General features: G+C 45.1%; 50 protein-coding genes (1 of these 50 only partly in view). 21 read left to right on the forward strand and 29 right to left on the reverse strand.

Going from position 1 to position 57,671, the window contains the following annotated elements; all coding sequences use genetic code 11:
* Both R7R78_RS11280 and R7R78_RS11285 read left to right on the forward strand, forming a co-directional pair.
* Positions 1-579: the 3' portion of an ABC transporter ATP-binding protein gene (locus R7R78_RS11280; protein ID WP_225473571.1), read on the forward strand. The gene continues 279 nt to the left of window position 1, outside the view; 579 of the gene's 858 nt are visible here — the last part of the coding sequence; its start codon lies off the left edge, out of view; its stop codon occupies positions 577-579.
* The gene (locus R7R78_RS11285; protein ID WP_054576512.1) at positions 579-1,409 is read left to right on the forward strand and encodes a hypothetical protein; all 831 of its coding nucleotides are present in this window, start codon (positions 579-581) and stop codon (positions 1,407-1,409) included. The genes R7R78_RS11280 and R7R78_RS11285 overlap by 1 nt, the downstream gene beginning before the upstream one ends.
* 99 nt (positions 1,410-1,508) lie before the next feature.
* Here the strand turns inward: R7R78_RS11285 and gltS are convergent, their stop codons facing one another.
* Positions 1,509-2,744 carry a sodium/glutamate symporter gene (gene gltS / locus R7R78_RS11290; protein WP_005374448.1) on the reverse strand — a complete coding sequence of 412 codons (1,236 nt, stop codon included), beginning with the start codon at positions 2,742-2,744 and terminating at the stop codon, positions 1,509-1,511.
* Between the two features lie 862 nt (positions 2,745-3,606).
* Between gltS and R7R78_RS11295 the strand changes: the two genes are divergently transcribed.
* The 4 genes from R7R78_RS11295 (at position 3,607) to R7R78_RS11310 (ending at position 7,266) form a co-directional block, all read left to right on the forward strand.
* Complete coding sequence (locus R7R78_RS11295; RefSeq protein WP_225473572.1) at positions 3,607-4,401, forward strand: DUF4344 domain-containing metallopeptidase; 795 nt, start codon at positions 3,607-3,609, stop codon at positions 4,399-4,401.
* 24 nt (positions 4,402-4,425) lie between these two features.
* Positions 4,426-4,812: a thiol-disulfide oxidoreductase DCC family protein gene (locus R7R78_RS11300; protein WP_225473573.1), complete on the forward strand. Its 387-nt coding sequence runs from the start codon at positions 4,426-4,428 to the stop codon at positions 4,810-4,812.
* Between the two features lie 175 nt (positions 4,813-4,987).
* Positions 4,988-6,649: a methyl-accepting chemotaxis protein gene (locus tag R7R78_RS11305; RefSeq protein WP_225473574.1), complete on the forward strand. Its 1,662-nt coding sequence runs from the start codon at positions 4,988-4,990 to the stop codon at positions 6,647-6,649.
* Between the two features lie 122 nt (positions 6,650-6,771).
* A complete protein-coding gene (locus R7R78_RS11310; protein WP_005374458.1) occupies positions 6,772-7,266 on the forward strand; it encodes a peptidylprolyl isomerase in 495 nt (164 codons plus the stop codon).
* A 117-nt stretch (positions 7,267-7,383) separates the two neighbouring features.
* Here R7R78_RS11310 and R7R78_RS11315 read toward each other — a convergent pair whose 3' ends face one another.
* The 8 genes from R7R78_RS11315 to R7R78_RS11350 all read right to left on the reverse strand — a co-directional run bounded on the left by R7R78_RS11315 (position 7,384) and on the right by R7R78_RS11350 (position 14,720).
* Complete coding sequence (locus R7R78_RS11315) at positions 7,384-8,019, reverse strand: DUF2268 domain-containing putative Zn-dependent protease (protein ID WP_005383209.1); 636 nt, start codon at positions 8,017-8,019, stop codon at positions 7,384-7,386.
* A 68-nt stretch (positions 8,020-8,087) separates the two neighbouring features.
* Entirely contained in the window at positions 8,088-8,879 is a 792-nt protein-coding gene (locus R7R78_RS11320) for a LytR/AlgR family response regulator transcription factor (protein WP_213897446.1), read from the reverse strand.
* A gap of 15 nt (positions 8,880-8,894) precedes the next feature.
* On the reverse strand, positions 8,895-9,917 hold the full coding sequence (locus tag R7R78_RS11325; RefSeq protein ID WP_213897447.1) for a sensor histidine kinase: 1,023 nt from the start codon (positions 9,915-9,917) through the stop codon (positions 8,895-8,897).
* A complete protein-coding gene (locus R7R78_RS11330) occupies positions 9,918-11,264 on the reverse strand; it encodes a hypothetical protein (protein ID WP_225473575.1) in 1,347 nt (448 codons plus the stop codon).
* Between the two features lie 45 nt (positions 11,265-11,309).
* Positions 11,310-12,095 (reverse strand): outer membrane lipoprotein-sorting protein, encoded by a 786-nt coding sequence (locus R7R78_RS11335; RefSeq protein WP_225473576.1) that lies wholly within the window; start codon positions 12,093-12,095, stop codon positions 11,310-11,312.
* Positions 12,088-13,356: an ABC transporter permease gene (locus R7R78_RS11340; RefSeq protein WP_225473577.1), complete on the reverse strand. Its 1,269-nt coding sequence runs from the start codon at positions 13,354-13,356 to the stop codon at positions 12,088-12,090. Before R7R78_RS11340 ends, R7R78_RS11335 begins: the two co-directional genes overlap by 8 nt.
* Positions 13,344-14,042 carry an ABC transporter ATP-binding protein gene (locus R7R78_RS11345; RefSeq protein WP_225473578.1) on the reverse strand — a complete coding sequence of 233 codons (699 nt, stop codon included), beginning with the start codon at positions 14,040-14,042 and terminating at the stop codon, positions 13,344-13,346. Before R7R78_RS11345 ends, R7R78_RS11340 begins: the two co-directional genes overlap by 13 nt.
* A gap of 9 nt (positions 14,043-14,051) precedes the next feature.
* The gene (locus tag R7R78_RS11350; RefSeq protein ID WP_104980291.1) at positions 14,052-14,720 is read right to left on the reverse strand and encodes a hypothetical protein; all 669 of its coding nucleotides are present in this window, start codon (positions 14,718-14,720) and stop codon (positions 14,052-14,054) included.
* Between the two features lie 392 nt (positions 14,721-15,112).
* Between R7R78_RS11350 and rodA the strand changes: the two genes are divergently transcribed.
* Complete coding sequence (rodA, locus tag R7R78_RS11355; protein ID WP_065275570.1) at positions 15,113-16,195, forward strand: rod shape-determining protein RodA; 1,083 nt, start codon at positions 15,113-15,115, stop codon at positions 16,193-16,195.
* A 72-nt stretch (positions 16,196-16,267) separates the two neighbouring features.
* Here rodA and R7R78_RS11360 read toward each other — a convergent pair whose 3' ends face one another.
* The 3 genes from R7R78_RS11360 to R7R78_RS11370 form a co-directional block, all read right to left on the reverse strand.
* The gene (locus tag R7R78_RS11360) at positions 16,268-16,984 is read right to left on the reverse strand and encodes a YebC/PmpR family DNA-binding transcriptional regulator (RefSeq protein ID WP_005374482.1); all 717 of its coding nucleotides are present in this window, start codon (positions 16,982-16,984) and stop codon (positions 16,268-16,270) included.
* Between the two features lie 135 nt (positions 16,985-17,119).
* Complete coding sequence (locus tag R7R78_RS11365) at positions 17,120-17,329, reverse strand: DUF3283 family protein (RefSeq protein ID WP_005374484.1); 210 nt, start codon at positions 17,327-17,329, stop codon at positions 17,120-17,122.
* A 100-nt stretch (positions 17,330-17,429) separates the two neighbouring features.
* Entirely contained in the window at positions 17,430-19,328 is a 1,899-nt protein-coding gene (locus R7R78_RS11370) for an ATP-binding protein (protein ID WP_225473579.1), read from the reverse strand.
* A 68-nt stretch (positions 19,329-19,396) separates the two neighbouring features.
* On the opposite strand from R7R78_RS11370, the gene R7R78_RS11375 reads away from it, so the two are divergent.
* Positions 19,397-20,152 (forward strand): substrate-binding periplasmic protein, encoded by a 756-nt coding sequence (locus R7R78_RS11375; protein ID WP_005383196.1) that lies wholly within the window; start codon positions 19,397-19,399, stop codon positions 20,150-20,152.
* 68 nt (positions 20,153-20,220) lie between these two features.
* Here the strand turns inward: R7R78_RS11375 and ribA are convergent, their stop codons facing one another.
* Together ribA and R7R78_RS11385 are read right to left on the reverse strand one after the other, a co-directional pair.
* Entirely contained in the window at positions 20,221-21,282 is a 1,062-nt protein-coding gene (gene ribA / locus R7R78_RS11380; RefSeq protein ID WP_017635221.1) for a GTP cyclohydrolase II, read from the reverse strand.
* A gap of 238 nt (positions 21,283-21,520) precedes the next feature.
* On the reverse strand, positions 21,521-21,718 hold the full coding sequence (locus tag R7R78_RS11385) for a PA3496 family putative envelope integrity protein (protein ID WP_005374493.1): 198 nt from the start codon (positions 21,716-21,718) through the stop codon (positions 21,521-21,523).
* A 361-nt stretch (positions 21,719-22,079) separates the two neighbouring features.
* Between R7R78_RS11385 and R7R78_RS11390 the strand changes: the two genes are divergently transcribed.
* The 3 genes from R7R78_RS11390 to R7R78_RS11400 are packed head-to-tail and all read left to right on the forward strand — an operon-like array spanning position 22,080 to position 24,330.
* Positions 22,080-22,928 (forward strand): ABC transporter ATP-binding protein, encoded by an 849-nt coding sequence (locus R7R78_RS11390; RefSeq protein WP_225473580.1) that lies wholly within the window; start codon positions 22,080-22,082, stop codon positions 22,926-22,928.
* A gap of 2 nt (positions 22,929-22,930) precedes the next feature.
* Entirely contained in the window at positions 22,931-23,863 is a 933-nt protein-coding gene (locus R7R78_RS11395) for an ATP-binding cassette domain-containing protein (RefSeq protein ID WP_225473581.1), read from the forward strand.
* Complete coding sequence (locus R7R78_RS11400) at positions 23,863-24,330, forward strand: transcriptional regulator (protein ID WP_151515222.1); 468 nt, start codon at positions 23,863-23,865, stop codon at positions 24,328-24,330. The genes R7R78_RS11395 and R7R78_RS11400 overlap by 1 nt, the downstream gene beginning before the upstream one ends.
* A gap of 289 nt (positions 24,331-24,619) precedes the next feature.
* Here the strand turns inward: R7R78_RS11400 and R7R78_RS11405 are convergent, their stop codons facing one another.
* Complete coding sequence (locus tag R7R78_RS11405) at positions 24,620-26,590, reverse strand: replication initiator protein RctB domain-containing protein (RefSeq protein ID WP_005374502.1); 1,971 nt, start codon at positions 26,588-26,590, stop codon at positions 24,620-24,622.
* Between the two features lie 1,238 nt (positions 26,591-27,828).
* Between R7R78_RS11405 and R7R78_RS11410 the strand changes: the two genes are divergently transcribed.
* From R7R78_RS11410 to R7R78_RS11425, 4 genes are all read left to right on the forward strand, one after another.
* On the forward strand, positions 27,829-29,046 hold the full coding sequence (locus R7R78_RS11410; RefSeq protein WP_005374503.1) for an AAA family ATPase: 1,218 nt from the start codon (positions 27,829-27,831) through the stop codon (positions 29,044-29,046).
* Positions 29,047-29,053: 7 nt separating this feature from the next.
* Positions 29,054-30,028, forward strand: a complete 975-nt coding sequence (locus R7R78_RS11415; RefSeq protein WP_005374504.1) for a ParB/RepB/Spo0J family partition protein — start codon at positions 29,054-29,056, stop codon at positions 30,026-30,028.
* Between the two features lie 105 nt (positions 30,029-30,133).
* Positions 30,134-32,161: a tRNA(Met) cytidine acetyltransferase TmcA gene (locus tag R7R78_RS11420; protein ID WP_206949182.1), complete on the forward strand. Its 2,028-nt coding sequence runs from the start codon at positions 30,134-30,136 to the stop codon at positions 32,159-32,161.
* Positions 32,162-32,412: 251 nt separating this feature from the next.
* The gene (locus R7R78_RS11425; protein WP_225473582.1) at positions 32,413-34,092 is read left to right on the forward strand and encodes a DUF342 domain-containing protein; all 1,680 of its coding nucleotides are present in this window, start codon (positions 32,413-32,415) and stop codon (positions 34,090-34,092) included.
* A 56-nt stretch (positions 34,093-34,148) separates the two neighbouring features.
* Here R7R78_RS11425 and catC read toward each other — a convergent pair whose 3' ends face one another.
* On the reverse strand, positions 34,149-34,808 hold the full coding sequence (gene catC / locus R7R78_RS11430; protein ID WP_025516497.1) for a type C chloramphenicol O-acetyltransferase: 660 nt from the start codon (positions 34,806-34,808) through the stop codon (positions 34,149-34,151).
* An 88-nt stretch (positions 34,809-34,896) separates the two neighbouring features.
* Between catC and R7R78_RS11435 the strand changes: the two genes are divergently transcribed.
* Both R7R78_RS11435 and R7R78_RS11440 read left to right on the forward strand, forming a co-directional pair.
* The gene (locus tag R7R78_RS11435; RefSeq protein ID WP_225473583.1) at positions 34,897-35,808 is read left to right on the forward strand and encodes a LysR family transcriptional regulator; all 912 of its coding nucleotides are present in this window, start codon (positions 34,897-34,899) and stop codon (positions 35,806-35,808) included.
* A gap of 37 nt (positions 35,809-35,845) precedes the next feature.
* Complete coding sequence (locus R7R78_RS11440; RefSeq protein ID WP_025525474.1) at positions 35,846-36,511, forward strand: peptidase E; 666 nt, start codon at positions 35,846-35,848, stop codon at positions 36,509-36,511.
* 89 nt (positions 36,512-36,600) lie between these two features.
* Here the strand turns inward: R7R78_RS11440 and R7R78_RS11445 are convergent, their stop codons facing one another.
* The 3 genes from R7R78_RS11445 to murQ all read right to left on the reverse strand — a co-directional run bounded on the left by R7R78_RS11445 (position 36,601) and on the right by murQ (position 40,190).
* Positions 36,601-37,656 carry a porin gene (locus R7R78_RS11445; protein WP_225473585.1) on the reverse strand — a complete coding sequence of 352 codons (1,056 nt, stop codon included), beginning with the start codon at positions 37,654-37,656 and terminating at the stop codon, positions 36,601-36,603.
* A gap of 148 nt (positions 37,657-37,804) precedes the next feature.
* Positions 37,805-39,259: a PTS N-acetylmuramic acid transporter subunit IIBC gene (gene murP / locus R7R78_RS11450; RefSeq protein WP_225473586.1), complete on the reverse strand. Its 1,455-nt coding sequence runs from the start codon at positions 39,257-39,259 to the stop codon at positions 37,805-37,807.
* A 28-nt stretch (positions 39,260-39,287) separates the two neighbouring features.
* The gene (gene murQ / locus R7R78_RS11455) at positions 39,288-40,190 is read right to left on the reverse strand and encodes an N-acetylmuramic acid 6-phosphate etherase (RefSeq protein WP_225473587.1); all 903 of its coding nucleotides are present in this window, start codon (positions 40,188-40,190) and stop codon (positions 39,288-39,290) included.
* Positions 40,191-40,432: 242 nt separating this feature from the next.
* Here murQ and R7R78_RS11460 point away from each other — a divergent pair, with 242 nt between their 5' ends.
* A complete protein-coding gene (locus tag R7R78_RS11460; RefSeq protein ID WP_042522278.1) occupies positions 40,433-41,284 on the forward strand; it encodes an SIS domain-containing protein in 852 nt (283 codons plus the stop codon).
* Positions 41,285-41,303: 19 nt separating this feature from the next.
* On the opposite strand, the gene mpaA is transcribed toward R7R78_RS11460, so the two are convergent.
* Positions 41,304-42,014, reverse strand: a complete 711-nt coding sequence (mpaA, locus tag R7R78_RS11465; protein WP_017635655.1) for a murein tripeptide amidase MpaA — start codon at positions 42,012-42,014, stop codon at positions 41,304-41,306.
* 141 nt (positions 42,015-42,155) lie between these two features.
* Between mpaA and R7R78_RS11470 the strand changes: the two genes are divergently transcribed.
* On the forward strand, positions 42,156-43,781 hold the full coding sequence (locus R7R78_RS11470; RefSeq protein WP_017635654.1) for an ABC transporter substrate-binding protein: 1,626 nt from the start codon (positions 42,156-42,158) through the stop codon (positions 43,779-43,781).
* A gap of 63 nt (positions 43,782-43,844) precedes the next feature.
* On the opposite strand, the gene R7R78_RS11475 is transcribed toward R7R78_RS11470, so the two are convergent.
* On the reverse strand, positions 43,845-44,429 hold the full coding sequence (locus R7R78_RS11475; RefSeq protein WP_213875741.1) for a flavodoxin family protein: 585 nt from the start codon (positions 44,427-44,429) through the stop codon (positions 43,845-43,847).
* Positions 44,430-44,660: 231 nt separating this feature from the next.
* Between R7R78_RS11475 and R7R78_RS11480 the strand changes: the two genes are divergently transcribed.
* On the forward strand, positions 44,661-44,999 hold the full coding sequence (locus R7R78_RS11480; RefSeq protein ID WP_017821886.1) for a hypothetical protein: 339 nt from the start codon (positions 44,661-44,663) through the stop codon (positions 44,997-44,999).
* A 300-nt stretch (positions 45,000-45,299) separates the two neighbouring features.
* Here the strand turns inward: R7R78_RS11480 and R7R78_RS11485 are convergent, their stop codons facing one another.
* From R7R78_RS11485 to R7R78_RS11515, 7 genes are all read right to left on the reverse strand, one after another.
* A complete protein-coding gene (locus tag R7R78_RS11485) occupies positions 45,300-45,893 on the reverse strand; it encodes a mechanosensitive ion channel family protein (protein WP_137282937.1) in 594 nt (197 codons plus the stop codon).
* Between the two features lie 493 nt (positions 45,894-46,386).
* The gene (locus tag R7R78_RS11490) at positions 46,387-48,501 is read right to left on the reverse strand and encodes a type I secretion system permease/ATPase (RefSeq protein ID WP_005374556.1); all 2,115 of its coding nucleotides are present in this window, start codon (positions 48,499-48,501) and stop codon (positions 46,387-46,389) included.
* 15 nt (positions 48,502-48,516) lie between these two features.
* On the reverse strand, positions 48,517-50,430 hold the full coding sequence (locus R7R78_RS11495) for an EAL domain-containing protein (RefSeq protein WP_182016056.1): 1,914 nt from the start codon (positions 50,428-50,430) through the stop codon (positions 48,517-48,519).
* Between the two features lie 5 nt (positions 50,431-50,435).
* Entirely contained in the window at positions 50,436-51,119 is a 684-nt protein-coding gene (locus R7R78_RS11500) for a transglutaminase-like cysteine peptidase (protein ID WP_005374561.1), read from the reverse strand.
* A gap of 114 nt (positions 51,120-51,233) precedes the next feature.
* Positions 51,234-52,625, reverse strand: coding sequence for an HlyD family type I secretion periplasmic adaptor subunit (locus R7R78_RS11505; RefSeq protein WP_225473588.1), 1,392 nt, complete (start codon positions 52,623-52,625; stop codon positions 51,234-51,236).
* 173 nt (positions 52,626-52,798) lie between these two features.
* Entirely contained in the window at positions 52,799-54,022 is a 1,224-nt protein-coding gene (locus tag R7R78_RS11510) for a sigma-54-dependent transcriptional regulator (protein ID WP_017634536.1), read from the reverse strand.
* Positions 54,015-55,889 carry a sensor histidine kinase gene (locus tag R7R78_RS11515; protein WP_054578584.1) on the reverse strand — a complete coding sequence of 625 codons (1,875 nt, stop codon included), beginning with the start codon at positions 55,887-55,889 and terminating at the stop codon, positions 54,015-54,017. The genes R7R78_RS11510 and R7R78_RS11515 overlap by 8 nt, the downstream gene beginning before the upstream one ends.
* Positions 55,890-56,004: 115 nt before the next feature.
* Between R7R78_RS11515 and pdxH the strand changes: the two genes are divergently transcribed.
* Complete coding sequence (gene pdxH / locus R7R78_RS11520) at positions 56,005-56,640, forward strand: pyridoxamine 5'-phosphate oxidase (RefSeq protein ID WP_005374570.1); 636 nt, start codon at positions 56,005-56,007, stop codon at positions 56,638-56,640.
* Between the two features lie 73 nt (positions 56,641-56,713).
* Here pdxH and R7R78_RS11525 read toward each other — a convergent pair whose 3' ends face one another.
* A complete protein-coding gene (locus R7R78_RS11525; protein WP_017820063.1) occupies positions 56,714-57,433 on the reverse strand; it encodes a PAS domain-containing protein in 720 nt (239 codons plus the stop codon).
* Positions 57,434-57,671 lie beyond the last annotated feature (238 nt).

Raw genomic sequence — 57,671 nt, forward strand, 5'->3', positions numbered from 1 at the left:
GTTGCTCAACTGCTTAACTATACCGAGGGCGTGCACCTAGGGTTCAATCGCGCCCAAGCAGATACGCTACTTCGTCAAACGGACATCAAACCTCGTGCGCGTATCAAATCTTTATCCAAAGGGATGAAGGTGCAATTACACCTCGCGATTGTGATCGCGACCAACACCCAAATCCTCATATTGGATGAACCGACACTCGGGTTAGATCTCGTGTATCGCGAGACGTTTTATCGTCACTTATTGGAATGGTTTCACGACGGCGAGCGCGTGTTGATCATCGCCAGTCATGAAGTATCAGAGATTGAGCACTTGCTGACAGATGTTCTGATTCTTAAGCATGGTCGCCCCGTTCTGCAAACCTCAATGGACAGTATCAGTGAAGACTATTTCATTCTTGAAGCCAACGACGAGCACCGCACACAAATTGAAGCGATGAACCCACTCTCGTCACAAAAAGGCCTCGGTTTAACGAAATGGTTACTCAAAGCCCAGTATGCCCAACAAGCAGAAACAATGGGCTCCATCCATGGGGTGAAATTAGCGGATTTATTTTTAGCATTGCAGAAGGAGGCAGCGTAATGCGTTCAGTTGTCGCGATGTTGCAAAAAGAGTGGTTAGAAAACCCTCTTGTTTTACGTATTCCACTGTTTGTGTTGGCGTGTGGAGTTATTCTCTTTGTGAGTTTAATGAGTAACGACACTCTACAACACAATATGTTTTTCCAAATGAGCTTTGGTGGCGATGTCAGTGACATTCACAAAGAGCTTGGTGATGATGTCAATATGTTGATTACCGGAGGAGCAGGGCTGCTGTCTATCTTGTTAGCCGTTCAGTACTTCCCAAGAACGCTACGCAAAGAACGGGCGGAAGGCAGCATTATGTTTTGGCGCAGTATGCCTGTCAGTGACATAAAAACCCATTTAGTGAAGCTAGGATTTGGCTTATTGGTGATTCCGCTCGTCTGCTCGGTGCTCGTACTCGCTGCAAATTTAATGTTGTGGTTGCTGAACATCTCTACTGATCACCAATTGGCTTTATTGTACCGCCAAGCCTCGTTAGGTTACGTGCTGCTGCATTGGGGAGAGTTTTTAATCAGAATGTTGTTCGCCGGTATTCTGCTGTTACCGCTGGCATTAACTGCGATGGCTATTTCACAAAAAGTGAACTCACCACTGGTCATTTTGTTTATCGCCATTTATGCGCTGCGTTGGATGCCTATCGCACTTTTTGGTTTCTACGGACTAGATCAGTTTTTCTCCGAAGTGCTTTACCTTCCGCTGCACGCCATTATTACACCAAACCCATTCAATGCCATTCCTCAAGCGGGTTGGTTAAACGTCGGCATTTACGCCTTCATTGGTATTCTTGGTTGGACAGCTAGCCTCAAGTTCAGCCGAACTATCCAATAATGCTTCGTCCGATAAACGACCAAACCAAGTCATAAAAAAACGGTCACAACCAGTGTTGTGACCGTTTTATTTCGCCTCTAGGAGCTCATCCACTTAACTTTAACCAAGGAATGAAATGTAGCCTTGCAAGATAATTAAGTTGACGATGTCGATAAAGAAAGCGCCCACAATTGGCACCACCATAAATGCTTGTGGCGACGGGCCAAATCGGTTAACGATTGAACCCATGTTCATTACGGCTGTTGGGGTTGCACCCAAGCCAAAACCGCAGTGCCCCCCTGCAATAACCGCAGCATCGTAGTTGCTTCCCATCACTTTGAACGTAACATAGTACGTAAAGATAGCTAAGACGACAGACTGCACAGCTAAAATAACCAAGAATGGAATCGCTAGATCAAAGATATTCCATAACTTCAAGCTCATCAGAGCCATCGCTAGGAATAGAGATAGCGATACCGTACCTAACATATCGACCGTTTCGGCATCTAACTTACGAATTTTGGTCACTTCCAAGAAATTCGTAATGATCACACCAATGAATAGCGCATATACGAAGTCTGGAATCATCAGCCATGAGATTTCATACGTGCTTACCCATTGCTCGACATACTTGGCCCCAGTAACACAAATCAGTAGGAAGAAGAGTTTCTCCACCACTTTTTTCGCCGTTACTTTATCTTCTTCGTATTCATTGTAAGTCACCAACTCCGGGAATTTCTCGTGAGTTTTGGCATCTCGACCACCACGACCATACTCAGACTCTATGCTGTTCTTTTCCACCAGACGCTGCGCTACAGGGCTACCAATGATACCGCCGATGATCAAACCAAAAGTCGCTGATGCCATTGCAATTTCTAAGACGTTATCCAATCCATACACGTCTTGAAAGGTTTGTGACCACGCAGCACCTGTACCATGACCACCTGACAGAGTAATCGAGCCAGCAATTAACCCCATCAAAGGATCTAAACCGAGCGCCGCCGCAAGTGAAACGCCAACGCCGTTTTGTATGATGATGTAAAACGATGCGACAGCTAAGAAGATAAAAACCTTCGCACCTCCTTTCATCAACTGAGTGTAATTTGCGGCCAAACCAACTGTCGCAAAAAACATTAACATAAACGTATTTTGTAATGGCAAGTCGAACTCTAAGTCGATGCCGTTGAAATGAAGAGCAGTAATCATGCAGGCCACAATAAGACCACCTACAATCGGCTCAGGTATGTTGAATTTCTTTAAAATCGGTAGCTTAGCATTAATAAAATGCCCCAGGAAAAGCACACTGATTGCGACCAAGAAGGACTCCAGTGCACCTACAGATATTAAATGATTCATATCGCCTCTTATTATTGTTCTCTTCATTCTCCGTAATGAATGAGTGTTAGTTTAACCTTCGTTCAATAGCAAATTTTCTCGCTTTATTGTTTCGAAAATACTCAAAAAGTTGGTGTAGATGCGCCTTAGGCTAGTTTAAGGGGCGCTCCTTAAGCGATGTGTCAGTTTTTACGCTGTTAGCAAGCCCTTAAATGTGAAAGGAGCTGATACAGCTCCTTCAAATGGCCCCTCGCAATACCTGTGCGTTATCGCTTGGGGTGTCGTGTTGTGAGTAAATTCTGGGTGACACTTTCTGAACCACTTCGGGCTCCCTTACTTAAACAGAATGTGTCAATTACTATCAAACAAAGTTCCTTCCCGTTGTAACCGCTAAACGCCGAGAGCGCGTTCAAAACAATTGGGTTTGCCTGTTCCTGTCGTAGCTTTTCAACTCTGGCTCATGGTGTATAAACGAGCCGAATCCAAGGAAACTCTCAGGCTGCAACAAACGTTTTCGTCACAACGGAGCAGGATTATAACATATCGCTGATAATTTTCTTCAATTCAGTGACATTCACCAACCCCATGGTTAAACCTTGCAATGATTAACTGCCTATTATCATTTTCACAGATAAAGATCGAAGCACAGTTACTCAGTAAGCTTCTTAGAAAACGATGCATAGCTAATAACTTCACCGCCGTTCTTATCCAAGAGGTCTTGATAAACGCCCTAGAGAACCAAGCAGCCGAAATATGCGATGTTATCATGATTGCTTTTCGAGACCGACGTCCCGACTTTGGCTAATGAGTACACCCCCAACTATGCATCAGACAAAAACATGTATAATTTTTTATACAAGTTATTCAATAACAAGAGTCCCACATGAACATTCATTCGCTTTGCGCTGCGCTATTACTCAGCATCGTCTCATCAGCTACAGCAGCTGAAAACATTCGTATTCAATATTCTCCCATAGAGACAACTCATGAAAAAATCGCCCAACAATCTATTCAAAGCAGCGATGTAAACACCATCTTTGTTGAGCTGTCTCAGGCCTACTTTCCATTTGATCAAGCTCTCACGCTGGTTTACGGCGGAGAAGATGGTCCAATGTATGATCCTGAGACACACACAATATACGTTCCTTACACTTTTTATTTGGAGTCGCTCAATTACTTCTCCAATAATCAGTATGAAGAACGCTTCGGAAAATCCCCAAAAACAGGGGCGCTAGATACGTTATTGCACACTTTACTTCATGAAGCTGGACATGCTTACATCGAAGATCAAAGCATCCCTGTTCTCGGAAAAGAAGAAGATGCGGTCGATAATTTTGCCACTATTTTAATGATTGACTTCCTAGAAGATGGCGCAGATATGGCCATTAGCGCCGCCGACATGTTCGCATTCGAATCCGATGACAGACCGGACTACTACGATTTTGGCGAATACATTGACGAGCACAGCTTTGATTTGCAGCGTTACTTTTCAACGTTATGTCTGGTGTACGGTAGTGATCCTGAGCAATACAAAGCCTTACTCGATGAAGTAGAAAAAGACTACCTGCGTGATCGCAAAGAGTTCTGCCAATTCAATTACGGCAACATTCGCGACAATTGGCTGCATTACTTGCAAAACAATGAACCAAAAGAAAATTCGCCACGTAAAAGCGATTAGAAAATCTCAAACAAGAAAACCGCAATGACAAAACTCACCATATTTTATGACGGAACCTGCCCGCTTTGTGCCAAAGAGATGAAGGCGCTAAAACAACGCGATGCCAAGCAGCAAATCAAAACCGTCGATATCTATAGTGATGCATTCGCAGATTATCCTCAGATCGATCCTGAACAAGCCAACACCATTTTGCACGCCCTCAACGAAAAGGGGGAACTTCTGCTGGGGTTGGACGTGACTCATCGTGCGTGGCAATTAGTTGGTCGCGGTTGGCTCTACGCTCCACTGCGTTGGCGCCTCGTTAAACCTGTTGCTGACTGGCTTTACCTCAAATTCGCAAAGAATAGGTATCGCGTCTCATATTGGTTAACAGGGACTTCTCGTTGCAATCGTGGGTCGTGTTCACGTTAATTGTGATCCCGCTTAAAAATGCTACGACCTTCGTCTAGATTTACAAATTTCCAGTACTTCTGATTGAGTAACTCGGGTAATCTCTAAGCATTACAACAATAAGTATTAACACTTTTATCAGGCAAGCTTATTCAGCTTGTCACTTGTAACGCTGCGCCGAGAGAAGGACGTCTCTATGAATCTGACGATCAGAAAACGACTATATATCCTTTCAATAATTCCAATTCTAACTATGGCAATAGGCATGATGTGGTTCACCTACGTACAAACCACAGCCTACAACGAGCACGAGATTGAGCAAACTCGAAGTCGAATGATGGAGATGAAAAAAGCCGAACTCAAAAACTACGTCCAAATGGCGCGCTCCGCCGTCGAGCCGCTACTCGCTCAAAACGCCCCACTTGAAGAGGCTCTGCATATCTTAAAACAGCTGGAGTTCGGTCAATCCGGTTACATCTTTGGCTACGATTCAAAAGGCGTTCGCGTCGTAGTGGGTAAAAACACCAAAGGCATCGGGGAAAACTTCTATAACTTGCAGGATAAGAAAGGCAATTATCTGATTCAGGATTTGCTAAAAAATGCCAAAACTGGTGAGTTCACGACTTATTACTTCGCGAAACTCGGTCAGAGTGAAGCACTACCGAAACTGAGCTACTCAGTCTTTATTCCTGAATGGGACTTGATGTTGGGAACGGGTTTCTACACGGACGATATCGACGCCATTGTGGCAGACATGGAAAAAGCCGCACACGAAGATCTCAACACCACACTAACTGCGATAGCCCTGTTTTGTGCCTCGATTACAGCGATAGTTGCAGTCTTTGCCGTGTTTGTTAACCGCAGCATCATGAAGCCTATTGAGCAGTTTGATGCTTCAATTCACTCTTTCGCGCAAGGCGATGCAGATTTAACCGCGCGCATGGAAGAATCGAGCGTGCCGGAGTTCACGCAGCTGAGCCGCAACTTCAATATCTTCGTTGAAAGCCTGCAAGGCATCATCAAGAGCGTTAGCCACGTAGGACAAGAAGTGGTTTCAGAGACCAACGAGATGTCACAGCGTGCATCGCAAGTGGATGAATTAGCTTCTGGTCAACGTGAAGAGACCGAACAAGTCGCAGCGGCAATGACCGAGATGACAGCAACGGCGCACGAGATTTCAAACAACGCTAACCAAGCAGCGCAATCAGCCAGAGACGCCGATGAAAACTCACAACAAGCAAAACACATTGTTGATTCGGCAGCGAACTCTGTCGAAGCACTCGCGCTAGAGGTGTCGGAAGCCAGCACGGTGATTTCTCGTTTAGAGAGCGACGTAAAAAACATTTCTTCTTCTCTGGAAGTGATTCAGGATATAGCCGAGCAAACTAACCTATTGGCACTGAACGCAGCCATTGAAGCAGCCCGTGCAGGCGAACAAGGTCGCGGCTTCGCAGTCGTTGCCGATGAGGTTCGTAAACTGGCAAGTCGCACTCAAGACAGCACAGGCGAAATTCACCAAATGATTGAGCAATTGAAGTCTGGCTCGGATGCGGCAGTGAAAGCCATGGGCTCAAGCCAAGCGCGTGGTGAAGCAACGGTTGAGGAAGCACGAGCTGCCTCTGCCGCACTGCAAGAAATCCAAGCCGCAATTGCTAACATCATGGACATGAACACCCTGATCGCAACGGCAACCGAAGAGCAAAGCCAAGTTGGGCAAGAGATTTCACAACGCATTGAAGTGATCTCTCAACAAAGCAGTCAGTCGGCAAGCCTTGCGAATCAAAACCGTGCAGGCAGTGGCAACCTTAACCACAAAGCCAACGAACTGTACGACTTGGTCGGTCGCTTTACGGTCTAGAGCTTTCCTCAAACACTCAACATGCAAACAGCGACGCCAAAACGTCGCTGTTTTTATTTCTGCTATCATAATGCGACTTAGCTATAATGCCGCCAACTAAGCACCCACAAGGGCAAAACCAGATGATTATTATGACCACCAATTTCGGTGACATCGAAATTGAATTGAACCTAGAACGAGCGCCAGTTAGCTCAAAGAACTTCAAAAAATACTGTGAAGATGGCTTCTACGACGGCACCATTTTCCACCGCGTTATCGACGGCTTTATGATCCAAGGTGGCGGTCATACCGAAGACATGGCAGAAAAGCCAACACGCGCCCCTATCGCGAACGAAGCAAACCGTGGTCTAAAGAACCTTGTTGGCACTATCGCAATGGCGCGTACCGATGCTCCGCACTCTGCAACAGCACAGTTCTTCATTAACTTGGAAGACAATGATTTCCTAGACCACACCGCAACTACCAACCTAGGCTGGGGCTACGCCGTGTTTGGTAAAGTGACCGCGGGTATGGATGTCGTAAACCGCATCGCGAAAGTGAAAACGACCTCTAAGCTTGGTCACGATGATGTGCCATGCGATCCAATCATTATCGAGAAAGTGACGATCAGCGAATAAACCCATTCGCCTCTGCAGAGAAATCGTCGCTATAAAACGAAGAAAGCGCCTAACGTCTGGTGACTTAGGCGCTTTTTGTTTTTATGACTCAGCCGATTAGTTGGGCTTATAACGAAGTTATTGATAGAAAAGCTCAGCTTTGGCTCCAACCAAATCCAGTTCAGAGCCTTGAAAATCAGCCAGATATTCAGCAACAAGGTTGTACCCAACCCAATACCCCATGTATTTCGGCCAGCGGCTTTCATCGCTGCCAAGAAAGTAAGCGTCGAAGTTGTAATCTAAGCTGGTCAACTTGCCTTTCATCTCAGCGTAGAAAGGGCGCCAATCTTGATCTTTGATTTGCTCAAACAAGGTCGGAGTGACGCCGCCATTCACCTTACGTTCGAAGTGACAAGCTAACCCTTCCATAATTAGTACATCACCAAGTGCAACGCCACTTTCTCCCGCTCGCATACGGAACAGGTGATGCAACTCATGCGCTAACACCGCAGCTAGTTCTTTCTCAATAACGTTTTTAATATCAGTACGTTGAGTATCAAGCAGAATCTCTACACGATAGGCACTTAAGCAATAGCCACCAATCCCCGTCTGCGGTACGTCATTGCGATCAAACGGGCTAATGGTGAGGTCAATGTTACTCAAATCAAAGTAACTAGAAAGTTGTGAGCTCAGATCATCAAGTTTCTGATGCAAATACTCAGAGATTGGAGACAGTTCTCCCGTCGCATTTAACAGGGTTACGCGATAACTCATTTATCTTCCTTGATAATGTGGGTTAAGAGCAGCGAGTTTACAGTGTAAAGAGTGAGCAGTTCTAGCGATTACATTCCTTTGAATAAACTTTGAGATGCACGGCTCACAGGGAGCTTGTTTTCTCCAACGTGAACAAACATTCTGCCAGCAAAGTCTTTGTTTACTTTGCTAATTTTGCACACTTGCACCACGCTTGAACGGTGCACTTGCCAGAACTGTTCTGGGTTAAGCTGTCCTATCAACTCTTTCAACGATGTACGAATCAAATACTCCTGCACTTTGCCTTGTCCTTGTTGGGCATACACAGAAACGTATTTTTCTTCCGCTTTGAAATACAACACATCAGACGTTGCGATCAGATGAATGTCTTCCCCTTGCGTCGCTTTGATCCACTGAAGATATTGCGGCGTTTGTGGCGCGGATAATTGCTGCAACTGTTCTAACAGACTGCTCATCTGCACATTACTGCTTTCTTGTTCTCTCTTAGCAAGGCGTGCTTTCACTCTTTCACACGTCGTCAGCAGGCGCTCATCCGAAATAGGCTTGAGCAAATAATCGGAGGCATTTTGCTCAAAAGCTTTGATGGCGTAATCATCGTACGCAGTGACAAACACAATCAAAGGTGGATTGGCGAGTTGATTGAGTTTTTGCGCTAATGTCATGCCATCCAAAACTGGCATACGAATATCGAGAAACGCAATGTCAGGTTGGCTTTGCTCAATGGCTTGCAACGCTTGTTCACCATCGGCGACTTTGGCTATCACCTCTAGCTCTGGCCACACTTCAGCTAGGCTTTTATCAAGATGACGCCTCAATAACGGTTCATCATCAGCAATAATGGCAGTAACCCCTGTATTCATTCCTTTCTTCCTTGATTACGATCCCATTGGCCAGCTAAGGCGAACACAAACGCCACCCTGAGCAGACTCACTGATAGAGACCTTTCCTTGCCCTGCGAACAAAGCTTCAACTCGCTGCTTGAGATTACTTAGACCCACGCCAGAGCCCATGTGACCACTCACGTGATTCAAGCCAACACCTGTGTCTCTGACTTCAATCTTCAAGTTCTGCTGTTCGCGCTTAATCAGCAAGCTGACTTCACCACCTTCTCGCTTTGGCTCAATACCATGGATAATGGCGTTTTCGATTAAGGGTTGAAGCATCATCGGCGGTAGCTCGGTTCTGCCTAATCCCTCTTCCACCTCAATCTTGTAACTGAGTCGCTCACCCAAACGGGTTTGCTGAATACCTAAGTACGCCTCAATTAACGCCGTTTCATTGTCTATGGTGGTATGTTCTTCGCGTGAGCTTTTTAGCGTTGCACGCAGTAGCGCGGTTAACTGTTCTAGCATCAGCTTGGCTTTATCGACATCTTGCGACATGAGCGCGCTGATATTTGCCAAAGTATTGAATAAGAAATGCGGTTCAATCTGGCTTTGCATCTGCTTAAGCTGACTCAGCAACAGCGCACGGTCTTGCTCTGCTTTCTCGCGCTTGATGGCTTCCAACTCTCGTTGAGCAACCGCCTCTTTCTCACGCGAGTAAAAATAGAAATAACACATACCGCTAAACAGTAATCCCATTAAGCCAACAGGGATCATATCGGAGATACCAAAATACTCTCCGAGCCAAAATTGTGCATTAATCACCCCAAACAATAAACAGGCAACAAGCGAACACACCACTTCTATCATACGTGGGATGGTTGGAAACAAACGGTCAATCAACCATGAGAAGAAGATAGCCGAATAGCCAAATCCAAAGCTAACCGCCACATGAATGTAAAATGGACCGCCCCAAACCGAGAGCGTCATTGCTGCGATAAAGAGACAAAATGCCGTGGTCACTAATAAGCTACGCGGCCATCCACTTTTTAACACTGATTTTGCTGAACACATTTAGAATTTCCCTTTGATATTAAATACAATCATATGCTTATCATTGATTTGTGCGTAAGCAGATTGGTCGTCTCCGGTTAAAAAGCGTGCGGCAACTTCCACTTCTACACTTTGATCGCCAGTATCAATCCATTGGTAGTTAAGCCACTGCGTGACAATCACACCACCATCTTGTGGCGACAGCATCACATCCAACGTAGGGGTTACATCACTTAACCAGCCCATATCCGCTTTGCCGTTCCATACAGCCCATGCTTCCAAATCCCAACTCCAGTGCAACATTACGTTATGCTGAACGATATTGGCATGCTGAAACCCTTGGGCGTAGCTTGTCGCAAGTAGAGCGCTGCTAGCCAACTGAGAGTTGTTAGGATCAGGGATCTGAGAGAGTAATTCGCCACGCTCTATTGCTTGTTGCCATTCGCTTTTCGACCATGCACGGCTGTCGTACCAATATTCAGCAATCACGTTGTGCCCGGCTTGGTTTGCCCAATTCAACCCAATTAAGGCTTGGAATGCGCTGCCCTGCTTCTCAACCGAAACGGGTTGGTAAAGATCACCCTGCTGAAACTGATAGCCGACACTTTGCTTTTGCCACAGCATGGAGCCGTGCATGGCGATGGATTCATCCCACACGGCAATGGCACTGGCTCCGAGCAAACCTCGGCGCACATCATCGTAATAACCAATAAGTTGATACTCGGTGTCACCCACCAGCGCATAACGACGAATACCAACACCTTGCTGCTCTGCGGCTTGATCAAGAGCACTCTGGTCTTGTTGCCCCCAGCTTGAATCCGTTGCAATCACTGTCCACTCGCCTGCCATATCGTAGCGTGAGAGTGAAAACACACCCGCACCCTCTTCTGCGACTATGCCAACAGGATTTTGTCGATAAGGCTTAAACAGATCCAAAGGTCGGTAGCCATAACCTACGCCCCAATCCACGCGCAACTTACCCAAACTCACATCAAGAGTGGTATCACCGACTTGCCACTCCCCTAGCCAAGCCAGCTCTCTAATCAGCAATTGGTTATCAGCTTCACTCCACCAATCACTCTTTCCTTGTTGATTGAGGTACAAACCTTGGCTGTACAGAGCAAACAAGCCACTGACGTTTTGATAATTCACCTGCACATCCAAGAGTGCATTAAGTGAATCACGAGAACTGCTCTGCGCTTGTATAAATGCGCTGTCACGCTGCTTGGCCGTTTCGTAACTGACAGCCCAATCCCACTCAAAACTCAGTTCATCATTGGCAAAAGCAGGGGCTGACGCGCCCACACACAATGAGGCAGCAATCAACAAACTGGTGCTTTTGTTAAGGTTAGGCTGGTGCGATTTCATGTAACTTCCTTGCTCGTTTTCATGGTTCTATTTACGGAGTTCAGGCTAAAGCTGAGTCGTATTGGCTTTAGGCAGATAGCTTGGGTTGTAGAACTTGTTATCCAGTTGCCAAGGCACGATTTCTTGGTACTCGATAACGGTCTTTTTGTTCGGCTGAATGCTATCAAGCAAAGTCATCTCACTGACGTAGTCTTCACCGTTGTCGCTTGCACGTCCGTATTGCGCTTGCTTGGCGAGTTTGCCAGAGCGCAAGTAGAGATCAGCTTTAATTGGAAACGCATCTTGCTCAGACAACCACAAATCGATCTTCTGATAGCTCGCCCCTTTGGTCTTCGCGGTTAGAGCAAGATGATAAGCCGCGACACTTTCTCCGTTCACCGAAACGGTTTCTGTCGCTTTCCATTCACCTTGATAATCTTGGCTCCACGTCAGGGTTGAGATGTCGCCGATAGACGCTTCCCCAAGCAGCTTTTGCATCGGCGTAATGCGAATCGGACGGCGGCTCTTAGGCATTTGCAGCCAGTAGTTGTCGCCCATCATCAGCATCTTTTGCCCAGCTTCGACTGCTGATTTGAACACCACCAGCGATTCACGATTTGGACGCGTGTACACGTGGTAAAGGCGGGTTTTATCTAACTCTTGGTCTTGATATAAGCGCACCAGTGACACCACTTTGGAGGAATCATCTTGCAAGCGGTAGCTGTCCGCTTTTTCAATCAATTGCGCAACTTGCTGTGCATCTAGTGCTGTTTCATTCGCACTGACATTCATGCTTGCAACGCCAGTTACCGTCAGCAATGCAATTGGTAATAGTGATTTGAAATTAAACATAAATCAGTGCCTCCGTAATTGGCTTGTTCACCCCTTTGCGTGCCGAGAAAAACGCCGCAACCAAACAAATCATCAATACCGCGAATCCTGCGACAGCCACCAGCTCCCAAGAGAAGTAAATCGTCAATGGGTAACCTTCTGTGCGTCCTGGCGGTGGCGGCATTTGCACATCCACGACCATCAGTAAGACGGTGACTAACGCAGTAAACAAAGCGCCGATTAAGCTGCCAATCACCGCAAGTAACCCTGCTTCGCGCAAGAACCCAGCAATGATTTCGCGAGGGTAGCTACCAAGCGCTGACAAGGTGCCAATTTCACGGGTACGCTCGGTGACCGACATGGTCATGGTGTTGAACAGGGCGACAAAGACTACCAACGCCATTACTGCGCCCATGATGCCGAAGATGCGGTCGTACAAATCTTTCACTTTGAGATAAAAGAACGCACGTTCTTGCCAAGGCGTAATTTCAATATCTTGATCACCAAAGTTCTGCTTTTGCTTACTCAGAACCGAAGCCACTTGTTGCTCGACTTGGCTAGTTAAACTGGTATCGAACAGGAAGACAGATAACGCACTGACTTTGTCTGAGCCCAACAACGATTGCGCGCTGTTGATGTGCACGTACAGCTGGCGTTTATCAAGCTCAGGCACGCCGGTTGAATAAATCCCACGAACTTTGAAGTCATACGCATTCAATGCACCGTCGGTAGTGGTCGCCAACAAGGTAATCCAATCGCCAACGTGCACGCTTAGGTTGTTCGCCAAATCAACACCGAGCATCACTTCTGGGTCTGCAGGGTCATAACGCGATGCGTGAATGTTGGACAGCGTGTGCCCTTCGCGCACATCCAAAAACGGTCCTTTCATATCGAATTCGCGCTCGTTAACACCAATGCCGATAAAGATCGATGACTTGTTGCCGTTGGAAATCAAACCGCTGAACTCAACTCGTGGCTGCACGCCTCGCACTTCATTCAAGCCAATCAATTGCTTGATGATGTCGTCGGCATGAGTTAACCCATTACTCAGCGGCATCTCTTCTTCTTTGGCGAAGTAACCCGGTGTGGTTAACGTCAGATGCCCCGTGTCACGAGCTGTCGATTCTTTCAAACTGTCGTAGGTATACAGACCAAAACCACCCGCACTGGTTAACGCAAACACGGCAATGGCGATGATCAGCATCGACAACAAACTGCGGCGGCGATTACGTTGCAGGTTCAACCAAGCAAGGCGAACGGAAACTGGAATTAGCTTGCCCATGAAACCTCCTCCACACTTGCGTGCGTTTGGGTAATTTTGCCATCCACCAATTCAATGGTGCGATCACAACGGGATGCCATGCGAGGGTCGTGAGTGGCGACGATAAAAGTGGTGCCTAGCTCGTGTCCGAGCCCTTTCATAATGTCGATGACCTTGTTGGCAGTTTGGCTATCAAGACTTGCGGTTGGCTCATCAGCAATCACCAATGCTGGTTTGTGCACTAAGGCGCGCGCAATTGCCACGCGTTGTTGCTGACCGCCTGATAGGTTATCGGGCATGTGATGAATAAACTCGCCCAAGCCAACGTGTTCTAGCATTTGTGTGGCGAGCTCGGTTTGTTCAGCTTTTGAAAAGCCGTTGAGGTGTAACGGATACACCACGTTCTCTAACGCTGTCATCACAGGGACAAGATTGAATTTTTGGAACACAAAACCAAGCTTTTCACGACGCATTTTCGCCGCCTGCATTTGCCCGGTTGGGTATGGGCTGCCTGCAAACGTCACCTGACCTTGGTATTGAGTATCCAGCATACCAAGCACGTTAAGTAAGGTGCTTTTGCCTGAGCCAGACGGTCCGCACAGAGCCACCATTTCGCCGGCAAACACTTCACCAGACACGTCTCGCAATGCACGTACGGTTTGGCTGCCAAGGGCGTAATCGCGACTAAGTTGATTAAAAACGATCATGACGCCTCCCTAATATTTCGCTAGCAGCGCTTTCGCAGTTTGCGTTTCTAAATTGCTGTCACCCAACTGCTCCATTTGCGCTAACCATATTTTGGCTTGTTGAACGTCTTCAGCGCGCAGCGCTGCTTCAATGGCATAACGGTAAATCCATGAAGTAGCCGCAAAAGGTTGCTGACTAAAACTCGGTTCATCGAGCAGAGAAAGGTACAGCTCGTAGCCGCGCTCAAAGTGATTGAACATGTCTGGCAGAGAGGTAAAGGTAGTGGCTGCCATGGCGGTAGCTAGCTGGTATTCAGGTAAGCCTTGTAAGCGTTGTTGCTCTTGCAGTGGTACTGGCTGATTCGCCATTAGGTCCAAACCTTTTTGGATTGTGGCAAGACCGCGCTCGGTGAACTTCATCTTGTTCCAAGGCATAAACGCCTCACGACCTTGCAACGTCTCCGCACTGCCCAAGTAAACCAAGGTCACCGGCGTTGCGCCCTGCTCTTCAAGTTGTTTGGATAATTCGCCGTAAACGGTATCAACTAAACCAGAGTCACCCTGCGCCGCTTGGTTGAATTGACTGAGTGTGCGCTCGCTTGGGTTAGCCAGAGTCAGATTGCTGCTGAGTGCAAATGCGGCGATAAAGGTACTTGCCAGTTTAAGAGCTTTGATTGAGCGAAATTGAGAAACCATCATGTACTGTCCTTAGTTGAACGTGATTTGATGGTTTCAGATTAAGGGAGAAGATCGCACGCTGCTTTTGCATGCGACCAATGGCAGTTATGCGGAGTGAATGGTATTGAGAGAGGATGAATGACATTCACTTAAACAGAAAATACAATTCCGTTCATTCGTAACGCTACATTTTTACGGCAGTCACAATAAAAACACTGGCTTAAAATCTGAGGCTAGTGTATTTATCCATCCCACAGCTACCCATAACAGACAGTGCGCACTCTCCTTTCTTACACACCTTTGCATGGTGTCTGTTGTTTCGAAATCGAGATTCTTAGCATCGGAATAGTTTGAACTCTTCGAGTTTTAGTTGTTTTCGCACTCAAAATAGGTGCGTTATTAGGTCGTTGAAAATGAATAAGCGTTATTTCCCAAGAGTTGATTTGCCACTACTCATGGCGATCATTCCGATCATGCTGTTAAGTTCGCTCACTCTCTGGAGTGCCAGTAGCTTTAATGAGGCGATGCTCTTCAAACATTTGGCGCGCTGCGGACTGACATTAGTTTGCATCTTGGTCATGTCCTCGATTCCAGCGTCCAGCTATCAGCGCTCAGCTCCATATCTCTACATTATTGCGGTTGCTCTGCTACTTGCTGTCGCTTTATTTGGTGATAGCACCAATGGCTCTCAACGTTGGCTCGATATCGGCTTCTTCCGCTTTCAACCGTCTGAGCTAATCAAGCTTTCCATTCCAATCATGATCGCCTGGATGCTTCATATTGAAGGAGGTCGACCAGACAGTCGGAAAATTGCGTTTTGCTTACTTATTACAATGATTCCTGCCGGGTTAATCGCGCTACAACCGGATTTAGACGGTGCAGTTTTTACCATCATTTATGCATTGTTCGTTTTGTTTTTGGCTGGCATGAGCTGGAAAATAATCTGCGGGTTTATTGCGAGCATTTTAACGTTAGCACCTATTTTATGGTTCTTCGTTATGGAAACCTATCAAAAGAGCCGTGTAACACAGTTCTTGCACCCTGAGTCCGATCCACTGGGTTCGGGCTACCAAATCATCCAATCTTTGATTGCGATTGGCTCAGGCGGTATGAAAGGCAAAGGCTGGATGAATGCAACGCAGGGAACACTTGGCTTTATTCCAGAAAGTCATACGGACTTTATTTTTTCGACATATGCAGAAGAATGGGGCTTTGTTGGCAGTTTAGTCTTACTCGCATTGTACTTGTTTATTACTGCACGCGTTATGTTGCTTGCATGTCAGTCTGACCACTTTTTTAGTCGGCTGGTAAGTGGCGCATTAGCGATGAGCTTTTTTCTGTATGCTTTTATCAATACGGGCATGGTGAGTGGCTTGTTGCCAGTAATGGGTAGCCCACTTCCCTTCTTTAGCTATGGCGGCACGGCGATGCTAACTCAAGGTATCTGTTTTGGTGTAATCATGTCGCTGTGTTATTCCAAATATCGTAACGCATAGCGTTGCTTGAGAAAAAGCGATCAAAAAAGGCTTCCCTAAAGAAGCCTTTTTACAACGATATGAGCGAATTAATTACAGCTCTGCGTTGTGGTAAACCTGCTGAACATCATCACAGTCATCTAGAAGATCTAGGAATTTCTGGAACTTCTCAGCATCTTCACCCGATACAGGCGTATGAGTTTGCGGAACGAATGTGATTTCTTCAACATCGATCGTTAGATCTGGGAATGCACCGTTAAGCGCAGTTTTTGTTTTGAAGAATTCTGTGTGAGGTGCGAATACAGTGATAACACCGTCTTCTAGCTCAACGTCAGTAACGTCTACGTCTTCCATCATTAGCGTTTCTAGGATGATTTCATCATCGTCGCCTTTGAACTGGAATACCGCTTGGTGATCGAACATGTGAGAAACCGAGCCCTCAACACCAATTTTCGCACCGACTTTCACAAAGCATTGGCGTACATCTTGGAAAGTACGGTTGCCGTTGTCTGTTAGACAGTCAACGATAACGCTAGTACCGCCAGGGCCGAAGCCTTCGTAACGTGCTGGAGTGTAGTCTTCACCACCGCCACCGTTCGCTTTGTCGATCGCTTTATCGATAACGTGCGCAGGAACTTGGTCTTTTTTCGCTTTTGCAATCAGGTGTTTCAAAGACAAGTTCATGTCTGGATCACCACCACCGTTTTTCGCGCACATGTAAATTTCTTTACCGTATTTGGAATAAACTTTAATTTTCGCGCCTGCAGTTTTCGCCATAGAGGCTTTGCGCACTTCAAAACTTCTTCCCATCGGGATGTCTCTCTAAATTCAAATTTAATGCGAAGGATTTTAGCAAAAAGCGAAACCTTTTCAATTTCGCTTAGCAAAGGAATAGGGAGGTTACCTCATTCGTCGCATTGGATTGAACCATTGCCACGGTTCGCGTTAAGCGACACCCATTACTCGTTTGTACTTTTCGACCGATTGCTGGAAAAACGCCTTTTCATCAGCATCGTTAATCTTGGACAACTGTTCTTCTATTGCTTCAGGACCAGATTTGGCCTCTCTGAGCTTCCAAACCAAAAACGACGCCTGCTTATCCAGTTCGATTTTGTTTTTTTCGTCAGGCGGCAATAGGGATAGATTAAACGACATTCACAGCCTCAAGGTACTTTAAATACTAGCCGGGCACTATATCACACAGAGTTACAATTACAGAATAGAAACGCACTTAACTTGATCGATTTCAAGTTAACTACTTAGGCACAGCGCTGATTTTCAGTGCTTTTGGTAAATGCTGTTCGAATATTTGTTGTAATCGAGTCTTGGTAACGGGTTTAGCCACGAACTCGTTCATCCCGACATCGAAGCAATGTTGCTGATCCTCTTTAATGACATTGGCACTTAGCGCAATAATTGGAACGTGTTTCCCCCACTCTCCCATTTTTCGAATTCGCTCCGTAGCAATAAACCCATCCATCACAGGCATTTGGCAGTCCATAAAAATCAAATCGAAAGGCTGCTGATCACACAGCTGCAATGCTTCTTCGCCATGGTTGGCGACACTCACTCGCACACCCAGTTTTTCTAACATGATGCGAACTACCTTCTGATTGACGATGGTATCTTCAACAACCAATACCCAAGGTTTATCATTATCTTGAGAGCTGATTTCGTTGTCTTCCGCTTTCCGGAAATCTAATACATTAAGTTGGTCGGTATAGGTCGAGTGCGCATTTATTACAGCAACAGGAATCGAAAATTCAAAACAGCTTCCCAGCCCAAGCTCACTTGTTAGTTGTATTTCCCCTCCCATCAAGTTAACCAACTGTGCAGCTATCGCCAAACCAAGCCCTGTCCCACCATACTTTCTGGTGGTACTACCATCAGCTTGTTGGAAGCGTTCGAAGATTGCTTGTTGGTGCTCTTTCGCAATACCAATACCAGAATCCACAACTCGAAACCGGATATGAGCGGTCTCTCCATCAAGTCGAGATAACGCTACAAGAAGCTTCACATGGCCGCGCTCGGTAAATTTAATCGCGTTGCTCAACAAATTGTTCAGAACTTGTTTCAATCGTATGGCATCACCTTGCACTTCCGTTGGCAAGTGAGGATCAATATCGCTGAGCAGCTGTAAGTTTTTCTGCTTGGCTTTCACACTATGTAAACTGATGACATCGTCAAGTAGCTCGCGAAGATCATAGCTCGTGTATTCCAGCTCTACTTTGCCAGCTTCAACTTTAGAGAAGTCCAAAATGTCGTCGATGATCGTCATTAGTGAGTGAGAAGAACTGTCAATGATCTCTACAAACTCTTTTTGCTGGGGATCGAGGTCGGTGTCATTGAGCAACGACGACACACCAATAATGCCATTCATCGGTGTGCGGATCTCATGACTCATAGTGGCGAGAAACTCACTTTTTTTACGATTAGCGACTTCTGCCCTATCGCGTTCAGCCTCTAACTCAGTCTGGTGCTCTTTCACTTTCTCAACACTTCGGTTGTATTTCTCTGCCAAAACACTCACTTCATCAAAGCACCATCGTTTAGGGAGAGTCACTTTACTCGGCACTGTACCGCCACGAAAATCGCTCACCGCACCAGACAGCAATTGTAACGGATTGACCAACAAGCGAAACGCCACCCAAAGAACACCAATGATGAGGACAAGAATTTTGATCGCTTCTGTCGTAAGTAGAAAAAAGAACTGCTGCCAAAGATCTTCATATATCGCGCTAAGATCCGATTGAACCGTTAATATCGCGAGATCATACGTTTTATCGCCGACCCGATACTGCATCGGCCAGCTTCTCTCGACAACATCCTCAGAAAGCGCCGAACCTAATTCAATGATAACTTCGTCTTCACTAGCAATACGTAAGTAGTCCACCGAGGGCATACGCATTGCACCTTGAGCTTGTGTCAGCAACAGCTCCCTATCCTCTACCCACAAACTCGCAGAAAAGCTCGATAAATAGCTAGACTCAACCTGCTTTAATTCAACATCTAAATGGGCTAAATCTTCGTGAAAAACTCGATATAAGCTCACTGTAGAAATGATGACCGTAAAGATTAAACTCAACGTTAATACCGCCAACATAAGTTGGTTGCCGATACTAAAACGACGTTGAGATCGCTCTTTTTCATCCATATGAAACCGCTCCGATAAACTTGCGCTACTCTAAATATAGCTACGCACAAATAATAATCGAGGATACGATGAAAAGACTTCTACTTAGATTGGCTTTTAGCTTAATTGTTGTAAGTTCTCATGTGACCGCAAATCAAGTGAACTATTACGTCATTGCTGAACAAGCTCGACCATTTCAAATTGAACAACAGGGACAAATGCACTCCGGAATTGTGACCGATATCGTCAGCGCTATCTTCGCGGAGTCGGATTACCAAGTGAATTATCATACTTATCCATTTAAACGTATGATTTCCATATTGGAAGAAGGCGCTGAGCCAAACTGGTTAACTTATGGCAGCCCGAACTGGGGCAAGGTGCAATCGGAAAATTTATCTGAGGAGCCCATTTACACTGTAAAACATGTACTGGTGTCGAGTAGCGAGAAGCCTTTAGAATTCAAAAATATGGATACGATGCATGGTCGTTCTATTGTATTACTGCTGGGGTTTGATTATCCAAATTTAACACCGTTCTTTGAAAATGGCAGTGTCAATGAAATGCGTGTGAAAGACTACAACGCCGCTTACCGAGTGATAAGCCGAACCCCTGGAGATACAGCTTTTGTCGAGATGGAATCCCGAGTCCTTTACAACTTAAAGCGACTCAATTTGCCGTTAGAGAATTTTCAGATACAGCCTTTCAGCTCGGTTATTCCTGACTACTCAATCTACCTGGCTTTTTCACCTCAAATGCAACCAGAAACTCAAAATTACATCAATACACGACTCGTTGAATTAAAAACCTCAGGGGAAATTGATGAAATCATTCAAAAGTATCAATGAATCAACTCATTAACAAAAACGCCAACGATGATACGTTGGCGTTTTTGTTTCTGGGAAATCTGTAGCACTTACTTAGTGTGGTTAACAAACTTAGGATCAAACATGTGCCCCAATTTACTCGCCTTGGTTTGCAGGTAATGTTGATTACTTGGGTTATTCCCTTCTTGTAATGGCACTCGTTCAATGACGTTAATATCAACCGCTTTTAAGGCGGCGAGCTTGCGTGGGTTATTCGTCATTAGACGCACAGCGTCAATCCCCAAATGCTCTAGCATTCCTTTACAGAACGCGTAATCACGCATATCAGCGGCAAAACCTAAACGTTCATTTGCTTCCACGGTATCTGCGCCATCATCTTGTAAGTGATAGGCACGAATTTTATTAATCAAGCCGATTCCACGCCCTTCTTGACGTAAATAAAGCAGCACGCCACATCCCTCTTTGACGATGTTTTGTAGCGCTCTATTAAGCTGAAAACCACAGTCACAACGCGTGCTAAATAGAGCATCTCCGGTAAGACACTCCGAATGCAACCGAATAAGTGGTGCTGCACTTTTTGTTGGCTCGCCATAGACCAGAGCAAGATGCTCTTTATTTGTCGCGGCTTCAATAAAGCCGTACATCATAAATGTGCCCCACTGGGTGGGCAATTTGGCTTTATCGATAAACTTCACGAGATTGTAAGGCTCAACATGTCTCAGCTCTGCCCGCACATTCATCAGAATCTCTCCTAGATGATTTTCTCCTTTACCATCTCCCCCGTCTCCCCAAAAGGCATCTTTATGAGAATGCTCTGTTAGGCAAGCGTTACCCGTTCTCATTAATTGCTGCGCTAATGGTGGATTTTGTAGAAACTTTTCCCTAACGATGAAAGCCATAACAGCCAACTTTATATCGTCCCAATCGCTTCTGACAAAGTGTTCGTATTTACGGCTTAAAGCAAACGCTTCATCAGGGGTGCTTGCGTGCTGAATTTTACTTTGCAACTGAGCATCGAGAAACTTTTGGGCTTGGTAATAATGTTCGCTGGTGGGCCAAGTTTGGGAGGAGATATTGACTGGGGCATGGCAAAAATTTGAGAGAAAACCGTGGGGCTCATCGGGCTCATAAAAAAGGATTTGATCAACCATACTTGCGCTCCTTGCTTTGTGGTTGCGATAATCAACAAAAAGCATATCGCTACTGATATATCTAGTAACACAAGGTCAGATTGTCAAACTTCTTCGGGACGGGACGTGAGTGTGAAACTCGTGCTTTTGAGGCGCAAGACAGATAAATGGAGGTTTTGAATAAGAGAGTAATAGAGTGAAAAAATAAAAAGGGCAGTCCGTCGACTACCCTATGGGTTGCTAAACCAACCTGAGGCGATCAGTGTATCAAGCCAAGCTCCCTTGCTTCTTCAATGGTCAACCCACTTTCACGGATCTCACGTAACGCTTCAATGCGTCTTCTGGCTTCTGCTGATTTCACTGTTTTCTCTGGCTTCACAACGGTTTCCTCATCAGGTAATTCCCATTTGTGAGCGATGTTGGTCATCTCGTCATGGTCGATAGAATTAATGGACATATTTCCTCCGAACACACCATGTTTTCGATGCGTAATCTATAGCAAAACCGGAACAAGGTGGTAAGAAAAACTGTAGGGAAATGTGACCCCTCCCGCCCTTTCGTTAACTCCTTAATAGATTCATCATTTAAGTTTTGCCAAGGGACAAATTTACGATTAAATTTGAGTAATTCCCCCTACGAAAAGTGTGCTGATCTAGCTCTCAATTCTGCTCTTCTTTAGTTTTATCAACGACGCATTACACCACTTCCTGTTTCACCTAACTTTCGAGTCACTTCACTGATTCATGGCTTGATACTTTCTAAAAACCGCCACACCTGATAATGATAATAATTATCTTTTAGATTGATAAGGTGTTTATATGGATGGTATTAACTTAAGTCATGCATACCACAATGACCCGGTCATCCAGATCCGAGATTTGTGCGTCGATTACATCACTGATAATGGTGATTTTAATGCGGTAAAGTCCGTCAGCTTTGATATCGGCAAAGGCGAAGTATTTGGTCTTGCCGGTGAATCTGGATGTGGTAAAAGCACAATCGCATTCTCAATAAATCGTCTTCATAAGCCGCCAGCGTTCATTTCTGGCGGTAAAATATGGTTTGATGGCAAAGATATCCTTAGTATCTCAGACTCTGAACTGACCGCTCTAAGGTGGAGTGAAATCGCCATGGTGTTCCAGAGCGCGATGAACTCACTCAACCCTGTCTTAACGATACAAGAGCAATTTGCAGATGTGTTACGACACCATCAAGGCCTCACTAACGCTCAAGCAAAAGATAGAGCAGAAAAGTTGTTGGACTTGGTCAATATTCCTCGAGAACGCTTAGCAGAATATCCTCATCAATTTTCAGGAGGAATGCGTCAGCGCTTGGTGATAGCCATTGCTTTGTCTCTAAATCCAAAACTGATCATTATGGATGAACCCACAACAGCATTAGATGTAGTGGTACAGAGAGAAATTTTACAGCAAATTTATCAGCTTAGAGGTGAGTTCGGTTTTTCGGTCCTCTTTATCACTCATGACCTGGCACTCATGAGCCAACTATGTGATCGAATTGCAATCATGCGTCACGGAGAAATCGTCGAAGTCAATCGAGCATACGATATACGCAATCATCCTCAACACCCCTACACGCAAAAGCTATGGGCTTCTTTCCCAAACATCCATGACGTCCACAAACAACCAGAGTTACAAGGAGCGTAACCATGAGCCAGCCTATCATCCAAATGAAAAATGTGATTAAAGAATTCAAAGTGGGCGGTGGTTTAGCGAAAGAGGAAACCTTTCGTGCGCTTCAAGGAGTGACTTTTGATCTGTACGCAGGAAAAACCTTGGCTTTGGTTGGAGAGTCAGGCTGCGGTAAGAGTACTTGCGCTCGTTTAATAACCAAAGTCTATCCTGCAACGGAAGGCGAGATCCTTTTCAATGGCACTGACATAAATGAGATCACGTCACGATCTGCTCTACAAGAATATCGCAGTAAAGTACAAATGGTGTTTCAAGATCCGTTTGGCTCTCTCAATCCAACTCATACCATTCGCCATCACCTAACACGTCCTTTAAAAATTCATAAACAAGTCAAAAACGAGCGCGACATCCCAGCCCGCTTGGAAGAGCTTCTAAAGCTGGTGGAACTACCTGAAGAGACATTGAATAGGTTCCCTCACGAACTCAGTGGTGGGCAACGTCAGCGAGTAAACTTAGCAAGGGCTTTAGCGGTAGGTTCGCAAATCATTCTTGCGGATGAGCCTACGTCTATGCTGGATGTTTCTATTCGCTTGGGAGTGTTGAATTTAATGCAACGAATGAAGCAAGAACTGGGAATTGGTTTTTTATACATCACACATGATCTGGCGACTGCGCACTACATCGCGGAAGAAACCGCAGTAATGTACAAAGGGCAAATCGTTGAATGGGGCGACACTCATTCAATACTTAAGAATCCGCAGCATCCTTATACTAAGCTGTTGATTTCTGCCGTTCCTGCTCCTGACTTACCTTTTGGTAACTTAGTGAAAAATGAGCCAAACTATTCGATAGATGCCGATGAAATTCGTCAACGTAGCAGCATAATTGTCGACGAATTTGATCAAATAGGGCCAAATCACTATGTAAAACAATGGACTGAGGCAGCGTAATGGATTTGAGTACTTGGCAAGATCAAATCGCCATGTGGTACGAACAGCGGAAACATGATCAAGTAGAAAAATTGGAAACGATCTTATATCAGGTGCCTGATGACGTGTTTGGACCCGAATTGAGTGATCTTCAAAGTAAAGCGATTGCTTGCTGGTTGGATGGATGTTTACGCGTGTTTCAACATGCAAGCTACCAAGACCCTCAGAAAGCATATCAAACCTTGCTTTATACGAGTGCAAAGCTTGAACAAGCAGCATGCCAAGTCTCGACTGATATTCTGATCAAAGATTGGTGTTTGAGACGACTTCAGCATCTCACCGTTGTGGCGTTAGAGTTTTGTAATCAGCAGTGTGATCAAAACAAGTGGCAGGAACAAGCCCATAGCTTAATCGAATCACATGTTGCGTTGATGCGTTCATTACACTGGAATGAATCCAAGAAGCATGATCAAGGTTTACCTCATTAGTCCGGAAAAATGATCAAGGCTTAATTAGCGGAATTTTAGGCAAAAAAAAGCGAGTTTCCTGAGGAGAAACTCGCGAAGTCTATTCAGAATGAATGTAACAATATGAGCCAATCTATTAATCATCAGAAAGGACAAAAGGTTGTCTATTCGGGATAAATAGTAGTATTAGGCTTGGCTTCTAATGTCAGTGGTTTGTAAGAGTTAAGTCTGTTTTTTATCATCGAAAGACATTGTTACATTTCAAACCGATACATCACACCTATAGCTTGATACACATCAAGCGACACTTTTAAATCGCCATTTCATCCAAGGCACGAAATACCATTTCATCCATGTGACCATCGAAGATTTGACGACAAACTTTCCGACGCACCGCTAACCCCGCAATCAAGCGCTCGATGGTAAGATGCTTAACATCGTTCTGGGTGTTAAACAGCTCGACGGTTTTACTTAATGTCTCATAAGGAATCGGCTCATCCCCTACCCTTAGCCAATCGAGCTTCTCTATGTAATCTGAGCACTCTTCTTTGATTGAGGCATAGGAGTGCCCTGTCATCGCAGACAAAGCCGTTATACTGCGTTCTAGAGCCTCTGGTGAGGTATATTTAGATAGAGTAATGGTGATCTCATCAGCATTGATCTCTACCAAATGTTTTCTTTGCTTCACGCGTCGCCCTAAATTTCCTCTTGGAGACGGTGCTTTGCGTTGAATGGGCTCAAATTCGCCGTCTATGATGCCTGAGAGCTCCTCAAGCTGCTGTCGGGTTACCATCTCATTACGAAGCGGGTTTGGCAGCGTAGGCGCCATGTTGCGCTTGCCTGCGTTGGTTGTACGAGCACGTGAGTAACGCAGCACCTCTTCGACGTCACATTTGATGTCGATCTGGTAATCCATCACTTTATCATTCTCGATCATAGTTTCGATCGTTAAGTGATAGCCCCATAAGTTCACCACAAAAAGATCGTCTGTCCCTTTGCCGTCTGACAAGCGTTTCAGCTCACGGATCAGATCCATGGAGAACCGACGCCATTCAATGTTACGTGCAAGCTTCTGATTTAACTCACTCAGTAGCATGCAATCCGTGTGACGACGAACCATGCGACTACGGAAGAAAGAGTACAGTTGAAACACCAACGTATGTTGTTTCAAGATCTCTGGCGGAAACAAGAAGAAATAATCGCGTGTTAACAGCTCTTCATAAAACGAAGGTTCCCAAACTAAAATATATAAGTTTGGCTTGATACGAATTTCACCATCGCTTCCCTCCACAGGTGCCTCTTCAGAGGCTGTGATGGTTCGTGCAAGAAAACGAAAACGATCACTTTTGAAGCCCTCTGGCATGTTTTCACTTAGCCAACGTCCAGTAAGTTCATGGAGCTGAAAATCAGTGAATTCAATGCGATCAATGCTATCGCGAATGGAATCACGAGCTGGGCCACTGTCTTTTTTGCCTCTGAGCGACAAAATATCAGTGATGTATAGCGGCGTTTTGTTTGGTACGTGAGCAGCATCAAGCTGATACTGATCTTTGTGATGATCATGATACTGAACCGTTAACGTGAAGAGAGCGAACAGGGTCATGAGATCATCCACAGTCATGATATTTTTGGATGATCGCGTCTCGATAACGGCTTTTGTGCCAGAGATCGACACCATGGATTTCTGATAACTTTTTCGAGTTCTTGGTGGCGCAAGTGCTTGGTCAATGATCCCAGCCCAATTTGTTGGAGATACAACAAATTGATCGGCTTCATCTTTCATCGTGGGAGGTGTGTTTAACCCGTGCTCATTCAACAAACGTTTGTTTACTTGAGTCTGAGCCAATGCTTTCGAACGTTTTTGTTTTTCGTTCTGACGAACTTTGTCGGTAACAAGACTTGTTGCTCCCAACACAGATATAAGCTGATTGGGATTCACAAATTTATGTAGCATCGTTTTACCAGCAAGTCCCTCTTCAAAACGCACCGGTGTTTGAGTAAATAAACCAATATTTACTGCCGCGCGCAAACGTTGTTGCAGGGCTGCACGTGTGAGTTGCCCATCTGTTGCTTCCACAATCTCTGTGGTTGAAACCAAACCATCCTTGCTGCTGAAGCCTCGTAATGAGATCAGATTAAGCAACTCTAAGATGCTTTTGGTCACCCCTTTGAAATGTTGGTACTGCTCTACCCAATCCGCAGAGGATTCATGTACCTCAAAAAGATGGCCATCTTTGTGGCTTCTCGGTGCTTTAATCAGAATTTTTTCATCAGCCGTCATTTTAGATCCAGATCACACTAGCCGTAGTTGTGCTATGGTTCCGAAGAATAAAGAAAAACAGATCATAAATAAAGAAAAAAGATTGTTTTTTAAATAACTGATCTTTTTGATTAATCTGATCTTAATTGATTATATGATCTAATGATCTGGCTTGAGATTTCTCTCTAAGTTTTTGTTCTATAAGACTATTATTTTCATGTATTTCGGAACTATGATCATAAGAAGTCTGAAAGTATGATCAACAATAACCTGAAAGCATGATCATATTTATTCGTAAGCATGATCATTAAGGTTATGAAAAGATGATCAAAAGAGTCTTGAAACGATGATCATGATGTTTTTACAGGTTATCCACAGATGCAGTATTTAATAATGATCTTCACGATGATTATATTGTGCATTGGTGATGTTATTTATACTCGGATCTATGATCAAGAGACAATATATCTATCGTTCTGGCGTCCATATTGATGAGATATCACTCATCTGATTAAAATACATTCAAGTCGCTCATATTTAGAAGTAAATCCTAGTCTCTGCTTATTTACAGGAAGCATGATCATGAGAGCGTGATTTATCATAGCAACTTGAGCAATTTCATTGTTCCGGCTTCTATACCGTCAATTTCTGCTCAATCCCCCATTCTGTCTGCACTCAACCGTAAATCAGAGAAGAAAACTCATGCTTCCGAGAGATTCTAAGGCTTGATCATATTTCCGATTAATGGATCTTATTTTATTTGCGTGTTTACACCGTACTCTGCTCTATTTTTCCATGATCATGCTTTCGGATTTGCTTATTAACACGGAAGCATGATCATAAGCATACCTTGATCATACTTCCATAGATGTTTCGCTGGAACTGCCCTATTTTGCTCGGAGACATGATCAAGGTGTTCAGGTCTTTATTGTTCCGATATTACTTACTATTTATTGTTTAAATTAGATTGGTCTAACATAACCCGTAATTTAGCTTAATATTATAATCGTTCCGGTAGAAAATTGATTTACATTGTAAATGAGTGACGCTGTAACACTTTTTATTTTTAAGTTTAGGTGTCCACTTATGAGAAGATTATTTGATTAAAAATAGTTATCTTTTTGACCATAAATCATAAAAGCGTCGATTTGGGTGTTTTTTTATGTGATGGTAATTCAAAATGTTCGTGCACCTTTTTGTTGTTTTTGGTCTTTACTGCTGTACAATTGCAATTATAAATCCTTCCAACGGAATTTGGCATGAAAAGAGAAAAAACGATTGAAAACCTTCTTGAGTTAGCGGAGCTGACTCAGCAGGTTCAAGCTGACCGTATTGAAATTGTTTTAGAAGAGCGAAGCGATAACTACTTCCCACCAATGTCGAAAGCGATGATGGAAACCCGTTCTGGTCTAACTCGCCGTAAGCTCGACGACGCGATTGGTAAAATGGAAGCCGCTGGGCATCAATTTACTAAAAACAACGCGAATCATTATTCAATTACGTTAGAAGAAGCACACATGCTCATGGATGCGGCTGAAGTGCCTAAATTTCATGAGCGTAAAAAGAATTCAGGTAACAAACCTTGGATTATTAATGTGCAGAACCAAAAGGGCGGTACAGGTAAATCAATGACCGCGGTTCATTTAGCGGCATGTTTAGCGCTAAATTTGGATAAACGATACCGTATTTGTTTAATCGACTTAGACCCACAAGGCTCGCTACGTTTATTCCTCAACCCGCAAATCAGCATGGCAGAGCATGATAATATCTATTCTGCGGTAGACATTATGTTGGGTAACGTGCCTGATGGTGTGGAAATTGACAGTGAATTTTTACGTAAAAACGTATTGCTGCCAACGCAATATCCGAACTTAAAGTCGATTTCAGCGTTTCCAGAAGACGCGATGTTTAATGCGGAAGCATGGCAAACGCTATCTGAAGACCCATCACTCGATATCGTCCGTCTGCTGAAAGAGCAACTGATTGATAAAATTGCTGATGACTTCGATATCATTATGATTGATACCGGTCCACACGTTGACCCATTAGTATGGAATGCGATGTATGCATCAAATGCCTTGCTAATTCCTTGTGCGGCTAAGCGTCTGGACTGGGCTTCAACAGTAAACTTCTTCCAGCATTTGCCTACGGTATATGAAATGTTCCCGGAGGACTGGAATGGTCTTGAGTTTGTTCGCTTGATGCCAACCATGTTTGAGGACGACAATAAGAAGCAAGTTTCTGTTTTAACTGAAATGAACTATCTTCTAGGTGACCAAGTTATGATGGCTACTATTCCTCGTAGCCGTGCGTTTGAAACCTGTGCCGATACCTACAGCACAGTATTTGATCTGACAGTAAGCGATTTTGAAGGCGGTAAGAAGACACTAGCTACCGCGCAAGACGCTGTTCATAAAAGCGCACTGGAATTAGAGCGTGTGCTGCACTCTAATTGGCCGTCATTGAATCAGGGGTAATAAGTAAATGGCTTTGAAAACGTCTGAATTAAACGCGAAATTATTTGGCAAAACGAATAAGCGTCGTGTTGTGACTCCGCAAGAGGCGCAAACTGCGGCAAAAGAGAAAGCTCAAACGATTGAACTAGCAGTTGCAGGTGAAAATATTGTTCAGTTTGAACTTGTGCGTATTCCTGCAAATAAAGTTGCGACAGAAACAACAGTATTTGTTGATAACGCTCGTGAGCAATCGTTCTTAAACGAACATGCTTTATCTGATGTTTTAGTCACACTCAAAGAGCGTGGCCAACAATATCCAGCTGTGGGTCGTAGAACTGAAGATGGCAAGATCGAAGTTTTAGATGGTAGCCGTCGTCGCATGTCTTGTATCCTCGCTGAACAAGATTTTTTGGTTTATGTTGCTGACAACATCAATACTGACCATGCTAAGTTTTTGTCTGATGTGGCAAATGCTCACAAACCGCTCTCTTTATACGAAAAAGGTAAAGAGATGCAGGCTAAGCTTGATAGTGGTGAAGCTGAGGATCAGAAAGCATTGGCAAAAATGTTCCAGTGCAGTGAAGCGTTGGTAAGTGGCGCTTTAAAAGCCGCAGCATTACCGTTAGAACTGCTTCAAGCGTATCCGAATGTTGGCGATCTCGGTCGCCCAACAATCGTGAAACTGCACAAACAGTTTTCAACGCTAACGCCAGAGCAGCAGCAAGAGCTGTTAGATAAATGTCGCTCTAGCGAAGGATTTTTATGGCAGCGAAGCACAGCTCAAGGCGTTGCTCGTCTGACAAAAGAAGTCACGGAAAGCATCGAAAATTGGATTACTGAACTTGCACCAGCAAAACCTGGTAAGAAGACGGAAAAAGTCGACTTAGTTAAAGGTCGAGCAAGCTATAGCCGAAAAGGTAGCAGCCTGGCGTTGAACTTGAAGAAAGTTGACGACAGCTTAATGGAAGAGATTCTTGCGTTTGTACAAACCAAACTGCAATAACAAATGATGATTGAATCAACCGCCTCCGGGCGGTTTTTTTATATCTGAGAAGCGTCAAATTAAAGATGTGATACCATTGCGTCAGTTCAACGTTGGATAGACAAAATGCAGACACAATCTGATTTCCTTTCATCACTTCAACATCAAGCTCACCAATCTTTCCAAAGGATTGGTGTTGTCATTCAAGGCGAGGCTTCTTGGCAAAATGCGTTGATGTCAGAGTTCCATAAAACGCAGCGCCATCAACGTTGGTTTTCTGTTGGTGATTTTGGTTTGAAAAACGTATCCAGTGTTTCGTCTAAACAAGGGCACATGTTGCTAGGCAGAGAGTGTGACGTTCTATTGTTTGATGCTCGAAATGGCTTTGACGCCAATAGTTTTACCGCCGCGCTTGGCTCATTGGTTGGCGGCGGTTTTCTTATTGTCATTACTGAGCTGCGACAAAATGCGAATTTTGCTCAGCAATGGATGCACAAACAATGGGAGAAGCTCGTTGTTATTGAGCAAGACAAACCATTGCCAACGGCTCCAGACATCAAGCAAGCAGAAAAAGAAAGTCACTACACGGAACAAGAACATGCCATTTCTCTAATTGAAAAGGTGGTAACTGGACATCGAAAGCGACCATTAATTTTGACCGCTGATCGTGGACGTGGAAAAACAAGTGCCCTCGGAATTGCGTGTGCGAGCTTATTACAGCAGAAGCCGCTTAGAATCTTAATTACGGCACCATCTATAAAAGCCGTTGAGCCTGTTTACCAACATGCTTTACGTTTACTCCCTAGCGCACAGCGTATTAAGAAGGACAGATTAGAATCAGGGCAGGGAGCCATTCAATTTATTGCTCCAGATGAACTATTATTGAGTCGACCTGAATGTGATTTGTTACTTGTCGATGAAGCGGCTGCAATTCCAGTTCCTATGCTCAAAAGCATTACCGAACATTATCATCGACTCGTTTTTTCTACGACTATTCACGGTTATGAAGGTTGTGGCCGGGGCTTTACGATTAAATTTGTTGATTGGCTTCAGAAACAGCGTTCGGGAATGAAAACGTGGCACATGACACAGCCCATCCGCTGGAGCATGAATGATGCGCTCGAATCATGGCTCTATGACGCGTTTTTGTTGGATGCGGAGTTAACGCACCATCAACTTAACCAGGTCGACTCAATTTCCCTTTCTAAAGCCGATAAGGACGATTTGATATCGCAGCCTAGTTTGCTGCGCGAGTGCTTCGCTCTTTTGGTTAATGCTCATTATCAGACCTCGCCGAATGATTTGATTCACCTTTTGCAAGACGACAACAGTCAGCTCTATTTTGCTAAGCAAGATAATGCGGTTGTGGGGGTAATATTAGCGGTCGAAGAGGGGGGGCTTGACGCTGAATTGGTTGAAGAAATTCAGCTTGGTAAGCGTCGTCCTAAAGGACACTTAGCCCCAATTACGATTGCAAACCACCTAGGATTTCCGAATGTCGCGAATCTATCGACGCTGCGAGTCATGAGAATTGCTGTTCATCCGGAATTGCAAGGAAGAGGCATCGGTCAAAAAATGCTGCAGCAACTTGATCAAATGGCGGCTAAACACATTGCTTACTTATCCACGAGTTTCGGTGCGACGGAAGAGTTGGTCCATTTCTGGCTACAATCGAACTTCCGTGCAATTCGTTTAGGGTCAATGCGCGATGCTGCTAGCGGTTGTTATTCAGTCTTGATGGTCAAACCTTGTGATTCCCAACAGACGGCTTGGGTCGATGAATCTCAGGCGCTATTTGAAGAAATGTTGTCTAACAATGTGGCTGACGTCTATCCAAAATTAGAAGCCTCTATTTTTCGAGCTCTATTACCGCAACCTTTGGGAATGAGTCCACTTCATCCCGCTAAGTTATTACTAATTGAATGCTATGCTGATGGTGGTAACAGTTATGAGTCCGTGTCTGCTTGGCTTCAGCAGTGGTTACTTAACTTAGGTTTGAACTCTGCTTCCGACTTGATGATCAGTAAGCTTTTTCTTAACCGTAGTTGGACTGAATGTGCTCAGCAATTTGGTTTACCTGGAAGAAGGCAAGTTGAGCAGCAGTTAAGGGACGAAGTAAGACACATTTGGAACGATTTACACTGTAAACACTAAAGGGAAATTTACACTGTAAATGAAATTATTAGGAGCTGATTTTACACTGTAAATCCAGCTCCTTTTTATTTCGGCGTGTATTTTGATTGAGCTTTAGGTTAAATCGAAATGCTCTCTTAATATCTGTTTAACCGTTATTGATGGATTACTTTCTTTAGTGACGTGAGCCCTATAATAAGAAATGCGAGGTTTGTTCAGAAAACGGATTTGGGTAGACTGAAAGTGTTGATGGGAAGCAAAGTGGTAAGGGTATGTGGAAGCTGTGTCTTGAGTTATCTGAAGATAAGACCAAGGTGATAGCCCGTCTTCCGGGAGAAGTGGACCTCGGTGGTGAGCTAAATCAAAATGAATTAAACGAGCAGCTCGTCGCAATGAACGCTGAAAAGATGTTTGTTGTTGAGGGGGAAGTCGTGAGATTCATTAACTGCGCCAAAGAACGTAAAGCCGAGGCCTACGAAGGCATCGTCATTGCGGAAAAACGCAACGCGCAAGTTGAGGTTGAATTATCGAATAATGACATGCTCGCCAGTATGAACGTTGTCGGCGCGTACGGAGGCCGAGGTTTACGTGGCCCCGAGATTGTTCAAGCCCTTGCTCAAGCGCGAGTTTCGAAAGGCATCAACAAACTGGCTTTGAAGAAAGTGTTGGTTGTCAGCACTCAGCTCAAACCCGGCGAAACTTTTTCTCAACCTGTAGCGGTTGGTAAGCAACCTATCAAAGGCAAAGACGCTCTTTTTACTCCTCTCGTTAAAGACATCACCAAACGCATCCTCAAACCCAAAGACGGCCAATCTGCTAGCGACAAAATTGATTTACGTAACCTCGGTGAAACTATCGCGGTTGACGTAGGCGATGAGGTGATGCGCCACACGCCTGCGACCAAAGGTACGCCTGGTTTTACTGTTCAAGGGCGAGTGATTCCTCCACAAGCTGGAAAAGACAGCCCAATGAAGCCAGGCAAGGGCACCGAGATATGCAAGCACGACCCAAACCTATTGATCGCATCGGTATCCGGTACGCCTCTGATTAAAGATAAAACCATCGAAGTTGATAACGCACTTTGCCTCAATAGCGTTGGCGTGAATACAGGTCACGTGAAATTTAAAGGGAATGTGATTATCGGTGGCAACATTGAATCCGGCATGATTGTTAAAGCGACGGGCTCTATTACTGTAGGCGGCTTCATTGAATCGGCTGACGTACAAGCGCAAGACGACATTCAAGTTGGTAAAGGGATCATTGGCCACACCGTGAGTGATGGCCAGCCAAAGAGTTGTCACGTCAAAGCCAAAGGTTCGATTCGCGCAAGCTACGCCCAATATTGTGATTTGCAAGCCGGAGAAGATATTGAATTGGCGGTGCACAGCATGAATAACGATATTGTTTGTGGGCGCAATCTGACGGTGCTGGATGCGAACGGTAGGAACGGCACGCTCAGCGGCGGAGATGCAAAAGTCGGTGACAAAGTGGTGTGCTTGCAATTGGGCGTAGAAGGCGACACCGCCACTAAGGTAGAAGCGTTCGCGCGCTATTCTGCATTTAAGGAGCGATTAGCAGAGCTAAAAGATCAATACAAACGCGCTCAAGAAGGCACGATGGATGTGATTCGCAAAGAGCTCGAATTTAAGAAACGTCCTAAAGCCGAACGTACCGACGAAGAACAAGCTCAGATTGATGTGATGAAAACACAAAACAACGAGCAGCTTGAAGCGATAAAGCAAAAGCTAGAACAAACGGAACATGACTTTGAAGTCGCGTTAGAAGAAAATATTGTCGAAGCCAAAGAGCGTGTCTTCACTCGCGTGACGGTGCAGTTTGGCGACGAACAAGTAACGACAAAGCGCACTCATGGCGGTTGTTCGTTCCGTTTCAATCAATACGAAATTAAAGTCTCGGCGAACTTGGAAGAAGAGGACGTCGCTGCGGTTTAAGCTTTCTTACTCACTGAGCCCACACGTCGCAACAAGATGTGTGGGCTTTTGTTTATCTACAAATCGACAATGTGCTCTTGATAGTAATCCGCAAGCGCACCGACTTGGCTGCTACACATTACTTTCATTGCTTGTTTAATGTGTTCTATTGGCCAGTTCCACCATTGGATATTGAGTAGAGTTTCAATCTCTTTATCGCTGAATCGTTGACGTACGACTTGGTTGTTTCCAACCACCACCGAATAAGGTTGCACGTCTTTCGTCACTACGGTGCGTGCTCCGATGACGGCTCCATCGCCGATGTTTACTCCGGGCATGATCATCGCCTCACTGCCAATCCAAACATCATTTCCCACCACTGTGTCTCCGGCACGCTCGAAACCGTCTTGTACGCCTTCTCCAAATTCTTCAGGAGAGAAGGGGAAGGTTGAAATCCAGTCAATGCGATGACCTTGGTTTCCTGCCATCATGAAGGTGGCTCCAGAAGCGATGGAACAAAACTTGCCAATGATTAATTTGTCGATGCTATCGGGTTCTCTACTTTGCCATTCTTGAAGTGTGACGGGGTCACCCAACAAGTAGCGTACCGCTTGCTCTTCGAAGCTTTTTTGATGATAGAAGCCCGAGTAATAGCTGTAATCGCCAACGATGATATTGGGATTAGTGATGTGATCTTTAATGACTTGACCTTTTAACCACGTGTCGAAAACACTCATAACTCATCCTTTCAAATTTAGGTTGTACAGAGTTTAGAGGCTTTCTATTATTTCCAGTAGTTTGATTTTAGAGATTCAGAATTACTGTATGGAAATAAAATGGCTCAGCTACGTACCACTTTACGTCGCTTTGTGCGAGGAGCGAAGTATTGCTGGCGCAGCAAAGCGCCTGAATTGTTCGAATGCGCATGTAAGTCGGCAACTTAAACAGCTTGAAGACATATTGTCGGTGCAGCTTATTCAGCGAACTACGCGCCAGTTTAATTTGACCTACGATGGTTTGCGGTTTTATCAGCAGGTAAAGCAACTGCTCGAAGGCGCTGAGCAGATCAATGAGCAAGTCATGGCAAACGAGATCGTATCGGGAAAATTGAGAATAGCGGCGTCCGCTTCTTTCGGAGCTGCGTTACTCAGCCAAACATTGATCGAGTTTCGATTGCAACATCCACAAGTGAGTGTTGAAGTGATCTTCACAGAGACACCTCTCGACTTGATTGAGGCTGGGTTTGATATCGCATTCTACTTTACCGATACTCCCCCAGAGGGATACGTCGGCCATCAGCTACGCACTTTACACTGTAAACCGATCGCTCATCGCTCGTATTTAGCGGATAAACCAAATGTAAGTACGCCAGAGGAGCTTGGTGACTTAGAGCACATCCTTTATAAAAGTCGTGACTTGGTGTTAGACAAGTGGACGTTTACGCATAAGCAAACTCAACAGCAGTGCAGCATTGAGTTAGAAAGTACGCTGAGTTTTAATCTTGTCCAGTCCATCTTGGATGCTACTTTGGCTGGCTGTGGTGTAGCCATGTTAGATGAATTTGCACTGGCTAAACTCGAATCTGCACAAAAAGAACAACTCGTGATCTTACTACCAGAATGGCAGACGGATGCGATTTTGCCGCTTTATCTGCTTTACCCAAAACGTGAGCACTTACCAAGAAGAACGCGGGCGTTCATTGATCACTTTAGGAACATATATTCTGTCGGCGAATAGCGACAACAAACTTAGCAACAATTGAGGAAACAAAGGAATGCGAAAACACTGTATTGCGATTGGTGGTGGTGGCTGGATGATGGGAGAGAATCCGAGCCCGCTCGATCAATACATTTTGTCTTTGTCTGGTAAGGAGAATCCAAACATTTGTTTTCTACCGACAGCCACGGGAGACGCCGATGAAGTGATTGAACGTTTTTACAATGCGAAGCTTAGTGAAAACGTAACCCATTTTCCGTTGTTTAAGTTTGATGCTGGTTGGAAAGAAACGCTATTTGAACAAGACATCATTTACGTCGGTGGCGGTAATACGCGTTCGATGTTGGCCATTTGGCGCGAATGGGGAATCGATAGAATACTCAAGCAGTGTTATGAACAAGGCATCATCATTTGTGGCATGAGCGCTGGTGCAATTTGTTGGTTTGAGTTTGCGGTGACAGACAGTGATCCCGAAGCATACCAAGTTATGCGTTGTCTTGGATTAATTGACGGTTTGGCTGCGGCGCATTTTTCCCATGTCGGTGAGAAGTTTGAGGTTTTCCAAGCCTTTGCTCGTTCTCTACCGAGCATCACTTGTTATGGTATTCACGATTATGCGGCATTGCACTTTGTCGATGGAAAATTGTTAGCTACTGTCACCAGTTTTCCTGATGCAGGCGTGTTGGTCAAAACAGGTAACGAAGAAAACATATTACGAGGGTGAGCTTCTTCAAATCAGCATTAAAGGCAATAACTACTGACCGGACACAGAAGAAGCTCATGGATTCAGCTAACTTACATTAAGTATCGTGCTTACAGCTCGTAACGCAGACCTAAGTGGTAGTAGCTTTCGTCTGCGTGCGCACCGCCAAACGAGACTTCTTGTCCATTGCTGTAGCCACGCGAACCGTTACGATCAACGTAGTTTGTGTAGATAGAAGAACGATGCGTCAGTTTGTATTGCACTTCTAGCGTTGTATCTTTCAGCTCTAGCTCGTCACCATCACTGTTTTCTAAAGAACGATAACCAGCACGCAGTGCCCATTTGTCATTTACACTGTAAACCGCCGTCAGTTCCATCACTTTGTCGGTACTAGTTTGTGAGTAATAGCCCTCAAGTTCATCTTCCGAGTACAACGCACCCAACATCAAATCACCTAGGTAGTAACGCGTACCTGCGCCCCAGAATGTGTAATCGGTGTCGTTGCTTTCACGTTCATCACCTTTATTTTTCTGCATCGCCACCACTGGCGCCAAGGTACCCAAATTCCCCATGTCTAGCGTATAACGCAGTGCAGCGTTGTAACCGTAGTCGAGCTCAGAAGTGTTGTTTCCTAAAATGTACGCGACAGAAAAGTCGAAATTACCTAGGCTGTTTTGATATTGCAGCGTGCCATCTTGACGGAAAACTTGCGTCGCGGTTTTGTCGACTTTATTCGCTTGGCGCGCCATAGAAACATCGGAAGAGGCGAACACATCACCAATGTCGGTAAACATAATCAATCCAGATGCCACGCGACCACCAGTAATGCGACCATAATCTTTCGCATCAATACCCGCCCATACATAACGTGCGGTCAGAGACGGTTTGTCGTTTACTTGGTTTGCGTATTCAGCTGCACCCACTTGGTATTGCGCTTGGCCGATGATCGACGCGTACTCGTTGATGGTTTGTGAACCGTTTAAACCAATACGGCCATCAAACTCGCCATTTGCATCGCCGTGCTCGTCATTTTTACTGGTGACATTGAAACCAAGACGAGAGTAAATATTTAAAACTGACCCATCTTCTGCTTGATACAGCTGCGCTGCCATTGCGTTTGATGCCATCAATGTAGGGAGAAGTAGAGTCAAAATGTGCTTTTTCATGATTAACGACCTTTCATTTCTATTGTTTTAGATACGACAAAGCCCCTTCCGAGTAACGGAATAAGAAAAATTGTCGTGAAGTAGAGAGAGGGTGCGCCCTTGTTTGCCAAGGGCGCGAGCTAGTCCATTCCTATAGGGGAAGAATGATTTAGCTTAAATCGACGTCTTTGCAGCCAAAGAAGTAAGTCGCGAGGAAGCCGACGATGTAAGAGATAAGCAGGCCGGCAACAAACACCATCATGCCTGGGAAGATGCCATTTTCAGATGTCATGAGAGGAATCGCCACGATACCGGACGGGCCAAACACCGTATTAAGACCAACTGGTAAGCCAAGGTAAGAAACTAAACCGATAAAGAAGCCGCCCGCAGCACCACCAATACAAGCGGTAACGAATGGTTTTACGCGTGGTAATGTCACGCCGTAAATCAATGGTTCGCCAATGCCTAGAAGACCCGGAATAATAGCGCCTTTAACTTGGGTGCGCAGTAGAGCGTCTTTTTTGGCTTTGAAATACAGCGCCATTGACGCGCCAACCTGACCGCCACCTGCCATCGCCAGGATAGGGAATAGCGAGTTAAAGCCCTGTGCTTCCATCAATGCGAAGTACACTGGAACAAAACCCTGGTGGATGCCAAATACCACAGAAAGTAAGAACAAACCTGCCAAGATTGCAGCGCCTAATGGGTTATCGTTCAAGTTGAGGAACAACCAAGACATCCCTTTAAACAGCTCGCCGCCGATCGGCATGATGATCAAGAAGGTTACCGCACCCATGATCAATAGAGTGATAACGGACGTTAAGATCATGTCCAGATCATCTGGCATGTATTGACGAACCTTACGCTCGACTTGTGCACCGATGATCGCTGCTAAAAGTACGCCGATAATGTTGCCGCGCGGATCAATCGCAAAGCCGAAAAACTCGTTCATGCCAGAGTAAATGCCGGATGTCGCCTCTGGGTTGTAACCCAGCACAAACAAAGAGGCGAGAATGGCACCATTAACACCAGAGCCGCCAAATGCTTGCTGCGCGTTGTAACCAATCAGAATACTTAGGAAAGCAAACAGACCCTTACCAAAGACTTTCATGTAGGCGATCAGATCCAACATAAACTGGCTTGGTGTCTGGTCGAGAACAAACATTTGTTCCAATAACGTCGCAAAACCTAGCAACAAACCAGCGGCAATAAAACCAGGGATCAACGGCGTAAAGATGGTGGCAAACTTGCTTAAAAAACGCTGAACCGCACTGGTTTGTTTGCTCTTCATCTGTTTTTTCTGCTCGGCCGCGACGGCAGAAAGATCTTGTTGCGGCTTATCTGGTTCTTCACTATCACCAGAGGTTAAGCTGTCGATCAATTGATTCATCATCTCAGCTGCTTGTTGAGCTTTTCCGGGACCGAGAATGATCTGAAACTGCTCATCGCTTTCCACGACACCCATTACGCCGGGAATTTGCTTGATAACTGATTGATCAGCCAAGCCATTGTTGGCGAGCGATAAACGCAAACGCGTCATACAGTTACCACATTTGCTTACGTTGCTACTGCCACCTACTGCGGACAGCAACTGCGATACTGTGTTTGAAGTTATTTTTGCCATAGGGTCTATCCTTCAGAACTCGGATTATTTAGTTATTATTTAGTGCTGCGCGAATAAAGCCGTTGTGCGCGGCGAGGCGTGATTTGGCTTGTTCGGCATCCAAATCGGCCAAAATCATTAAGATGGCGGTTTTGCAGTGGCGACCGCAGGCATTTAATGCTCGCTCTGCTTCTTCTTTTGATGCGCCGGTTGCTTCCACAACAATGTTGGTTTGGCGTTGGATGAGCTTGGCGTTAGTGGCTTCTACATCCACCATTAAGTTGCCAAATACCTTACCGCTACGAATCATTGCGCCTGTCGTGAGCATGTTTAGCACCAGTTTTTGTGCGGTGCCGGCTTTCATGCGAGAAGATCCAGTGACAACCTCTGCGCCAACTATCGGCAGAATCGCGATGTCGGCCGCTTCTGCCATGGCACATTCTGGATTACAGGCGATAGATGCGGTCGTGGCTCCGATGGATTTAGCGTACTCCAAACCACCTAGCACATAAGGTGTACGGCCACTTGCAGCGATGCCTACAACCACGTCATTCTTGGAGAGGTGAAGTGCTTTTAAGTCGTCTTGACCCATTTTCGCGTTGTCTTCTGCGTTTTCTACCGCTTTTAAAATCGCTTGATGCCCACCAGCAATTAAGCCAATCACCATATCTGGATGCGTGCCGTAGGTAGGAGGACACTCGCTTGCATCAAGAATGCCTAAGCGACCTGACGTACCAGCTCCCATGTAAATTAAACGGCCACCATTTGCAAAAGCTTGGGTAATTGCGTCAACTGTCTCTGCAATTTGTGGTAGCACCGCTTTTACCGCGAGCGGGACTTTTTGATCCTCTTCATTAATGACTTGCAGCATCTCGATGGTCGAAAGCGTATCGATCTCGGCACTGGCTGGGTTACGGCTTTCTGTCACCAATCTGCTTAAATCAATTTTCATGTTTTGCACTCTTCGTAATGTTCAATCTGAGGGCGATTTTATGGAATAAAATATTCAGGTTTGGTGATAAAAATCACACTTGAGGTTATTCTTTATGCAGGAGAAATTTGGAATAATGAGAGAAAATATACGTCTATTACATCCGGGATTAACTGTCTTGGTTAGAATAATCAGGGGGTTAAATCAAACGCCTATTATTTCTGTTTTGGAATAATTTATTTAAAATTTTTGAGGTTTTTGTTGTGTCAGTTATCAATAGGATAGTCGCGAGGCGTACTCAGCTTTCGCAAAGTGGTCGTTTGGTTGGCGATTGGATTGTTGAAAACGCAGAAAAGGCGGCGCTGCTCACCAGCCAAGAACTTGCGGCGCAAGTAAAAGTGAGTCAATCGAGCATTGTGAAATTTACTCAGCGTATTGGCTTTAAAGGTTACAGCGAGTTTAAGTTAGCTCTGAATGAAGAGATTGGCCGTAAGCATGCGATGCAGTCGACACCGCTGCACAGTGATATTTTGGCTGACGACCCCATTGCGGTTATTTCACAGAAACTGGTGAAAGCGAAAACCGACGCTATGTTTCAAACCACCAATACGCTGTCTTACGAAGCGTGTCACCAAGCGGTGAAATGGTTGAGTGAAGCGCGTCGAGTGCAAGTGGTCGGGATTGGGGGCTCTGCACTGACCGCGAAGGATTTAAGCTTTAAACTGCTTAAACTTGGTATTACGGCGCTTTCTGAACAAGACAGCCACGTGCAGATAGCTGTTGCCCGCACGCTCTCTCCAGAAGATGTTCAGATCGCAATCTCGTTTTCGGGTGAGCGCAAAGAAATTCTCGTCGCGGCAGAAGCGGCAAAAGAGCAGGGCGCGAAGGTGATTGCGTTATCTGCGCCTGGAAGAAGTCGCTTGCGCGGTATTGCCGATGTTACGTTTGATACGATTGCCAATGAAACGGAACATCGCAGCTCATCCATTGCTTCGCGTACCGCGCAAAACGTGATCACCGATTTGCTGTTTATCATCTTGGTTCAGCAAAGAGACGACAGTGCCCGTCAGTTGATCAGCGATATCAGTACCGACATCAAACAGATCCTCACATGATTGCTTGTTTAACAGCGGACTAGAGATCCGGATCGTGCCTCAGCAAAGCAATAAAAGCAGAGAGATGTTTTTCAATGGTGAGATCGGCAGAAATCGCTGGTAACTCCAACGTGATGCAAGGTAAATCACGTTCACTACACCAAGTGCCGAATGAGCCGGGTGTTTCGTAGTCGATATCGTCAACGATTGGCAGTTTGAACTGCTCGCCGAGCCATTTGGCAAGGTCGGAATGTTTGGGATCATCCACAAAAGCAAGCGGTTCATGAAACGACACCACAAACTTTGGCTTGCGCAGTTCAATCAAGTTAATTAATGCGCTAACTTCAGGCTCTAGTTGGTTTTTAGTGCCAGTTTTCACCTGTACGTCTCGAACGGGTGTGTGAGAGCTCCATCGATACACTGTGCCATGCTCAGTCCAATTTTGGGTTGGAAACGCGCGATTGAGATCCACTTGGTTTGCATTTGCGCGTGTGCCTAGTTGGTTGCCGTCAGGATTCATTGACAGAATCACATCATGTCGTAAGTTTTCAGCAGGCAAGCTTCTTAGCGCGCAGGACAAACCTGCAATCGAGGCTGTCTCATCCCCGTGAGTGCCTGCCAAAATCAAACCTCGTGAAGCACTTTCGACTTGAGCCGGAAAATACAGTAATGGCGCACCAAGCACGGATTGACCGTATGATGTTGGCCGAATTAAAAATGCCGCTCTTTCCGTTCTTGGAATTAGACTCACCGTAATCTCCTGATTGATGAAGTAGTATCAATATCTAAGCTAATTACACCTAGCTAAACTGAACCGTTTAAACTCGTCAACGGTTGAAATGTTAATTGTGGCACTTGCTTCACAAGACGCGTTAGGAGAACGAAAAACGATATGGATTTTAAAAAACATTCAACGGCGTTGCTGATTTCCTCTTTATTCACCCCTTTTCTTGCTACATCAGTTGCTGCGGAGACCTTACCTAAAGGCATTCAACTTGCCGCAGAACAGCATTTAGTACGTGCGAATGACGCAGAGGCGGCGACGCTTGACCCAGCGAAAGCCGAAGGTCTGCCAGAAATGCATGTGATTCGTGACTTATTTGAAGGGCTTGTGATTCAAGATCGTGACGGAAACATTATTCCCGGTGTGGCAGAATCATGGGAAACCAACGACAACCAAACCTTTACTTTTCACTTGCGCAAAGACGCGAAATGGTCGAATGGCGAGCCTGTGACAGCGGATGATTTTGTCTATTCACTGCGCCGAGCGGTGGACCCGAAAACCGCTTCTCCAAATGTTTGGTATCTCAAACTCACCAAGATCAAAAACATCGCCGATGTGGCAGAGGGCAAAAAGCCTTTGGACGATCTCGGTATCGTGGCGGTGGATAAATACACCTTACGTTTTGAGTTGGACAGCCAAGTTCCGTACTTTGTTGCCATGACCGGGCACACGTCCATGATGCCAGTGCATCAAGCGACAGTGGAAAACCGCGACAAGCCGTGGAGCGATCCAGACCAATTTGTTAGCAACGGTGCATTCACATTGGATAAGTGGGTCGTGAATGAGCGCATTGAACTGGTTAAGAGTCCAAGTTACTGGGACAGCGCAGATACGCATCTAAACAGAGTGACTTACATTCCGTTTGAAAACCAAAACGCGTCAATCAATCGTTATGCGGCAGGAGAGCTGGATATCACGTCAGATGTGCCGACTCATATGGCGCAGAAGCTTAAACAAGATTACAAGCAGGCTTACACGGTGGTGCCATTATTGTGTACGTATTACTACGCGTTCAATACCACTCGTCCGCCATTTGATGATGTGCGAGTGCGTCAAGCGGTGTCGTACTCCATCATGCGCGATGTGATTACGAATGGTGTCACGCAAGTGGGCAACCTTCCTGCTTATACTTTTGCGCATCAGTACACCGCAGGGTTTGATGCGACGCCGCCTGAATACAGTAAGTGGAGTCAGCAACAACGTGACGAGAAAGCGCGTCAGTTGTTAAAAGAAGCGGGTTACAGCCAAGACAAGCCGCTCGATTTTAAATTGCTGTACAACACCAGTGAGGCAAACAAATCGATCGCGGTTGCGATAGCGTCGATGCTACAAAAAAATCTCGGTGCACACGTGGAGTTAGAAAACCAAGAGTGGAAGTCATACTTAGTGGCGCGTAAACAAGGCAATTTCGATGTGATGCGCGCTTCCTGGTGTGGTGATTACAATGAAGCGTCTACTTTCCTGAGCTTACTTCGCTCAGGTTCTTCGGGTAACTTTGCACGTTACAGCAATGAAGCGTACGACAACGCGATGAACAGTGCATTGGCCGCAACCGATGAGAAAGCGCGCCAAGGTTTCTATGATCAAGCCGAGCAATTGTTGGCGGCGGATATGCCAATCGCACCGATTTACTACTACATGCAAGCGCGTTTGGTTCGTCCTACGGTTGGAGGTTTTGCCAAGAGCAACGTAGAAGGTCGTATCTACTCGAAAGACCTCTACATCAAGAAGTAGCGCTCAAAACAAGCGATAAATATGAAGCCCCGAAGATGTATCTTACGGGGCTTCTTTTTATTGTTAGCGAGTGGAGAGCTTGTTCACGAGCATAGCGACTCGTTTGCCAAGATACTCTGCCGTTGCAACATCAGAAGCATGCAACTGACCACCTTCACCACCTTGTGCAACAATACCACCTTGTACACCATAACGATTCAGGTTTTGCTCCCCAGAATTGCTGATCTTATCCAACCCGACCCACATCATGCCGTGTTGGTTAGCGAGCGTTTGTAGATATTGTAATGTGCAAGATTGGTCGCCATTCATTGCCCCACCACTGGTAAAGCCAGCCGCGATTTTGCTCGCCCATTTTTGGTAATACCAAGATTCACTGCTTGCATCTGCAAATGCTTTAAACTGCGCTGCTACACCGCCCATATAGGTCGGTGAGCCAAAGATAATCGCATCACACTCAGCAAGTTCATCCATTAGTTTAGGGTTCACAAAACGTCCCTCAATAATCTCACTGCCTTCAATTCGGTGAGAGAGGATTTCACAGTCATCTTGCTGCTTAATGCCTTGTTGTTCAACGCCTGCGGCAATCGCGCGAGCAAGCTGACCAGTAACGTCGGTTTTAGAGAAATAAATAATCGCAATTTTGGACACAATGGTTCCTTTTTTCATTGTTGATTTTTAATCGTGCGACTAAGGCTAAAACCTCAAGCTAAGTTGAGGTCAAGAAGAGATTTGAGATAGATAAAGTACGAATTGGTATCTAAAGAGCTTTATTATAGGGTAAGTCGACGGCATAACTACAGTGAATGCAACGACGATGAATGTCGTGTATAAAAGCGTTAAAGAAAGATCTTAAAGATGTAGAAAACTCTCTTGGAAACAATGATAAAGGTACCGATGCTAGTGATGATTAATAGGCGGAAAAATAGATTAAAATATGTAAACTCAGATCTGATCCAAGGCGGGAAAAGTACATTTCATCGTTTCTTAAGGCGAGGGATTATTATCATTATGGTAGGAGGCCTTTCTACAGCCTCTTCCACGGTATTTGCACACTTTATAGCGGGTGTGTTTGATGTGGATATGAATGTTCATCCAGAGAGCTTAGAAGAAAAAGTGCATGCACTACTTTTTGTTTCGGTCAGTCTTGTTTTTTACCTCTTTTATGCCCTTATCTCGCTAAATATTAGTGGGTGGCTCATAATGAAGCTAAAAATATAAGCTTAACTAAAACCATGTCCTTGTATTTTAAGGAAGATGGAACTAGTGACGATTTTTTCTTTGCTTGCACCATCTCTATTTTTTGTATTTATTTAAGGTTCGTAAATAAGAAGCTTCCTTTGGTTAAAGTGGCGCTTTTGGTTTCGGCGATGTGTCATGTTTTTATCATGAAAGAATACAGTGGTGACCTTCAGCTTATACGTTTTGTCTCTTCACTGTTTTTCGCCATTAACTTTGGGTTATTTGTGACCACCAAGTGATACTAAAAAGCCGATGTAGATACATCGGCTTTTTAGTGGGTTATTTCTTTCTGCGAGTATAAATCCGAGATTTTGCTTTACTTGGCTCTGGCTTGTTTTTCGCCAGCTTTAGCACTGCTTTTTGCAAAATCTGGTTGTTTGGGTAAGTGATCAAGTTACCGTTGTCGTGCTTAATTAACACGTGAAACATACTGATTTCTTGAATCTCACCGCAGATGTCTTCATCTTTATCTACGACTTTAATTCGGTCACCCACTCGGTATGGGAAGACAAAAAAGATCAAAAAGCTGGCAGTGATGTTGCTCAGAATTGACCACTGCGCAATAAACGCCACACCTAATACGGCAAAAATGGACGATAGGAACAAAGACACATCGCCATAGCCAATACCTGTGGCAATGGCAAAAATAGAGGCGGTCAAAAATAGCAGCGCGACATTGAAACAGCGCTGAATAAAACTCAAACGAGCCTTTTTTACACCTTTCGTTGTTGCCAAATTTAGGATGGCTCGATTTACAATCCTCTTCAGGATGCGATACGCGATCAGGACAAAAATGCCCATCAATAGTTTGTAACCGAGGGAGCCCGTAGTGAAATACTGGCTCACTTGCTCTAATTGGATCCAATCATTCATTTCTTCATCTCGACGATATCTAGAAAGCGGCTTTTATAGCTGATTTTTTGCTGTAAGTAATCACAATTTTTCTTTACACCATTTGTCTCTGTGTTGAGGTACCACAGAGTACTATATTGGTTAATCAAAGACTTAGTGAGCATTGCGAACTCTTTGGCTGTATTACTTATATTCAACCAAAGCTGACGTGATTTTGAAAAGAGCAATCTTTGAGCTGTATCCCATATCCGACATTCTATGACGCTAGTTCCTTATAAACGAGCTGAATATGACTTTTGTCCTGATAACCTAAGGTGTATTAATTGAAATAGCTTTTAGGGCGTTGAAAAATGGAAGAAGATGAAAAGGCGATTATGATTTTATTCGTGATTGTTGGCCTTGTACTCGTTTGGGTCGCGCTTGAAGAACTTAATTATCTCGGGCTCCCAATAAAATAAGCCCCGTTAAACACAAGTTAAACGGGGCCCTTGTCTTTTATCAATGTGAATTCAGGCTAGCTAACCGCACGCACTTTGCCTTGTTTCAAATCGTTCAGCACTTGCGCTTTAGGGCCATCTGCGATGATGCTGCCTTTCTCCATCACAATTACGCGATCAACGATGTCGAGCATAGACGTTTTATGCGTAATCAGAATCAGCGTTTCACTAGGTTTCAACTGTGCTAATTGATGTTTAATGTGCATCTCTGAGCGATTATCCATCGCACTGGTTGGTTCATCCATTAGTAGAACAGGAGGACGACCCAAAAATGCACGAGCGATCGTGACTGCTTGACGTTGACCACCCGAAAGCATTGCTCCACCTTCACCAACTTGGCGTTCTAAGCCCGCTGGGTCAGATTGCGTAAACGCAGTAACACCGGCACGATTCGCTGCATCTAGTACGTCACGGTCATCGGTTAATGGGCGACCTAGCGTAATGTTGTCGCGGATAGAACCAAAGAACAGATTCGAATCTTGCGGCACACAACCAATATTACGGCGAATGTCGACATGATGCAGTTGTGCGATGTCGGTATCATCAATGCGAACATGACCTTCCGTCGGCTGATACAAGCCCATGATGAGACGTTCTAACGTGGTTTTACCCGAACCGATACGACCTATGATCGCTACTTTTTCGCCTGGGTTAATGGTCAAGCTCAAATCTCGAATCGACGCCACCGGTGAATCTGGGTAGTGGAAGGTCACGCGTTCAAGTTCAATTTTGCCTTGTACTATTGGACGGTGAATGTAACGTTTGCCTTCTTCTTGTTCATCCGGCATTTCCATGACTTGATTGATAATTGTCATAGAAGACTTCGCTTGGTTGTAGCGCGTAGAGAGTAAGGATAACTGAACCAAAGGACCAATCGCGCGGCCGCTAAGCATGGTTGCGGCAATCAAGCCACCCATGGTTAAGTCGCCTTCTGCAATTAAGTAAACGCCTAGGATGATCATCCCTACGTTACTACTTTGCTGGACAAAACCTGCCGCGTTTTGAATGCTATCCGTAATTCGGCGGCTTTTTATATTCCAGTTCGCCATGTGTGCAACTGCCTCTTCCCAGCGGTATTGGAATTGGCTTTGCGCACTGAGCATTTTTACGGTTTCTAACCCAGCCAAGCTCTCTATCAAATTGGCATATTTTTGCGATGCTAGGCGTGAACCCTCCTCAATGGAGCGGCGCAGCGGCCCTTGTATCAGTAGCGAATGAATAATCAAAATGACCACGCCCACCATCGGTACATACACAAGATCGCCAGCCATTAGCCATATAATCACTAAGAATAAAATGGCAAAAGGCAAATCAATGAGAGCACTGACGGTCGCTGAAGTAAAAAACTCTCGAATAGATTCGAATTCTTGTAAATGGCGAGCGAAGGCACCGACCGAAGGCGGCTTCGATTCCATTCTAATCCCCATCACTTTGCTGAACAGTTTGGATGAAATCAGAATGTCAGACTTCTTGCCCGCCACATCAATGAAGTAATTTCTCAGCGACTTGAGAATGAAGTCGAACAGGAACACGACAAAGATGCCACTTGCTAGTACCCATAGGGTTTCAAACGCAAGATTCGGAACCACTTTGTCGTACACCAAGCGAGTGAATAGCGGAGCGGCAACCGCAAAGAGGTTGATGAGAAGTGATGCGATTAAAACATCACGGTAGATGCGTTTTGACTGCCACAAGGTTGACCAGAACCAGTGGCCTTCGTTGGTTTTGAGCACTTCGGGAGAGCGCTCATCGAAACGGAATTGCTTTTTAACTAAAAAGTACCGACCAGTGTATTGCTCAAGTAGGTCTTCTAATGGAATAGAGATCGGCACCATTCCACTTTCTAGGGTGGTGACTTCGGCCTCGCGTTTCTCCATATTGATGCTGTTGAGAACGCAAGAGTCACCGCCTTTAAGAACTAAGATTGCCGGCAGAATTAGGCTGGAGATGCTCTCCAGCTCTGCGCGGTTTTCCTTGGCAACCAATCCGGCCCTTTCCGCTGCTCTTGGTAGCAAAAATGGGGTCAGTTTACCGTCAGATAGCGGTAGTCCGTTGACTAGCGCTTCTGGCGAGTTAGCTAACCCATAGTAACGGCTAACGTAGATGAGCGAATTCAGTAAAGGGTCTTTCATCGTTGATAAACCTTTTTATTCCTTGTCGACGATGAATCCTTGGAATACCTCAACAAAGTGTTCAGTGAGGAAATCCAACTGGATTTGAGTTTCGATACGCGATGCGATAGTCGTAATACCAAGGTTGTGGGCAGTACGAGAGATCGACGTTAGCGTGAATTTCTGTTTTTCGTCGTGCAAGTTGTGTGTGAATAGGTAATCGAGCTTCACATAGTTCGGGCGGAACTCTTGGATGTATTCCAAAGATTGGAAGTTACGTCCGTAGTTATCTACGCCGAACTCAGCACCTGATTGGCGAATGGCATTACATAACAGTGCTGCGTGGTGAGGCTGATCGATAAAGCATTCCTCTGGAATTTCAAAGTGTAGCTTAGAGGCGACTTTGGCGTGTTTTTCCAGCATGCTAGTTGTCCAGCGAATAAACGATGGTTGAGACAAGCTGCTTTGCGCGATGTTAATCGCGACTGGGTCATTAAGTTCACCACTTTCTAGCATCTTAATCATTGATTCAATGACATACTGGTCAAAGATGTTGGTGGCGTCTAACTGTTCTAGTGCGAATAGGTATTGATTCGCACGATACGTTTCACCATCTTTTTCGATGCTTGAAAATACTTCGTTGTGGAATACTTTACCCCATGTGTTTTTCGCAGCTTGGAAACGGAATTTAACCCAATCACTATGAATGGCTTCTTCAACCAACGCTTTCCATTGCTGTTTACCCATCAAACTAGAAGGTGTATCACTGCCAATGAAGCCGTATGGCTTGTCTGGTTGCGCTTTGGCTTTCGATAGTGCGTTGTCCACCATCGAGAGGATTTCAGAGCGCGTTTTCTGATCTTTGCTGTGTGCAACCCCTAGTGACGCTTTAGGTTTTGCTAAGCCTGTTGGGTCAGTATTTAGGCCGTTCACACAATTGACGATGCTGTCCGATAAAATGCGTAACTCGCTCTCATCCATATGAGGGAAAAGCAAACCGAACTCATCACTAGATAAGCGAGCAATAGTGGCACCCGGTACATCAATGGTGTTTTTCAAACGTTGAGACAGTTCTTTAACGTGGGCATCTGCGCGTTGGTAATCTTTGGTCTCGTAAATGTCCCCAATGTATTCAGCATGGAGTAGCGCGATACCCCCTTGCGTTTGCTCTGCAAGCCATTGGTCGATTTGGTTGATGTAGAATGAGCGGTTACCCAATTTAGATATAGGATCGAGGTAAGCCTGAGCACGCAGACGTTGCGCCTCTTTGGCTTGCTCTTTGAATGATAGCTCGATTTGAGCAGACATCATGTTAATGCCATCTACCACCGCGATAAGATCTTTGGTTCTTGGACGAGCAAGCGGTTCACCAAATTGGTTATTCGCGATTTCATGCATTTTATTCACGATGGCCGTTAACGGCTTTAGCGAGCGACGTAGGATATATGAAATTGCCACTAAACCAGCCAGAAAAATGACACTGAATACAGACAGCAACCCAATAAAACCTTGCCAGAGCTGCTCGTAAGCTGCGCCTGGGTGGCTAATGATTTCTACTTCGGCGAGCTGCATCCAACCACTGGTCACAACACGCTTATCGTGAATCGCTTTAAATAGATTCATGTCGATAAACCATTGTGGCACCGTACTTGGTTTAACTGGGTAGGTACGCACGATCTGGTAGTCAGAATCTAATGCTGTAAGACGAACAACGGAGTAGGTGCTGCCGTCAAACAGAGCATTAATCACGGACTCAACCGCGACTTTATCTTTGTCCTTTAGGTAAGGAGCCAGTGCCAAACCTACGGTGTTAATAGTGTTGTTGACCTCTGAACGTTGCTGTTGCTCCAAGCTGTCTCGAGTCGTGTTGAATTGGATTACGAATACTGATGCCAACAAGAGTATAAAGACCGTAACCATCCCCACCACAAGCTTCTTATATAGGGTCATGTTTCTCACTCGTCATAGTTAATTTTAGGTTTATTTAACTGCAACTTACGTTCGCGCGAGCGTAAGTCATTCCAAAGGCTCAACCGTGATGCTTTCCCTGCCAGCTCTCCAGTGCTAGCAGATGACTTCATCAACCACAGGTTTGTACCATTAAAACTGTATATCGGTAGCAAGTCGCTACGCTTAGAGGCTCGGACAATGTCAGGATTGATATTATCGAGAATGAGCGGCTCAGAACTTGGGGTAGGGTAGTAAGCTAATACCATGTGAAACTGATTCAGTTCGATGGCTTTTACGTATATTAAGCGCATCTTTGAATCTGGTATTCCTAGCTCGAGTAAAGAGAAGTACTTAGCAATAGTGAAATCTTCACAGTCTCCTGCGTTACTCCCTAAAAATTCGAGTGGCGTAGCCCAATAATCTGTCTTTCCCCACAGTTTTATGTCGTCAACGAAATACAGCTGATTAAAAAAGTCGTTAACGCCAGCGAGCTGTTCATGAGTCTCTAATTGTTTAAATAAGTCGAGGTTCTTTCGCCATGTATTTACGCGCAATCCCGCACGTTCGCCGTACACCGCTGTGACCGTATTGACCCATCGTTGTTCTTTACTGTTCAGCGCACCAAGTTGGAACGACAAACAACTTAAGCTGATTAATAATGTAACTTTACGCTGCAAATTGGATCGCATATTCGACTCGTATCACAAGTATACTCTTCTAGAGAGTTCGTCAGTGAGAAATAAGTGCTTTTTATTTAATCACTTATCGCTCAATACTCTCTATCGCGAGTATCTTAATGTGGTTTACTCCTTCAAGGCGTTAGTTTTGGCACTTAAGATAGGCTTAAGTAGATACTCCAAAACGGTTCGCTTCCCTGTGATGATATCGACCGATGCTGTCATTCCTGGAATGATTGGTAAATCTGCATCTTGACCAAAGTTTGTTTTTTCGGTGCGTACACGAACAATGTAGAAGCTGTTGCCTTCTTCATCTTGAGTGGTATCCGCGCTGATATGTTCCAACTCACCCTCTAAACCGCCGTACTTTGTGAAGTCGTAAGCTGTAAACTTCACGATAGCATGAAGATCTGGGCGTAAAAATGCGATGTCTTTTGGCGCAATTTTCGCCTCTACCAATAGTGTGTCTTCTGTTGGTACGATCTCGACGATATCCATACCAGGTTGGATAACACCACCGACAGTATTGATGTTCAGTGTTTTGATTTTGCCTGTTACTGGCGAATTCACAACCGTTCGGTTTACTCTATCTTCCAAGCCCACCGCTGATTCAACCAAAGCAGATAATTGGTCTTGGGCGCTGTTGAGTTTCTCTTGCTGTTCAGAGCGGAATTTGAGTGCAACATCAATACGGTTGAGCATGGATTCTCGAATCGCTGATTGCAATACGGGAATCTTGAGCTCACTGGACGTCATTTCACGACGGGTATCGTTGACTTGGCGCTGTAATTTGAGCAGTTCAATACGAGGAACAACGCCCTCGTCTGCCAAAGGTTTGGTGATATCGAGTTCTTTTTTCGCGTATTGGTAGCTTTGACGCAAGTTCCTTACTCGTGCTTGGATCTCTACCAAGTCCTGCTGCTTTTGCTGCACTTGTTGGTCAATAACAGAAAGTTGGTTGCGCAAATTATCTAGATCTTCGCGATATTCTGCTTTTTGACGCTGTGTGAGTTGAGGTCGAGTCTCTTCCAAGGTTGGTGGGAAGGTCAGTTTACCGTAATCAAGTAGTACACTTTGACGCCAGTTTTCCGTTTCAAAATCACGATTAACGGCAACACTGTTAATAGAAGCGGATAGTTGCAGCACAGATGCGGTAAGGTTGGCAACTTGTTGCTCACGTTCACGAAAATCTGAGCGAAAGCGGGTGTCATCAATAAGCAGTAACTGTTGGCCTTTTTCAACCAACTGACCTTCTTTGACCAAGATTTCTTTGACTAAGCCACCTTCTAAGTTTTGGACTACTTGTATCTGTGAGGAGGGAATCACTTTGCCTTGACCAACCGTGACTTTGTCGATTTCAGCCCAAGATGCCCAACCTATTGCTGCAATGAAAAATAGCACCATAACCCAGAGCATAAAACGCGCGCTGTTGGGGGTATTGAGGAGCAATGCTGCAGTTTTGTCATCAACAAAATCCAACTCTTCATCGTTGAGTTTGTTGTAGTTATCTTGGCTCATCACAGTCCCTGCTTATATAATTACGGATTATCTTTTTGATCTTATTATTATTAACCGATCATGTCAGCATGCTCGGCTAATAAAATATGAGAAGAGGGTTATTCTCTCTTCAAATGAGCTTTCTTACACTTTCTAAATCAAACAAAAGCATAATTAGCGCCGGAGTATAGCTATTACGCCTTGAACTTGGCTTTATCCAACTGATGTTTTTTTAGTTTGTCGTACAAGGTTTTGCGTGATACCTGTAATTCTAGTTGAACCTCTTTGAGTCTGCCGCGATGTCTTTGCAATGCATCGAATAACAAGCAATATTCAAAGTATTCTGTGCGCTGAGTCATACTCTGAATTTCAAGACTTTTCTCACTATTCCAATCTTCCATTCTAAAAGTATCTGGCTTGAGGGCACGAAGTTCAGCAAATTGGCGTAGCTGCTTAACGTTTTCTGGCCATTCGAGATTGGTGAGGTGTTTGACTTCTTCTAGGCTGATATGTGGTGGCTGTAACTGATATCGGCTCGCGGTGTGGCGCACAAAGTGCTTGTATAAAGGCCCTATATCTTCCTTTCTTTCATCGAGCGTTGGTAAGTGAATTAGAGTCGCCAGGGATTTTAGAGGCGGCTCGGCTTGGGTGGTCGCGCCAAAAACACGTTCAAGTTTTGGGTGCTTGAACAAGTATTCCCATTGCTCAAATGATACATGCTCTGCGCTATGTAAGTACAAACTGCAGTGGCGTTTTCCTTCACTTAAGCGGTGTATGGCTTTGTCGAGCGCTTCTAATGAAAGCTCATAGAGGTCTTCACCAGAAGCGGCGATTAGCTCACTATCTGGTGTTGCATGTATGTCGTGGGCAAATTGTGCAGCTAGTCGCCGACCCGTACCATCTTGACCTACAAAAATGAGCGGCTGGCTTGTAGGCGCACTGATCAAGGCGCGACGAATACTAACCATGGCCTTACTGTGACCAATCATTTTCGGACCAACATGAGTTTGCATGTCGAGCTCTTTCTTAAGCCAGATGTTTTCTTGCAACAAGTTCAGTTTATCGCTGGCATTGTTGAGCGATTTCATGAGCTGTTCCGTTGAAAACGGTTTTTCTAGAAAGTCGTACGCGCCGCTTTTCATCGCATCTACCGCGGTTTTCACATCTCCATGTCCAGTAAGTACGATGAATTGAAAGTGATCGTTTTTGCTTCGCAAAGTTCGCATAAACTCCAAGCCATCCATCACGGGCATATGGATATCGGTAATGATAATCGCAGGTGTATTTGAGTCGATTACGCGTAAGGCTTCTACTGCGTTTGGTAAGCAGGTGACGTCTATCCCTTCAATCAGCAGGGCTTGAGACACGGCATCACGAATGTGTGGTTCGTCATCAACAAAGAAAACTGGGTTATTCATGGTCGTTTTCCACTTCTGGGGTACGTTTATTCTGATTGACTATTGGTAGCGTCACGATAAAGGTCATCCCTCCTGCTTGTTGTTCTGTGTTCTGATGTTTATAGGCACAGAGGGAGCCGTGATAGCTCTCTATAATCCGCTTGGAGATTGTTAAACCTAATCCAAGACCCTCCGGCTTAGTCGTAAAAAATGGGTCGAACACTTTTGCTAGGGCTTCGTCTGACATCCCTGGTCCGTTATCGGAAACAAGAATGTCGCAACTGTCATCATGACACTGAACAGCAATGGATATTTGCGGATCGATACAGTGGTTTTCCATCGCTTGTGCCGCGTTGTGGAAGAGATTGATCAGCACTTGTTCTAATTCAACGCTGTGAATGGCCAGCTTCACATCATAGTCGATGGCCGGAACTTTTAGTGTTACTCCTTGCTTAATAAGCTTGTTGCTCAAAATGCTGGTGGCAGTATGTACCGCGTCGTGCAGTACTGAGATTTCATTGTGTGAATCGTGCGTGGCTTTCCGAGTAAAGACTTTTAAGCGGGCAATGACTTCCGAAATGGTGTCATTAAGTGTCAGCATTTTGCCCAAATTGTCGGCGACCATTGGGTATTTTTCCATTGCCAACAAACGCTGCGAGTTTTCGGTATAGGTTCTTAGTGCGGAAAGTGGCTGATTTATCTCATGATTAATACTGGCTGATAGCTCGCCCAACAGTGCCAATTTCGCGGCTTGCGTCAGTTCTTGTTGTGTTTGTTTAAGCTCTTGTTGGCTTTGCTCATATTGACGGATGGTCTGTTGTAGTTTTTGGTTGGCTTCACTCAGAACTAGTGTCCGTTGCACTACTTTTTCTTCTAGGCTCACATTGAGATGGGCAAGGCGTGCTTTGTTAACTAGGGTTTGGAACCACGCTAATGCAATTAGAGCAATGAGCGCATATAAGATCAGGAAGACGATATCGGCCTGTAAAACGGCGGCAAGAACGCTGTTGTGGTTAATTAAGGCAACGACGCGAAACCCTTTATCCAATAAGTGTGTTGCGTATGCGAGGTAATTCGGTGATAGAAGCAATTGATTGTCATCAAACTCCGTGACACCACTGTGCGCCGTCAACTCACCAAAATATTCGGGCAAGGTATCGCCATATTGACGCGTTTCGGTAAGTTCAATTATTGCACTCGATGACAGTGGGAAAAGTGCACGATAGCGCCAGTCTGGTAAATTGCTCATAAACACGACATTGTGTTTATCTGTAATGAGTACGTCAGTCGTGGTTTGCGAAAGGCGCTGTTCTAATTGCTCCAAGTTCACTTTTACTGTGATCACGCCAACGACTTCCTCATTTACCCACAGCGGAGATGAGAAGAAGTACCCACGTTTATTCGAGCGCACGCCTAATCCAACATATTGAGCGGGCTCACCGCGTCGCGCATTTTTAAAATAGGGGCGATAGCTAAAGCTAGAGCCAACAAACGTATCTTCTTGCTGAAAGTTACTTGAGGCTATGACTAACCCGGTGCGGTCATGAACGTAAATCGTATCGGCCAAACTTTGCTTCAACCAATCTGATAACAGTAGGTTGAGCTCTTGAGAGGGCGTTCCGCGCTCTACTGCTTTGAGTAGTCTTGGGTCGTGACTTAATAGGTTTGGTATCTGTTCAAACTTTGCCAGTTCGTAGTCCACTTCTTGTGACACTTGCGCGGCTTGTCTCTCTAGCTTTTGTTGCCATTGATCATGTTGGTATTGAGTTGCGTAATGATGAGTAAGCGCAAGCCCTGAAATGCCGACGGCACACAGTAGCAGTAAAAAATGACGTAGGGCTTTGGGGTTGAGTAAGTTCACGATCGGCTCACTGGTTTTTTGTGTCATGGTATCAAATGACGCACTGTGATGCTGTGAGCGGCAACGATAACAAGCACAATGATGTCCTTGTATTTCCTCAGTATCGGGAGCACAATCGACAAAAACGAGTGAAGGAGTAAAGATGGAACTTGCTGATATTCGTCGTGAGTACACCAAAGGTGGGCTGCGTCGTAAAGATTTGAAAGCTGATCCTATTGATCAATTTAATCTGTGGCTAGAGCAAGCAGTTGAAGCGGGTTTAACGGACCCGACTGCGATGACAGTTGCAACGGTTGATGAAAATGGCATGCCGTTTCAACGCATTGTTCTATTGAAAAACGTCGACAAAGATGGTTTTGTGTTTTACACCAACCTAGGCAGTCGCAAGGCCCAGCAGCTAGAGCATAACAGCAATATTAGTTTGCACTTCCCTTGGCACCCGTTAGAGCGCCAAGTTCATATTACTGGTGTGGCTGAAAAGCTTACCGCCGTAGAGAATATGAAATACTTTACTTCTCGTCCTAAAGAGAGCCAGTTGGCCGCAATCGCGAGCAAACAAAGTAGCCGTATTTCTGCCAGAGGTGTGTTGGAAGGTAAGTTTTTAGAGCTAAAACAGAAGTTTGCTAAGGGTGAAATACCAGTACCAACCTTTTGGGGTGGCTTTCGCGTAAAACCAAAGAGCATCGAATTTTGGCAAGGTGGCGAACATCGCCTTCACGATCGTTTTCTTTTCTCCCAGCATGATGGAAGTTGGGACATTGATCGTTTAGCGCCATAGGCTTATGGTCCCTCATGAATAAACAAACACCGCCGAATTGGGGCGGTGTTTTTGTAGGTAGAAGCGATGCGAATTATCGCTCTCCATTCAACACAACCGATAATTGATGCTTAAGCAGCGTTTTGGGTACAACAGAGCCGTAGCCTGCTTCCATTGCTTTATCTATTAGCTCGTTCTTGCTGTTCGCTGCAAACTTATTACGTAAGCGTGCGACGTGACCTTCAACGGTTTTTGTTGATATGCCCATGACCTGAGAGATAAATTGAGGCTTTTTGCCATAGAGCAAGAGGAAAAGCGTTTCTTGCTCGCGGCATGTGAGCTTCTCTGGTTTTGGTTGTAAGTCAGAAAAACGAAAGATGGATTGTTGATTTGGGTTGGTACTGATTGCACGACAAACCCAATACCCGACTTCAATCACGGCGGTGTCGGTGAGTTCCCTTCCGTAGAAAATGGTGCCTACGATGTCGCCTTTGTCATCTCGCCACGGTGTTTTAGTAAATATATGTGCTCGCCAGCGGCCATCTGGATAAGGGTGGATATCCAGAATTTTTAGTGACTCGCCAGTTTCGAGAACGTGTTTATCTTGGCGTTGAAATTCTTGCGCGCATTCAGTGGTTGGGCTGGCCATATCAAAATCAGTTTTACCCAAGCATTCCTCGGGCGACGTGTGCCCTAACAGTTCTGCGTATTCCTGGTTTACGTATAGGAATACCGAATCTTTATCTTTGCATCCCCAACAACCTGGTAGCTGTTTAAGGAGGGATTGTTCTATGGTATCGACTGAAATATTCACAAAAGGACTCACTACATACTGCTTTTACCAATACAGAGACGTCCGTGTTACATGGCTCGTATTGATGTTGCCAAGTAGGCAGTTACGTTGCTAGAACACGTTCGTTGATTGGCGCTCAATCCAATTAAATTCAAGGTGTTCGATGTTTTCGTCAGGTAGTCGACGAAATGGAACGAAGAGTTTAATTGGGAAAATGGTCTGTTTCATTACAGATATGTGCGCTCACGGATGTCCGCCT

Source organism: Vibrio sp. 2134-1 (genome assembly GCF_033339495.1).

Bases quoted from the DNA above. Each gene is read 5' to 3' on its own strand.
- R7R78_RS11510 (WP_017634536.1), bottom strand. From the start codon at position 54,022: ATGAATAACCCAGTTTTCTTTGTTGATGACGAACCACACATTCGTGAT.
- R7R78_RS11405 (WP_005374502.1), bottom strand. From the start codon at position 26,590: ATGACGGCTGATGAAAAAATTCTGATTAAAGCACCGAGAAGCCACAAA.
- R7R78_RS11350 (WP_104980291.1), bottom strand. From the start codon at position 14,720: ATGATGGTTTCTCAATTTCGCTCAATCAAAGCTCTTAAACTGGCAAGT.
- R7R78_RS11490 (WP_005374556.1), bottom strand. From the start codon at position 48,501: ATGAAAGACCCTTTACTGAATTCGCTCATCTACGTTAGCCGTTACTAT.
- R7R78_RS11330 (WP_225473575.1), bottom strand. From the start codon at position 11,264: ATGAAATCGCACCAGCCTAACCTTAACAAAAGCACCAGTTTGTTGATT.
- gltS (WP_005374448.1), bottom strand. From the start codon at position 2,744: ATGAATCATTTAATATCTGTAGGTGCACTGGAGTCCTTCTTGGTCGCA.
- R7R78_RS11315 (WP_005383209.1), bottom strand. From the start codon at position 8,019: ATGAGTTATCGCGTAACCCTGTTAAATGCGACGGGAGAACTGTCTCCA.
- R7R78_RS11425 (WP_225473582.1), top strand. From the start codon at position 32,413: ATGTGGAAGCTGTGTCTTGAGTTATCTGAAGATAAGACCAAGGTGATA.
- R7R78_RS11495 (WP_182016056.1), bottom strand. From the start codon at position 50,430: ATGACCCTATATAAGAAGCTTGTGGTGGGGATGGTTACGGTCTTTATA.
- R7R78_RS11500 (WP_005374561.1), bottom strand. From the start codon at position 51,119: ATGCGATCCAATTTGCAGCGTAAAGTTACATTATTAATCAGCTTAAGT.
- murQ (WP_225473587.1), bottom strand. From the start codon at position 40,190: ATGAAAATTGATTTAAGCAGATTGGTGACAGAAAGCCGTAACCCAGCC.
- pdxH (WP_005374570.1), top strand. From the start codon at position 56,005: ATGGAACTTGCTGATATTCGTCGTGAGTACACCAAAGGTGGGCTGCGT.
- R7R78_RS11340 (WP_225473577.1), bottom strand. From the start codon at position 13,356: ATGGGCAAGCTAATTCCAGTTTCCGTTCGCCTTGCTTGGTTGAACCTG.
- R7R78_RS11395 (WP_225473581.1), top strand. From the start codon at position 22,931: ATGAGCCAGCCTATCATCCAAATGAAAAATGTGATTAAAGAATTCAAA.
- R7R78_RS11285 (WP_054576512.1), top strand. From the start codon at position 579: ATGCGTTCAGTTGTCGCGATGTTGCAAAAAGAGTGGTTAGAAAACCCT.
- R7R78_RS11325 (WP_213897447.1), bottom strand. From the start codon at position 9,917: ATGTGTTCAGCAAAATCAGTGTTAAAAAGTGGATGGCCGCGTAGCTTA.
- R7R78_RS11480 (WP_017821886.1), top strand. From the start codon at position 44,661: ATGATAAAGGTACCGATGCTAGTGATGATTAATAGGCGGAAAAATAGA.
- R7R78_RS11410 (WP_005374503.1), top strand. From the start codon at position 27,829: ATGAAAAGAGAAAAAACGATTGAAAACCTTCTTGAGTTAGCGGAGCTG.
- R7R78_RS11515 (WP_054578584.1), bottom strand. From the start codon at position 55,889: ATGACACAAAAAACCAGTGAGCCGATCGTGAACTTACTCAACCCCAAA.
- R7R78_RS11320 (WP_213897446.1), bottom strand. From the start codon at position 8,879: ATGAATACAGGGGTTACTGCCATTATTGCTGATGATGAACCGTTATTG.
- R7R78_RS11375 (WP_005383196.1), top strand. From the start codon at position 19,397: ATGAAAAGACTTCTACTTAGATTGGCTTTTAGCTTAATTGTTGTAAGT.
- R7R78_RS11485 (WP_137282937.1), bottom strand. From the start codon at position 45,893: ATGAATGATTGGATCCAATTAGAGCAAGTGAGCCAGTATTTCACTACG.
- R7R78_RS11300 (WP_225473573.1), top strand. From the start codon at position 4,426: ATGACAAAACTCACCATATTTTATGACGGAACCTGCCCGCTTTGTGCC.
- murP (WP_225473586.1), bottom strand. From the start codon at position 39,259: ATGGCAAAAATAACTTCAAACACAGTATCGCAGTTGCTGTCCGCAGTA.
- R7R78_RS11415 (WP_005374504.1), top strand. From the start codon at position 29,054: ATGGCTTTGAAAACGTCTGAATTAAACGCGAAATTATTTGGCAAAACG.
- R7R78_RS11305 (WP_225473574.1), top strand. From the start codon at position 4,988: ATGAATCTGACGATCAGAAAACGACTATATATCCTTTCAATAATTCCA.
- R7R78_RS11400 (WP_151515222.1), top strand. From the start codon at position 23,863: ATGGATTTGAGTACTTGGCAAGATCAAATCGCCATGTGGTACGAACAG.
- R7R78_RS11295 (WP_225473572.1), top strand. From the start codon at position 3,607: ATGAACATTCATTCGCTTTGCGCTGCGCTATTACTCAGCATCGTCTCA.
- R7R78_RS11420 (WP_206949182.1), top strand. From the start codon at position 30,134: ATGCAGACACAATCTGATTTCCTTTCATCACTTCAACATCAAGCTCAC.
- R7R78_RS11335 (WP_225473576.1), bottom strand. From the start codon at position 12,095: ATGTTTAATTTCAAATCACTATTACCAATTGCATTGCTGACGGTAACT.
- catC (WP_025516497.1), bottom strand. From the start codon at position 34,808: ATGAGTGTTTTCGACACGTGGTTAAAAGGTCAAGTCATTAAAGATCAC.
- R7R78_RS11470 (WP_017635654.1), top strand. From the start codon at position 42,156: ATGGATTTTAAAAAACATTCAACGGCGTTGCTGATTTCCTCTTTATTC.
- rodA (WP_065275570.1), top strand. From the start codon at position 15,113: ATGAATAAGCGTTATTTCCCAAGAGTTGATTTGCCACTACTCATGGCG.
- R7R78_RS11310 (WP_005374458.1), top strand. From the start codon at position 6,772: ATGATTATTATGACCACCAATTTCGGTGACATCGAAATTGAATTGAAC.
- R7R78_RS11385 (WP_005374493.1), bottom strand. From the start codon at position 21,718: ATGTCCATTAATTCTATCGACCATGACGAGATGACCAACATCGCTCAC.
- R7R78_RS11435 (WP_225473583.1), top strand. From the start codon at position 34,897: ATGGAAATAAAATGGCTCAGCTACGTACCACTTTACGTCGCTTTGTGC.
- R7R78_RS11360 (WP_005374482.1), bottom strand. From the start codon at position 16,984: ATGGGAAGAAGTTTTGAAGTGCGCAAAGCCTCTATGGCGAAAACTGCA.
- R7R78_RS11370 (WP_225473579.1), bottom strand. From the start codon at position 19,328: ATGGATGAAAAAGAGCGATCTCAACGTCGTTTTAGTATCGGCAACCAA.
- R7R78_RS11365 (WP_005374484.1), bottom strand. From the start codon at position 17,329: ATGTCGTTTAATCTATCCCTATTGCCGCCTGACGAAAAAAACAAAATC.
- ribA (WP_017635221.1), bottom strand. From the start codon at position 21,282: ATGGTTGATCAAATCCTTTTTTATGAGCCCGATGAGCCCCACGGTTTT.
- R7R78_RS11445 (WP_225473585.1), bottom strand. From the start codon at position 37,656: ATGAAAAAGCACATTTTGACTCTACTTCTCCCTACATTGATGGCATCA.
- R7R78_RS11390 (WP_225473580.1), top strand. From the start codon at position 22,080: ATGGATGGTATTAACTTAAGTCATGCATACCACAATGACCCGGTCATC.
- R7R78_RS11440 (WP_025525474.1), top strand. From the start codon at position 35,846: ATGCGAAAACACTGTATTGCGATTGGTGGTGGTGGCTGGATGATGGGA.
- R7R78_RS11345 (WP_225473578.1), bottom strand. From the start codon at position 14,042: ATGATCGTTTTTAATCAACTTAGTCGCGATTACGCCCTTGGCAGCCAA.
- R7R78_RS11505 (WP_225473588.1), bottom strand. From the start codon at position 52,625: ATGAGCCAAGATAACTACAACAAACTCAACGATGAAGAGTTGGATTTT.